The organism is Methylibium rhizosphaerae, assembly GCF_006386545.1.
Taxonomy (GTDB): domain Bacteria; phylum Pseudomonadota; class Gammaproteobacteria; order Burkholderiales; family Burkholderiaceae_C; genus Pseudorivibacter; species Pseudorivibacter rhizosphaerae.
The window spans coordinates 167503-209484 of record NZ_SWAR01000006.1 but is presented as its reverse complement, the minus strand read 5'-3'; the positions used below and the strand labels follow the sequence as shown (position 1 = coordinate 209484).

Below are 41982 nucleotides of genomic sequence, written 5' to 3'. Positions count from 1 at the left end.
CTCCACCGACTCGACCGTCTTGGTCGCCGGCTTCGCCGCCGGCACCGCCGCCGGCGCCGGCGTGATCGCCGCCGGCACGCTCGCCCCCGCCGACGCGTCGGCCGCGGGCGCGGTGGTTTGGGCCAGCACCGAAGGCGCGGTGGTCGCCAGGCCAAGCGCCAGCAAGAACGACGAAAGGAACAGCCGAAGACTCATGGAACGAACTCCTGTGGGGTCGGTGGTGCGGTGCCGTCGCGCGGCCCACCTGGGCGCCCTCGGCTGCGAAAAGTCTGATACCAGTCTAGTACCAGAAATACCAGATTGTCAATTGGTCTGGTATGGGCTGGCCGCGCATGCTGCAGCGCTTTCCCCATGGACAGGCGCAACGAGCGCTCGGCCGACCGGCTGCGCAGGGTCGATACAAGAGATACCAGTTAGAGACCAAGACGGCCGCACCGCCCGGTGCGGCGCGCGGGCTCAGCGGCGCATCTCGGCCACGAAGTCGTAGTAGTCGCTGCGGCAGTACGAGTGGGTGAGTTCCACCGCCTGCCCCGTCTCGAGATAGCCGACGCGGGTGATGAAGAGCACCGCCTGGCCGGTGGGCACCTCCAGGCGCTCGGCCAGCTTCTCATCGGCATTGAGCGCGCGGATGTGCTGCAGCGCGCGTGCCGGCGCCTTGCCGCTCGCGGTGAGGCATTCGTAGAGCGACCCGTCCACCGCCAGCGGATTGGGCAGCACCGACTCCGGGATCACGCTCACCTCGTAGGCCATCACCGCATCGTCGGCCAGGCGCAGGCGCTCCAGCCGCGCCACCCGGGTGCCGGGCGACAGCCCCAGGCTCAGCTGCTCGTCGGGCAAGGCCAGCGTGACGGCACGGCTGAGCCACCGCGACCCGGGCGTGTAGCCGCGCTGGCGCAGCTCTTCCGAAAAGCTGGTGAGCCGTGACAGGGGCTGCTCCAGCTTGGGCGCGATGTAGTTGCCCGAACCGCGCTTGCGCACGATGAGGCCCTGGTCCACCAGCTGGTCGATCGCCTTGCGTGCGGTGACCCGCGAGATGTGCAGCGCGTCCGACAGGGTGCGCTCGGAGGGCAGCGCCTCCTCGGCCTTGTAGTGGCCGTCGCGAATGATCTGCGCGAGCTTCTGCGCCAGCTGCAGGTACAGCGGCGAGCTGCCGCGGGGGTCGGGCTTGAACGCGAGTACGGCGTCTTTCATGGGTCGTGATTCTGGCGACGGCTTCAGCGCGACGCTACTGTGGATACTGCGGCGCGCCGCGGGTTCCTCGGGGCTTACCAGCGGATCGCCGCATTGCCCGGCCGATGTTGGGCCAGCCAGGCGTTGGCCAGGCTGAAATGGCGGCAGCCGATGAAGGGCACCGGGGGCCGCCGGGCCGACAGCGGCGACGGATGGTTGGCGGTGAACACGGCATGGCGCCGCTCGTCGATCAGGCCGCGCTTGCGCTGCGCCGGCGCACCCCACAGCAGGAAGACGCTCGGGCCCGCATGGGCCGACACCTCGCTGATCAACGCATCGGTCAGCTGCTCCCAGCCGCGGTTGGCATGGCTTTGCGGCTGCCCGTCTTCCACCGACAGCACGGTGTTGAGCAGCAGCACGCCCTGCTGCGCCCAGCGCGTCAGGTCGCCGTCCACGGCAGCCTCGCAGTCGAGGTCGGCCATCACTTCGGCGTAGATGTTGCGCAGGCTGGGCGGCAGCTTCTGGCCTGGCGGCACCGAAAACGCGAGCCCCTGCGCCTGGCCAGGGCCGTGGTACGGGTCCTGACCCAGGATCACGACACGCACCGCGGCCAGCGGCGTGAGATCCAGCGCCCGCAAGGGGTGGGCGGGGTAGACCACCGCCCCTTCCCTCACCCGCCGATCGACGTGTTCGACCAGCGCCGCGCCCTGGGGCGAATGCCGGAAGGCTTCGGTGACCGCACGCCAGTCGTCCGGCACCCGGTCGAAGCTGGCGGACAGCGGCTCGCGCAGGCGGTTGTCGGCGCCGAACAGGTCCATCAGCCGAACAGCGCCGCCAGCGCGGCACCCGGGTCGGCTGCCCGCATGAACGCTTCGCCGACCAGGAACGCATGCACGCCGGCGCCGCGCATGCGGCGAACGTCGTCGCGCGCCAGGATGCCGCTTTCGGTCACCAGCAGCCGGTCGGCCGGCACCTCGGGCAGCAGGCCGAGCGTGGTGTCGAGCGTGACCTCGAAGGTGCGCAGGTTGCGGTTGTTGATGCCCACCAGCGGCGTCCTGAGCGCCAGCGCCCGCTCCAGCTCGGCACCGTCGTGCACCTCCACCAGCACGGCCATGCCCAGCGCCAACGCGGTGGCTTCGAGCTCGGCCATCTGGCCGTCGGACAGGCAAGCGGCAATGAGCAGGATGCAGTCGGCGCCCATCACCCGCGCCTCGAACACCTGGTAGGGGTCGACCATGAAGTCCTTGCGCAGCACCGGCAGCGCGCAGGCCGCCCGGGCCTGCTTCAGGTAGTCGGCCGAGCCCTGGAAGAACTGTTCGTCGGTGAGCACGCTGAGGCAGGCCGCGCCATGCCGGGCATAGCTCGCGGCAATGTCGGCCGGCACGAAGTGCTCGCGCAGCACGCCCTTGCTCGGGCTCGCCTTCTTGACCTCGGCGATCACCGCCGCCCGGCCCTGGGCGACCTGGCCGCGCAGCGCGGCCTCGAAGCCGCGGAGGTCGGCGCGGCGCTCGGCCGACTCCGCCTCGCCGCGCAGCGAAGCCAGCGAGCGCCGGGCCCGCGCCGCCGCGATCTCTTCATGCTTGACCGCAACGATCTTGTTGAGGATGTCAGCCATGCCGTCACTCGCCCTTGAGCTTTTGCGTCACCGCGACGAACTGGCTCAGCTTGGCCAGTGCCTTGCCCGAGGCCACCGCCTCGCGCGCCAGCTTCACGCCTTCGGCGATGGAGGCAGCCACGTTGGATGCGTACAGCGCGCCGGCCGCGTTGAGCAGCACGATGTCGCGCACCGGGCCGTCTTCATTGGCCAGCGCCCGCTGGATGCATTGCACCGACTCCTCCTTGCTGGCCACCCGCAGCACGCGGGTGTCGTACACCGGCAGGCCGAAATCGCTCGGGTGCACCACGTATTCGCGCACCTCGCCGTTCTTCAGCTCGCCGATCATCGTTTCGCCCGACAGAGAGATCTCGTCCATGCCGTTCATGCCGTAGACGATCAGCACATGCTCGGAGCCCAGGCGCTGCAGCACCCGCACCTGGATGCCGACCAGGTCGGGGTGGAACACGCCCATCAGCTGGTTGGGCGCGCCGGCCGGGTTGGTGAGGGGGCCCAGGATGTTGAAGATGGTGCGCACCCCCAGCTCCTTGCGCACCGGCGCGGCGTGTTTCATCGCCGGATGGTGGTTGGGTGCGAACATGAAGCCGATGCCGGTTTCCTGCAGGCAGGTGGCGATCTGCGGCGCGCTCAGCATGATGTTGGCGCCCAGCGCCTCCAGCACGTCGGCGCTGCCGGAGGCCGAGGACGCCGCGCGCCCGCCGTGCTTGGCCACCCGCGCGCCGGCCGAGGCGGCCACGATCATGGCGGCGGTCGAGATGTTGAAGGTGTGCGAGGCGTCGCCGCCGGTGCCGCACAGGTCGACCAGGTGCGTCCGGTCGGCCACGGTGACCGGGGTGGCGAACTCGCGCATCACCTGCGCGGCCGCGGCGATCTCGCCGATGGTTTCCTTCTTGACCCGCAGGCCGACCGCCAGCGCGGCGATCATCACCGGCGACATCTCGCCGCCCATGATGCGGCGCATGAGCGAGAGCATCTCGTCGTGGAAGATCTCGCGGTGCTCGATCGTGCGCTGCAGCGCCTCGGTGTTGGTGATCGTCATGTGCAGCCCCGCTCAGTGGGTTTGTTCCAGGAAGTTCTTCAGCATCGCGTGACCGTGCTCGGTCAGGATGGACTCGGGGTGGAACTGCACGCCTTCGATCGGAAGGCTCCTGTGGCGCACACCCATGATCTCGCCGTCTTCCGATCGCGCCGTGATCTCCAGCACCTCGGGCAGGCTCGCCTCTTCGATGGCCAGCGAATGGTAGCGAATGACGGTGAAGTCACGCGGCAGGCCGGCGTAGACGCCGCGCTGGTCGGTCGTGATGACGCTGGTCTTGCCGTGCATCTGCCGCTGCGCGCGGATGATCCTGCCGCCCAGCGCCGCGCCGATGCTCTGGTGCCCCAGGCACACGCCGAGGATGGGCAGCTTGCCGGCAAAGTGCTGAATGGCGCTCACGCAGATGCCCGCTTCGGCCGGCGAGCACGGCCCGGGCGACAGCACCAGGCGCTGCGGCTTCAGTGCTTCGATCTCGTCGAGGGTGATCTCGTCGTTGCGTACGGTCCTGACCTCTTCGCCCAGCTCGCCGAAGTACTGCACGAGGTTGAAGGTGAAGGAGTCGTAGTTGTCGATCATCAACAGCATGGTCTGCTCCTTCGCCTTCAAAAACCTTCTTCCACCAGCTCGGCTGCCCGCAGCAGCGCCCTTGCCTTCGCCTCGGTCTCCTTCCATTCGAGCTCGGGCACCGAGTCGGCCACCACGCCGGCGGCCGCCTGCACGTACAGCGTGTTGTCCTTGACGATGCCGGTGCGGATGGCGATCGCCACGTCCATGTCGCCGGCGAAGCTCAGGTAGCCGCAGGCGCCGCCGTAGATGCCGCGCTGCACCGGCTCCAGCTCGTCGATGATTTCCATCGCGCGGATCTTCGGCGCGCCGGTCAGCGTGCCGGCGGGGAAGCTGGCGCGCAGCACGTCGAGGTTGCTGATGCCCGGCTTGAGCAGGCCCTCGACGTTGCTCACGATGTGCATCACGTGCGAGTAGCGCTCGACCACGAAGGCCTCGGTCACCTTGACGCTGCCGGTCTGCGCGATGCGGCCGATGTCGTTGCGCGCCAGGTCGATGAGCATCACATGCTCGGCGCGCTCCTTGGGGTCGGCCAGCAGTTCCTCTTCGAGCGCCTTGTCCTGCTCGGGCGTGGCGCCGCGCGGGCGGGTGCCGGCGATCGGCCGGATGATGATCTTCTCGCCCTCGGGCACATGCTCGTGCCGCACCAGGATCTCCGGCGACGCGCCGACGATGTGGAAGTCACCCATGTCGTAGTAGTACATGTAGGGCGAGGGGTTGAGCGACCGCAGCGCGCGGTACAGCGACAGCGGCGACTCGGTGTAGCGCTTCTTCAGCCGCTGGCCGACCTGCACCTGCATCATGTCGCCGGCGGCGATGTATTCCTTCGCCTTCAGCACCGCGGCCAGATAGTCGGCCTTGTCGAACTCGCGTTCGACGGCGTACGACACGCCGCGCTTCACCGGCGGCGCGGTCACGCTGTACTTGAGCTTGTCGGCGAGTTCGGCCAGGCGGCGCTTGCCCTTGAAGAAGGCTTCCGGCTGCCCCGGGTCTGCATAGACGATGAGGTACAGCCGGCCCGACAGGTTGTCGATGACCGCCAGCTCCTCGGTCTGCAGCAGCAGGAGGTCGGGCGTGCCGATGCCGCCGGGTTTCTGCGTCCGGGCCAGTCTGTGCTCGATCAGGCGCACCGTGTCGTAGCCGAAGTAGCCGGCCAGCCCGCCGCAGAAGCGCGGCAGCCCGGGCCGCAGCGCCACCCTGAAGCGCTGCTGGTACTCGGCGATGAAATCGAGCGGGTTGCCTTCGTGCGTCTCGACCACCTGGCCATCGGTCACCACTTCGGTGGTGCGCCCGGTGGCGCGCAGCAGGGTGCGCGCCGGCAGCCCGATGAAGGAATAGCGGCCGAAGCGCTCGCCGCCTACCACCGACTCCAGCAGGAAGCTGTATTTCGAGTTGCCCGCCAGCTTCAGGTAGAGCGACAGCGGCGTCTCGAGGTCGGCGAAAGCCTCGGCGATGAGGGGAATGCGGTTGTGGCCCTGTGCGGCCAGGCTCTTGAATTCGAGTTCAGTGATCACGGGGGGCCTCCTGTGCCCGAAAGCCGCCATGCACCAAGGCACGACGGCTCTCACCTAGGAACCGGCTGCGCCATTGCAGCCGAAAGGCGCCGCGAAGGCGGAGCGCTTCAAGAAGGAAGAAGGAAGCGCGACCGCTCAGGCGGCAAACGACACCAGCAGATGCGGGCGACGCCAGGGCCAGGCTCCCCGGTCGTGCGACCCCTTGGTGTGTTTGCGCGAAATGAACATGGCGGGGCAGTTTAGCAGCGTGCGTTTGTGCACGGCCGCCCGCCTCGCGCCGCGCAGCCTGTCGCGTTGGTGACACGCGACGCGACGCACCCCGTGACTTCCTCGATGGACACCCCTCCACCAGGAAAGCACACTCGTGCTTTTTTGGGACTGACCCCGGAGGTTCTCCGTGTTTCGTCGTGCACTCCTCGCGGCTCTGACCAGCGCCGCCCTCGCCGCCCCCGTCCTGTCGTTCGCGCAGCAAGCGCCGGTCGAAGTGGCAGGCATCAAGTTCGAACGCGAAGCCACGCTGGCGGGCAGCAAGCTCCAGCTCAACGGCGCCGGCCTGCGCTACAAGCTGATGTTCAAGGTGTACGCCGCCGGGCTGTACCTGGGGGCGAAGTCGGCCACGGCCGAGGCGGTGCTGGCGGCGCCAGGCCCCAAGCGCATGCACATCGTGATGCTGCGCGAGATCGACGCCAACGAGCTCGGCAAGCTGTTCACGCGCGGCATGGAAGACAACGCCACCCGCGAGGAGTTCGCCAAGGCGATCCCCGGCACCATCAAGCTCGGTGAGATCTTCGCGGCCCGCAAGAAGCTGGCGAGCGGCGACTATTTCGACATCGACTACGTGCCCGGCGCCGGCACCACGATCGTCGTCAACGGCAAGCCGGCGCATGCGGAGCCGATCCGGGAGGCCGAGTTCTTCAACTCGCTGCTGAAGATCTGGCTGGGCAAGGCCCCGGCCGACGCGGCGCTGAAGGAGCTGCTGCTGGGCGCCGAGCCGGCCACCAATCGCCGCGGCCGCGACTCCTGACCCGCAGCGGATCAGCCCAGCAGGAGCTGGTCGAGCCGGTCGAGGTAGGCGTCTGCATCGACGCCCTGCACCGGCTCGCCATGGTTGTAGCCGTAGGTCACCAGCGCCACCGGGCAGCCGGCGGCTCGCGCGGCCCGGGCATCGTTGCTCGAGTCGCCCAGCATCAGCGTGCGCGACGGCGCCGTGCCCAGCGCCTCGCAGGTCCTGATGAGCGGCAAGGGGTCGGGCTTCTTGCGCTCGAAGGCATCGCCGCCGAAGAGCACGCTGAAATGACGCGCCAGCCCTTTGCTTTCGAGCAGCGGCCGGGCGAATGCGGTCGGCTTGTTGGTGGTGCAGGCCAGCTTGAGCCCTTGCGCGGCCAGGCGCTCCAGGCCTTCGACCACCCCGGGGTAGACGTCTGCATGGTCGCCGTTGATCGCCAGGTAGTGGTGCTCGTAGCGGGCCCACGCCTGCGGATAGAGCCGCTGCACGCCGGCGGCATCCTGGCTGCGGGCCAGGGTGCAGCGCAGCAGGTGCTCGGAACCCTGGCCGACGGTGCGCTCGACGAAGCCGCGCTCGATGGCCGGCAGGCCCAGGTCGGCCAGCATGCGGTTGAGCACGACGACGAAATCGCCGAGCGTGTCGACCATCGTGCCGTCGAGGTCGACGATGGCCGCGTCGATGCCGGTGAAGCGCTTCACGCGGCCAGCTGCGCCCGCATGCTGTCGATCACCGCCTTGTAGTCGGGCTTGCCGAAGATGGCGCTGCCGGCCACGAAGGTGTCGGCGCCGGCGTCGGCCACCTGCCGGATGTTGTCGGTCTTGATGCCGCCGTCCACCTCGAGCCGGATGTCGCGCCCGCTCGCGTCGATCAGCTTGCGCACCTTCTCGATCTTCTTCAGCGCCGCCGGGATGAAGCTCTGCCCGCCAAAGCCCGGGTTCACGCTCATGATCAGCACCAGGTCCACCTTGTCGATCACCCACTCGAGCACGTCGACCGGCTCGGCCGGGTTGAACACCAGGCCCGCCTGGCAGCCTTCGGCCTTGATGAGCTGCAGCGTGCGGTCCACGTGGGTGCTGGCGTCGGGGTGGAAGCTCACCAGGTCGGCGCCGGCCTTCGCGAAGGCCTGGGCCAGCGCATCCACCGGCTGCACCATCAGGTGCACGTCGATCGGCACACGGGTGCCGTCGGGGCGGGCGGCATGCTTGCGCAGCGCCTCGCAGATCATCGGCCCGAAGGTCAGGTTGGGCACGTAATGGTTGTCCATCACGTCGAAGTGGACCCAGTCGGCGCCGGCCGCGATGACGTTGCGCACCTCTTCGCCGAGCCGCGCGAAATCTGCAGACAGGATGCTGGGGGCGATGCGGTAGGTGCGCGGCATGGTGATGACTTCCTCGGGGGTAAGCCGGCGATTTTAGGGACGCTTCCTAGAATGCCGGCATGGCCAAGCCCGAATTCACCTGCAGCGTTGCCACGCGCTTCCTGCCCGACCAGTCCGATTCGACCCGGTCCACCTACTCGTTCGCCTACACGATCGTGATCCACAACACCGGCGACGTGCCGGCCCAGCTGATCGCACGGCACTGGATCATCACCGACCTGGCCGGCAAGACACAGGAAGTGCGAGGCCTGGGCGTGGTGGGCAACCAGCCGCTCCTCAAGCCCGGCGAGCATTTCGAATACTCGAGCTGGGTGCAGATCGCCACGCCGCGCGGGCAGATGCAGGGCACCTTCTTCTGCGTCACCGACGCTGCACAGTTCTTCGACACGCCGGTGCCGGCCTTCGAGCTGAGCATGAACACGGCGCTGCACTGAATGGCGCCTCCATCCACCTCCCGCGGCGCATCGCGCCGCCGGCGTTCGGCCTGGGACCTCACCGCGCTGCTGAATGCGGCCGACCCGAAGGCGCCGCTGCCCGAGCGGCACCTGTGGCTCGTCCGCCTGCTCGAATGGATCCGGCATCGCGCCCCGGCCGACCCGGCGCTGGACGTCGGCAGCAACGCCACGCTGACCGCGGTGCTGCGCATCCGCCACCTGCTCAACGTGCTCGACAAGCACCCGGAGCACCGCAGCCACGTGGCCGCCCTGCTGGCGGCCTTCTGGCGCGAGATCGACGTGGCGGCGCTGCTGGCCGACTTCGGCTTCGCCCCGCGGCTGGCGTTCTTCAACGAGATCGGCGAGCGGCTGCGCACGCGGCTGCTGCCCCACACCCCGGCCACCACCGACCTGGCCGAGCTGTTCGGCCTGCTGTTTTCCGACGCCGACGACGCCCGCTGGCTGCGCGCGCTCGACGAGGACACGCTCACCCGCCTGGGCTCGCTGTTCAGCGAGGCGACGGCCGCCGAAACGCCGGGCCCGATGGGCTGGCGCGAGCCGTTCCACGACGCGATCATGTTCCTGGCCGCCCAGGTGCGGGCCGTCGGCTTTTCCGGCCCAATCCGCCAGCGCATGAGCGCCTCGGCGCTGGCGGGCCAGCCCTTCCGGCAGCTGGCGCGTGCCGCCGAGCAGATGCGCGACCATGCCGAGGCCGGCGACACCGCCGCGGTGCTGCGCGACGTGCAGTACCTGCGCGCCCTGCTGGACGCCTGCCGCACCGCGGCCGGCACGGTGCGCGAGCACCTGGAGGAGCACGGCGTCTCGGTGGACATCGTGTTCCAGCTCGACCAGTTGTTCGAACGCACCCACCGGATCGAGGAACTGCTCACCTGCGCCATCGCGCCGCAGCCCGGAGCCGAACTCAGCCGCCTACTGGCCGAGCTGGTGGAAGCCGCCGCGCGCCGCCGCAGCCTGCGTGCGCCGTTCGCCCGCACCTACTCCATGCTGGCGCGCAAGGTGGCCGAGCGCAGCGCCGAGACCGGCGAGCACTACATCACCCGCGACCGCGCCGAATACCTGGCGATGCTGGCCAAGGCGGCCGGCGGCGGGCTGGTGATCGCCTTCACCACGCTGGCCAAGTTCCTGGTCATGGCCCTGGGCTTCTCCGCCTTCTGGGCCGGCCTGCTGGCGGGCGTCAACTATGCGGGCAGCTTCGTGCTGATCCATCTGCTGCACTGGACGGTCGCCACCAAGCAGCCGGCAATGACGGCGCCGGCCATGGCCGCCCGACTCGAAGACGTGTCGAGCGACGACAAGCTGGAAGGATTCGTCGACCAGGTGGCGCACCTGATCCGCTCGCAAGTGGCCGGCATCGTGGGCAACGTGGTGGTGGTCATTCCGGTCGTGCTGCTGCTGCAGGGGCTCGGCTGGGTCACCTTCGGCGCCCCGCTGGTGGGCGAACACGCCGCGCGTCACAGCCTGGAGACCCTGTCGCTGCTCGGCCCCACGCCGCTGTATGCCGCCTTCACCGGCGTGCTGCTGTTCCTGTCGAGCCTGATCGCCGGCTGGGCCGAGAACTGGTTCGTGCTGCACAAGCTCGACAGCGCCATCCGCTGGAACCCGCGTTTCGTCGCGGTGCTGGGCGCCTCGCGCGCCGAGCGCTGGGCCCGCTGGTGGCGAGCCAACATCTCCGGCCTCACCTCGAACATCTCGCTCGGCCTGATGCTGGGCCTGGTGCCCGCGGTGGCCGGCTTCTTCGCGCTGCCGATCGAGGTGCGCCACGTCACGCTGTCGAGCGGACAGATCGCCGCGGCACTGGGCACCCTCGGTGCCGGGCTGCTCCATTCGCACGAGTTCTGGTGGTGCGTGGCGGCGATCCCGTTCACCGGCCTGCTCAACCTCACGGTGAGCTTCTTCCTGGCCTTCAAGCTGGCGATGCGTTCGCGCGGCATCCGTGTGGGGGACCGGCAGCGCATCTATGCGGCCATCCGCGCGCGGCTGGCGGGCAGGCCGATGTCATTCCTGCTGCCGCCGCGGGCTGCGCCGGCAGCGCAAGCCGCCTCATGACCGCGGCAAGTCAGCCGCGGGCGCCGTCGTCGTTGTCGTCGCGCCCGGCCGAAGGCGGCTCCCCCTTCTTTCGACCCGAGAACATGGTCCACCAGACCACGAAGATGAGTATGAACAAAGCGGCCAGGGCTTCGAGCAACAGGAGCCACATGGTGATGAAGACGATGAATGGAATAAGACGAGGCGCCCCCGGGCGCATGCTGGCGGGCATCTTAGGCGCGCTGGGCGTGGCACTGCTGGCCGGCTGCGGCAGCACGCCGCCGCCGCCGGCCCCGCCACCGCCGATCGCTGCAGCGCCGGCGCCTCTCGATGTGCCGCCGATCGTGCGCGAACGTTCGCGCTGGCAGGCGGTGCGCTGGGACGAACTGCCGGGCTGGAGCGCCGACGCGGTGATCCACAGCTGGGTGGCGCTGCTGCGCAGCTGCCAGAAGCCGGCCGCCGGCTGGGAGGCCGCCTGCGCGAGCGCGCGGGAGCAGCGCGACATCGACGAAACCAGGCTGCGGGCATGGCTGCAGCAGCAGTTCCAGCCCTACCGCGTGGAAGCGCAGGACGGCAACGCCGACGGCCTCATCACCGGCTACTTCGAACCGCTGGTCGAGGCTTCCCGCAAGCGCACCGCGCGCCACACCGTGCCGCTGCATGCGCCGCCCGGCGACCTGGCGCGGCGCAAGCCCTGGTACAGCCGCAGCGAGATCGAGACCCTGCCGGCCGCCCGCAGCGCCTTGCGCGGCCGGGAGATCGCCTGGGTGGCCGATCCGCTCGATGCCCTGCTGCTACAGGTGCAAGGGTCGGGGCGGCTGCGGTTCACCGACACCCAGCAGGTGGTGCGGCTGGCCTTCGCCGGGCACAACGACCAGCCCTACCAGTCGGTGGGGCGCTGGCTCGTCGATCGCGGCGCCTTCACGCTGGAGCAGGCCTCCTGGCCGGCGATCAAGGAATGGGCCCGGGCCAACCCGGCACGGGTGAAGGAAATGATCCATGCCAACCCGCGCTACGTGTTCTTCCGCGAGGAGCCGCTGCCCGACCCGAGCGTCGGCCCGCTCGGCGCCCAGGGCGTGGCGCTGACCCCGGGACGTTCGCTGGCGGTCGACAAGGCGTCGGTGCCGCTGGGCACGCTGGTGTGGATCTCCACCACCGAGCCGCAGCCCTGGTCGCCCAGCCCGCCGCCGGCCCGCCCCCTGCAGCGGCTCATGGTCGCGCAGGACACCGGCGGCGCCATCACCGGCGCGGTGCGGGCCGACTACTTCTGGGGCTGGACGGAAGGCGCCGAGGAGTACGCCGGGCGCATGAAGCAGCCGCTGCGCATGTGGGTCCTGTGGCCCAGGCGCTGAACGGCTCGGGCCGGCCCGGCGCCGCCAACTGAGAAATATTGCCGCCTTTGCGGCCCCCGGCTCGCGGGGGTCGCCGGGCAGGAACCCCCAATTGGAGGCTAGTCGCCACTTGTAACGCGTGTGATATTTGCCAGCCTCCAGGCGCCTCCATCGAGGCGAATGGTTCACGAATTCACGAAATTCATGTGCGGCGTTGCGGGCCTCTGGCATCAAGACTTTCAACCGGCTGACGGCCTCGCGCTGCGCCGGATGACGCGCGCGCTCACGCACCGCGGCCCCGACGAAGAAGGCTATTTCCAGGCGCCCGGCATCGGGCTGGGCCATCGGCGCCTGTCGATCATCGACCTCGGCGGCGGTCAGCAGCCGCTGTGCAACGAAGACGGCAGCGTGTGGGTCGCCTTCAACGGCGAGATCTTCAACTACATCGAACTGCGCGCCGAGCTCGAAAAGCGCGGCCATGTCTTCAAGACCCGCAGCGACACCGAGACCATCGTCCACCTCTATGAGGAAAAGGGACTGGACTTCGTCGACGAGCTGAACGGCCAGTTCGCCATCGCGCTGTGGGACGCCAAGCGCCGCCGCCTGGTGCTGGCCCGCGACCGCGTCGGCATCCGCCCGCTGTTCCATGCCACGCTGGCCGACGGCACCGTGCTGTTCGGCTCCGAGATCAAGGCCCTGCTGGCCCATGGAGGCCTGCGCGCCGAGATCGACCCGGCCGCCATCGAGCAGATCGCGACGCTGTGGGTCCCCGTGCCGCCGCGCACGCCGTTCAAGGGTGTCGAGGAGCTGGCGCCGGGGCGTTTGCTGGTGCTCGAACCCGGGCGTCGCAGGCTGCACCAATACTGGCGCCATGAATTCCCGGACGCGGGGGACTACGAAGACCGCCCGTTCGAGGCCTGGCAGGCCGACGTGCGCGAGCTGCTGCAGGACGCGGTGCGCCTGCAGCTTCGCTCCGACGTGCCGGTGGCGACCTACCTGAGCGGCGGACTCGATTCGTCCATCCTCACCGCGCTGGTCAAGCGCCACCACATCAACGACCTGACCACGTTCTCGGTCGGCTTTGCCGATGCCCGCTTCGACGAACGCGACTACCAGCGGCAGATGGTGACCCACCTGCAGACCTCGCACCGCGAGGTCGAGGTCGACGGCGCCTCCATCGGCGAGAGCTTCGCCGACGTGGTGTGGTTCGCCGAACGGCCGATGATGCGCACCGCGCCGGCGCCGCTTATGCGCCTGGCCCGGCTGGTGCGCGAATCGGGCGTGAAGGTGGTGCTCACCGGCGAGGGCGCCGACGAGATCTTCGGCGGCTACAACATCTTCCGCGAGGACAAGGTGCGCCGGTTCTGGGCCCGCCATCCCGAGTCGGCCTGGCGCCCGGCGCTGCTGTCGCGCCTGTACGGCTACATCGAGCGCGACCCGAAGGCCGAGGCGTTCTGGCGCCTGTTCTTCCGGCAGGACCTCGAGAACACGGCCGACCCGTACTACTCGCACCGCCGCCGCTGGAGCAACGGCGCCCAGATGAAGCGGGTCTTCTCGCCCGACTTCCGGGCGCAGATGCCCGGCGAGGAAGCGATGTTCGCGGAGCTCGATGCCTACCTCGACCCCGGGCGCGAGCGCTGGCACCCGCTGGCGCGGGCTCAGTACCTGGAGATGACGCTGTTCATGTCGTGCTACCTGCTCAACTCGCAGGGCGACCGCATGATGATGGGCCAGTCGATCGAGGGCCGGGTGCCCTTCCTGGACCACCGGCTCGTCGAGCTGGCAGCGCGCATTCCGCCGCGGCACAAGCTGCGCGGGCTGGAGGAGAAGTTCATCCTCAAGCGCGCCTTCGCGGACATCCTCCCGCCCGCCATCGCGTCGCGGCCCAAGCAGCCCTACCGCGCACCCATCGGCGCCAGCCTGGCCGGGGGCAGCCTGACGAGCCGGCTGCTCGAGCGCGAGGCGCTGCAGCGCAGCGGCTTCGCCCACGTGCCGGCCGTCGAGAAACTGCTGAGCAAGGCAAACCCGGCCGCGCCGAGCGAGCGCGACGAGATGGCGCTGGCCACGGTGGCTTCGCTGCAGCTGCTCAACCACCTGTTCGTCGACAACTTCAAATTGCCCACCCAGGGAGAAACCCACCATGTTCAAGAACGAGCAACAGTTGCGCTCTGACATCCGCCAGTTCGTCATCAACGAGCTGCTGATGGGCGACGCTTCCGCGATGCTGGCCGACGGCGAGTCCTTCCTCGAAACCGGCACCATCGACTCCACCGGCGTGCTGGAGGTCGTGATGTTCCTGGAGCACTCGTACTCGATGAAGGTCGACGACCGCGAGCTGGTGCCCGAGAACCTCGATTCGGTCGACAACATCGTGCAGTTCGTGATGCGCAAGACGCAGCGGCTGCAGCAGCCCGAACATGTTGCTTGACCGGTTCCTGCACGACACCGCTCAGCGTTTCCCCGACAAGGCCGCGCTGGTGTGCGGCAGCCGGCGCGCAAGCTATGCCGAGCTGGAGCGCCACACCAATGCGCTCGCCCATGCCCTGCGCGCACTCGGCCTGCTGCGCCAGCAGCGGGTCGCGATCCATCACGACAACAGCATCGAGACGGTCGAGGCCATCTTCGCCACCCTGAAGGCCTCGGGCGTGTTCGTCACCGTCAACCCGCAGGCGAAGCCGGACAAGCTTGCGTTCCTGCTGAACGACTGCGGCGTTCGCGTGCTGATGGTGGGCGCCCGCGCCCTGGCCGCCGCGGCGCACGAGCTGGCGAGCTGCCCGCAGCTGCAACACGTGGTGGTGCTCGACCAGGAGGCCGACGCCGAAACCGTCGCCCTGCTGCAGCAAGCCGGCAGGCAGGTGCATCGGCTCGACACGCTGCGCGCGGCCCATGCCCCCAGTCTGCCCGGCAACCGCAACATCAGCCTCGATCTCGCCAGCCTGATCTATACCTCGGGTACGACCGGCCGGCCCAAGGGCGTGATGCTGTCCCACGCCAACATGGACGCCGTGTCCGGCTCCATCTGCACCTACCTGCAAAGCCAGGCCAGCGACGTGATCCTGTCCGCGCTGCCGCTGGCCTTCGGCTACGGGCTCTACCAGGTGCTCACCGCGTTTCGCACCGGCGCCACGGTGGTGCTCGAGAAGCAGTTCCTCTACCCGTACCAGTACATCGAGCAGCTCAAGAAGGAGCGGGCCACCACCTTGCCGCTGGTGCCCACCATCAGCGCGCTTCTGCTCAACCTGAAGGAGCTCGATGCCCGCGACTTCGCGTCGGTGCGGTGCATCACCAATGCGGCCCAGGCCATGCCGGCCTCGCATGTGGACCGCTGGCGCAGGCTGCTGCCGCAGGCGCGGTTCTATTCGATGTACGGCCAGACCGAGTGCGCCCGCGTGTCCTACCTGCCCCCCGAGCTGGTGGATGCCAAGCCGACCTCGGTGGGCATCGCGATCCCCGACACCGAAGCCTGGATCGAGAACGAGCAGGGTGAAGTGGTCACCGCAGCCGACCAGCCGGGCGAGCTGATCGTGCGCGGTCCGCATGTGATGCTGGGCTACTGGAACCGCCCCGAAGAGACCGAGCGTGCGCTGCGGCCGGGGCGCTACCCGGGCGAGCGGGAGCTGCGCACCGGCGACCTGTTCCGGCAGGACGCAGACGGCTACCTGCACTTCGTTGCACGCAAGGACGAGCTCATCAAGACCGCCGGCGAGCGTGTCGGTCCGCGCGAGGTGGAAAGCGCGCTGTACGAGATGCAGGCGGTGCGGGAGGCCGCGGTGATCGGCGTGCCCGACGACGTGCTGGGCAGCGCGATCAAGGCCTTCGTGGCCCTGCACGACGGCGCCAGCCTGACGCAGGCCGAAGTCATCAAGCATTGCCAGCGCCGGCTCGAGAAGTTCATGGTGCCCAAGCACGTGGCCTTCGTGGCCGAACTGCCCAAGACGGCCTCCGGCAAGATCAGCAAGATCGGGCTCGCCTGAACCCGCCAGAGAAGACGACAACATCCAGAGGGAACCTACATGACTTTCGACAGCAATGCCTTGAAGCTCGATGCGGCCGCCGAGGCCGAGCGCATCGGCGAGGCGATGCGGCGCCAGGTGCGCGACCTGCGCCGCAAGGGCATCGTGGTGGGCATCTCCGGCGGCATCGACAGCTCGGTGACCGCCGCGCTGGCGGCCCGAGCGCTGGGCGCCGAGCGCGTGTTCGGCATCTTCATGCCCGAGGCAGACTCCGACCCGGAATCCCTGCGCCTGGGGCAGCTCCTGGCGAACCGCTTCGAGATTCGCAGCACCGTCGAGGACATCGCGCCGGCGCTGGCCGCGCTCAAGTGCTACGAGCGCCGCAATGCCGCGGTGGCGCAGGTCATCCCCGAGTTCACGCCGCAGTGGAAGTTCAAGATCGTGCTGCCCGGCCCAGAGCACCAGGGTCTCAACTTCTATTCGGTGGTGGCACGTTCGCCCGAAGGCCGCGAGGTGAAGGTGCGGCTCACCCTGGACGCCTACCTCGCCATCCTGGCCGCCACCAACTTCAAGCAGCGCGTGCGCAAGATGGTCGAGTACCACTGGGCCGACCGCCTGAACTACGCCGTGGCCGGCACGCCGAACCGGCTCGAGTACGACCAGGGCTTTTTCGTCAAGCAAGGCGACGGTGCGGCCGACATCAAGCCGATCGCGCACCTCTACAAGAGCCAGGTCTACCAGCTCGCCGAGTATCTGGGCGTGCCTGAAGAGATTCGCCGGCGCCCGCCCACCACCGACACCTATTCGCTGCCGCAGGGCCAGGATGAGTTCTATTTCAGCCTGCCCTACGACAAGCTTGACCTGTGCCTGTACGCGAAGAACCACGGCATCGCCGCCGGCGAGGCCGCGGCGGCCGCCGGCCTGTCTGCAGCCCAGGTGGAGCATGCGTTCAAGGACATCGATCTCAAGCGTTCGACCACGCGCTACCTGCACCAGAAGCCGCTGCTGGTGCAGGAGATCCCGGGAGTCGGCTGATGGGCGGGATCGTCGACAGCGCAGACCACGAGCATGCCCACAGCCGCCCGCAGCCGCAGGGCGGCTTCGTGAAGCGCCTGCTCTGGCAGCTGCGCACCGACGCCGACGAGCTATGGCTGTGGCTGCTGTGCGCCGTGCCGCTGCGCCTGGGCGTTTGGCTGCGTGCCCGCCTGCTGCCGCGGGTGCTCGGCCACCTGGGCCCGCATGCGCGCGTGCTGGCGGGCTTTCGCGTCACCAGCGCCGACAAGGTCCGCATCGGTGCCCACTGCAACTTCGCGCAGAACGTGTTCATCACCGGCGGCGGCGGTGTGCGCATCGGCGACTGGGTCGGCTTCGGCCCGGACGTGAAGGTGTGGTCGGTGAACCACCGCTTCGACGACCCCGACACCCCCTGGCAGCTGCAGGGCTGGGACGAGAAGGAGGTGGTGATCGAAGACGACGTGTGGCTGGGAGCCGGCGTGTTCGTGATGCCGGGCGTCACCATCCATCGCGGCGCCATCATCTCGGCCTGCACCGTGCTCAACAAGTCGGTGCCGGCGTATGCCATCGTGGCCGGCAATCCCGGCCGCGTGGTGGGCTGGCGCAAGCGGCCGCCCGCCGACACCCCCGAAAGCAACGCCGCCCCGCCGGCGGCCGACCCTTCCTAGCCATCCCATGACCCACCTGCTCAATCGACGTGCGGCCGTGCTCGGTGCGGCCCTTTCGCCCCTGGTGCCGGCAGCGCTCGGCGGCTGCTCGGCACGCTCAACGGAGGTTCCCGTGGACCTGGTCGCCGTGAAGGCCGACCTGCAGGCCATCTCGCAGGCGCGCATCCTGTTCGCCCACCAGTCGGTGGGCCGCAACATCCTCGACGGCGTGCGCGACCTCGTGCGCGAGACCGGCGTGACGCTGCGCATCGAACGCTTCGACGAAGGCACGCAGGCGCCGGCCGGCCCCGGGCTGTTCCACGTACAGGTCGGCAGGAACGGCGTGCCGGACACCAAGATCGCGTCGTTCGGCCAGCTGCTGGCGTCCGACGGCGGCTTCGACGTCGCGCTGCTGAAGCTCTGCTACGAAGACGTGGCCCGCGACGCGCAAGGCCAGGACGGCCTGCTCGGCCGCTACGAGTCGATGGTCTCGCAGGTGAGCGCCGCCAGCCCCGGCACGCGTCTGGTGCACGTGACGACGCCGGTGCGCTCGCAGGCGCCGGGCTGGAAGACGCCCCTCAAGCGCCTGCTCGGCCGCGAGATCGAAGGCGACGCCGACAACGCCTTGCGCAATGCCTACAACCAGAGCCTGCTCGCGCGCTTCGGCGACGGCAAGGCGCTGGTGTTCGACCTGGCGCGCATCGAGTCGACCCTGCCGGACGGCCGCCGCAGCAGCTTCGACCACGACGGCAAGCCGGTACACACGCTGGCGCCCGACTACACCGACGACGGCGGGCATCTCAACGAAGCCGGGCGCCGGCATGCGGCCGCGGCCTTCGTGCGCACGCTGGCGCAGGCCCTGCAGCGCCAGCCGGCGGGCTGACGGTCCGGCGGCTCGTCTACGCCACCGCGCCGCTGCGCCACAGCGACAGGCCGGCGGCAGCCAGCAGCAGCACCGCCCCGAGCCCGGCCACCACGGCGGTGGCCTCGGTCTCGTGCACGCGGGTGACCAGCCGGCTCTTCAGCTCGCTATAGACCTGCTTGAGCTCGTCGACATTGGTGGCGCGGAAATATTCGCCGGCCGTCAGGCGGGCGATTTCCTTCAGGCCCACCTCGTCGAGCCCCACATGCTCGCTCGCGCCCTCGGAACGCACGATGGCGCCGTCGGCCGTGCCGAAGCCGACGGTGCACACCTTGACACCGCGCTGTGCGGCGAGCCGCGCCGCATCGAGCGGGTCGCTGCCCATGGTGTTTTCGCCATCGGTGAGCAGCACGATCAGGCCTTCGGCATAGGAGCCGGGCGCCACCGCCGGCGGCGCCGGCACCGCATGCGCGGGCGGTGGCTGCTGCACCGAAGCGAGGTCGAGGGCCTGCCCCGGAAACAGGGCGCTCAGGGCGGTGACGATGCCGTCGCCGATGGCGGTGCCTCCTTGCAGCTGGAAGCGGTCGATCGCTTCGGTGGCGCGTTCGCGCACCAGTGTGGGCGGCTGAACGAGCTCGGCGCTGTCGGCATAGGCAACCACCGCGACCTGCACGCCGCGAGGCAGTTCCTGCACGAACTTCTTGGCCGCCTTCTGTGCTGCCGCCAGGCGGTTGGGCGCGATGTCGGCGGCAGCCATGCTGCCCGACAGGTCGATGGCCAGCACGATGGTCTGGTCGGGGCCGGTTTCCGGCAGCGACCACATCGGCCGCGCCATCGCCACGATCAGCACCGCCAGGCCCACGAGCAGCAGCAGCTCGCTGGCACGTACGCGTCCTGGGTTGGCGGCGGGAGCGGCACCGAACATGCCCGGCCAGGCTCCGGCCAGCTGGTCTCGGCGGCGGCGCAGCAGCCACATGCGGGCAGCTGCCAGCAGCGGCAGCAGGACAAGCAACCACAGCAGTTCGGGCCATAGGAACTTCATGGTCCCGTCCTTTCTCGCCACCAGCGGCAACAAAGCCCCGTCTGATGTGATTGAACTGCGCGTGTGGGGCCGGCGCAAGCCTGTACCCGTGAACGGGTGGGGGCGGGTACGAAAGAGTGTGTTTCGCTCAGCCCGCGAGGCTTAAGCTCTGCAGCTTGTGCGCATAGCCGGGTGCCGTCGGCTCGTGCATGAAGTAGGCATGGACCTGCTGCCAGCCGGTGGCGGCCAGGCGCTCGGCCCACGACGCCAGGTCGCCGTCCGCGTAGTCTTCGAGCCGCAGCCGGACGTACCCCCAGGGCGCGGTCTCCACCAGCGGCGGCGGCGCGTTGTCTTCTCGTTCGGAGAAGCACAGGGAAGCGCCGGCGTCGCGCAGCAGTGCATACACCTCGTCGTCGAACCAGCTGTCGTTGCGGAACTCGAAGGCCGCCAGATGCCCGGCCGGCAGCAGCGACAGGAATTCGGCCAGCCGCGGCAGGTCCTTCTTCAGGAAGGGCGGCAGCTGGAACAGCACCGGCCCGCGCTTGCTGCCCAGCGCTTCCAGCACCTTGTAGAGGTAGGCCACCGAATCGGCCGATGCATCGGCCTTCAATCTCGCTTCGTGCGTGATGCGCTTGGGCGCCTTGATGGCGAAGCGGAAGTGCGCCGGCGTCACCTCGGCCCAGTGGGCCAGCACGGTGGCCTTGGGCATCGCATAGAAGGTGTTGTTGATCTCGACCGTGGGCAGGCGCTCCGCATACCAGGCCAGCATGTCCTCGGGCTTGATCTGCTCGGGGTAGAAGGTTCCCTTCCACTCCTTGAAGGCATAGCCGCTGGCGCCTGCGTAGAGCCTGTGTGCCGAAGTCGTCATGGGCGGCAGTGTGGGCGCAGGGCGCGCGCGCATCAAGAGGCTACTGCGGACTCACCCTCAGCTGCACCACCCAGCGCCGACCGCGCTGCGCGTCGCGGCTGGACAGCACGCCGCGGGCACTCTGGCTGTCTGCCTCGCCGCTGCTGGCGATGGTGACCCATTCGCGCAACGGCACCTGTACGGTGGTGAGGGTGCGTGCTGAGTCCACCGCGGCCTGCGGCTGGCCGAGAGGCTGCAGCGCACCGGGCTGGCTCACGCTGCCCGACTCTGCCTGGATCTCCACCGTGACCGGCGCCTCGCCGCCGGGCCAGCGCGGCAGCACCGCAAAGCCGCGCGCCGCCTCGGCCCATGCCGTCTGGCCCACCACCTGCGGGCCGCGCGGCGTGACGACCACTTCCCACCACTGGAGCGGCAGGGCCTGCGCCAGACGCACGCCGGCCCGGCCACCGTTCAGCACCCGCACCTGCTGAGTCGACGCCAGAGCACTGTCGCGGCTGCGCGACTCCACCTGCACCCCGGCCCGGCCCGACACCTGGCCATCCGAGCCGATGACCACCTCGCCGCCGCTCACGCCGCCGCCCGAGACGGTGAAGGAGGCTTCGTCGCCCTGGCGCACTTCGACCAGCAGGTTGCGTTGCGGCAGCTTCTGGTCCTGTGCTTGCGCAAGAGCCGCAGCAACCATGCACAGCACAACCCACGCCGCCGCGCGGAACAGGCGTCGCATCATTGCGCCGGCAAGGCCCTGCGGCCCGAGGCGGCGTTCGCGGCAAAGCGCTGCAGCACACGCCGCAGCGCCTCGGGGTTTTCCTCTTCGAGCCTGCTGAGCAGCTTCATCGCAGCCCGCTCGCGGTCGGCTGCGTGGCGCCGCTTGATCTGCCGCACCTCCTCGTGCAGCTCGCGCAGGTTCGCCAGCGCCTCGACCTTCTCCTCTTCGGAGCCGGCCACGGCGTCGAGCAGCCAGCCGAGCTGCTTGCCGTAGGAGGCCTTCTCGAAAACGTCGCGTTCGATTTCAGGCACGCCGGCGCCGGGCTTGATGCCGGCGAAAAACGTCTCGGGCGAGATGTCCTGCGTGACGGCGCCGCTCCACGGCCAGTGGGTCTGCGGGGCGTAGATCCAGAACCAGGGAAACATGGAGTCCTCCTTGAAGAGATTCGTCATCCCGGCCGCTGTGCAAATTTGTTACAGCATCGCGGCCGGTACGCCGCACACTGCGCGACCCAGGGAGCTTACGCCCGGCCCTGTCGGTCGATGAGCCGGGCGCATCGGACAGGCGAGAGATTGGTGGATTCCCCGAGCTGGCGAGAGTGGCTGCGATCGCGCATGCAGACGGCCCGGACGGCGGCCATGCCCTGGCTGCGCCGTGCCGGCGTGGCGATTCTCGTGGGCGTGTTGCTGCTGGCGGGCTACACCCTGGCGCTGGTGCCCCTCACGCCCGACGTGCAGGGCATGCTCAAGGCCCGCGACGAAAAGCCCAGCGTGCTGCTGGCAGCCGACGGTTCGGTGCTGGCCACCTTCCGCCGCACCAACCGGGAGTGGCTGCCGCTGGAGGCGATTCCGCAGCCGGTGGTGGACGCGCTGATCGCCACCGAGGACCACCGGTTCTGGCAGCACCCCGGGGTCGACTGGCAGCGCAGCGTGTCGTCGGTGCTGCACACGCTGTCGGGCAACCGCCAGGGCGGCTCCACCATCACCCAGCAGCTGGCCCGCAACCTCTTCCCCAAGGACATCGGGCGTTCGCTCTCGGCCACGCGCAAGCTCAAGGAGATGATCACCGCGCTCAAGCTGGAGCGCGCCTACTCCAAGCGCGAGATCCTCGAGACCTATCTCAACACCGTCTCGTTCCACTACGACGCCTGGGGCATCGAGATGGCCGCGCGCACCTATTTCGGCAAGCCGGCGCGCGCGCTTTCGCTGGCCGAAGCCGCCACGCTGGTCGGGCTGCTCAAGGGCACGAGCGTCTACAACCCGGTGCAAAAGCCCGAACGTGCGCTGGAGCGCCGCAACGTGGTGCTCGCGCAGATGGTCAAGCACGGCAAGCTGGATGCGGCGCTGTGCGAGAAGCTGAGCCGGCGCCCGCTGCGCCTGGACTTCAAGCGCCAGGACCCGGACGCGGGGCCGGCGCCGCACTTCGCCGACGCGGTGCGGCGCTGGCTGTCCGAATGGGCCGAGCCGCTGGGCTACGACCTCCATGCCGACGGCCTGGTGGTGCAGTCCACGCTCGACGCGAACCTGCAGCGGCTGGCCAGCCAGGCGGTGACCCGCCAGCTCGACGCGCTGCAGGCGGTGGCCGACGTGGAATGGGGCCGTGAAAGCGGCAAGCTGCTGTCCACCCGAGCGGGCAGCTATGCGCAGGCCCGCGGCAAGGTCGAGCCCTTCGCCCACTTCTGGGCCACCCACGCCGAGCTGCTCGACACCTTCGTGCGCGAATCGCAGGAATATGCGCGAGCCCTGGAGGCCGGCCGTACGCCCGACGAGGCGCTGGCCGAGCTGCGTGCCGACGATGGCTTCATGAACGCGCTGCGCCAGCGCAAGACGCGGCTGGAAGCCGGCTTCGTCGCCATCGACCCGGCCACCGGCGCGGTACGCGCCTGGGTGGGCAGCCGCAGCTTCGTGGCCGACAGCTACGACCACGTGCAGCAGGCCCGGCGCCAGCCGGGCTCGACCTTCAAGCCGTTCGTCTATGGCGCGGCCCTGGAGGCCGGCATGGACCCGCAGCAGCAGTTCCCCAGCCGCGCGCAGCCGATCCGCCTGCCCGACGGCAAGTGGTGGCGCCCGAAAGACATGTCGCGGGCCGAGCGCGAGACGACCAGCCTCGAGGACGGCCTCGTGTTCTCGCGCAACAGCACCACCGCCCAGGTGATGCAGCAGGTGGGCCCCAAGGCGGTGGTGCAGTTCGCGCAGCGCCTCGGGGTGCGCGACAGCGAGCTGGACGCCGTGCCATCGCTGGCGCTGGGCACCAGCTCCGTGTCGCTGCTCGAGATGGCCAGCGCCTACGCGAGCATTGCCGCGCTGGGCGAGTACCGCGCACCGCAGCTCATCACGCAGGTGAGCGATGCCCAGGGCCGTGTGCTGGCCCGCTTCGCGCCGCCGCCGCAGCAGCCGCCCGAGCGCGTGCTCGAGTCCGACGTCGCGGTGCAGCTGATCGACATGCTGCGCGGCGTGGTCGACCGCGGCACCGGCCAGGGCCTGCGCACGGTGCATGGCATCACCGCCGACGTGGCCGGCAAGACCGGCACCACCCAGAACAACACCGACGGCTGGTTCCTGCTGATGCACCCGCAGCTGGTGAGCGGCGCATGGGTCGGCTTCAACGACCCGCGGGTGACGATGCGCAGCGACCATTGGGGCCAGGGCGCCCACAACGCGCTGCACGTGGTGGGCGACTTCACCAGCCAGGCGCTGGCCCGCGGCCGGCTCGACGCTTCGGCGCAGTTCCCGTCGCGCATGGGAGCGCAGTTCGAAGGCGTGTTGCGCAACGCCGGGGAAACGCTGCGGCGCTGGTTCGGCTTCGGCTCGCCGTAGCCTGCGCGCCGGCAGCCGTCAGATCTGGCTCAGCACAGGCCGCATCGCACGCTCCACCGCCTGCACGATCAGCTGCTTCAGGTGCTCGACCTTCTGACCGGCGTCGAGCGCATCCCACGGATGGACGCTCCCCTTGACGAGGGCATGCACCAGCACGCTGGACGCCATGCCGTAGGAGTCTTTCAGGACGGTGAGCGAATCCATGTCGACCAGGCTGACCCGCACATAGGCAAACGGCCCCAGGAAGCCCTCGGTGACCAGCCCTGTCTCATTGCTCTCCATGGGGGTCGCACGGTCCAGGTAGAAGCCCAGCCCGTTGAGGGTGCCCTTTCCGAAATGACCATCGCGCCCCTGCAAACGAGCTTCTCCGCGCTGCTTCGTGACGATGATGAAGCGCCCGGTGCCCCGCTCCTTCAGGACCGCCTTCAGCGAGGAGATGAAGGCCTTCTGCTTTTCGGGCGGGCCTGCAAGGTCCTGCTGGGCGCCGTAGATGGCCGGGTCGCGCACGGACAGCAGGGACGGCCGCAAGCCGGGCTTCCCTTTCTTCAGGGCGTCTTCGACCGCGAACAGGGTGGCACGATCGAGCTCGTTGTCGGACAGCGGCAGCTCGCTGAGGGTGTTGGTGTCGATATGGCTGCCCGTGCCGGACACATATCCCACCAGAGAGATCTTGTCGCCCACCAGCGAAACCACGGAATAGGGCAACGCCGAGGCGGATTCCTGAGCCGGCGCAGCCAGGGGTGCCCCCACCATGCATGCACCGATCATCGCCAGCAGATGCCGCCTCATTCCCTTCGCCTTCATTCACTTCTCCTCATTTGTCGGACGACGCGCAGCCTAAGCGCACGAGCCGCTCAGCGGACTCCCCCTGATGAGGGTACTTGCACCGGGCATTTGCGCGCCTACCTCGCCCGCCCCTCCAGATGCCCCAGCGGCAGCACGCCGCTGCCCTTCACTTCGCCGAGCGAGAAGCTGGTGTGCAGGTCCTTCACGTTGGGCAGCTTGAACAGCGTGTCCATCGACCAGCGCGCATAGGCGTCGAGGTCGGTGGTCAGCACTTCGAGCTCGAAGGTGCCCGCGCCGCTGATGTAGTGGCACGAGATCACCTCGGGCAGCGCACGGATCGCGTCTTCGAGCGCGCGGGTTGCGTCGGCATTGTTGCGCTCGGCGTCGACCCGCACGAAGGCCAGAACGCCCAGGCCGATCTTTCGCCGGTCGAGCGCGGCACGGTAGCCCAGGATGTAGCCCTGCTCCTCGAGCCATTTCACCCGCCGCCAGGTGGGCGCGGGCGACAGGCCGATGCGGCTGGCCAGCTCGGCATTGGACAGCCGGGCGTCCTGCTGCAACTCCCGCAGGATGGCGATGTCGTAGCGGTCGAGGCCGGCGCCGTGCGGCGCTTCGGCGGCGGCGGCTTCATCCACGGAGCGGGTTTTCCCTAGGGGCTGTTTTTGCGATGGCATTTGCTTCTCCAGCCGGCATTTTTCGCAAGGATGTTGCTGAAGCAACCCCATTTGCGGCATCGAAAGAAAAGACTTCCCGAAAGGCTTTGCCTACACTGACAGCCATCCCCCACACCCGGCAGGCAGCGCCCGTCCATGAGGCGCGCGCGTGACCGCCACCCCACAGAACAAGGAGCCGCACGCATGAACGCGCCCCTGCCCGAGCACATCCGCAAGGCCCTCGAGTCGGTCACCCTGGACGACAAGTACGCACTCGAAAGCGGCAACGCCTTCATGAGCGGCGTGCAGGCGCTGGTGCGGCTGCCCATGCTGCAGCGCAAGCGCGACGCGGTCGCCGGCCTCAATACCGCGGGCTTCATTTCCGGCTATCGCGGATCGCCGCTGGGCGGCTACGACCAGGCGCTGTGGAATGCCAAGAAGCACCTGGCGGCAAACCACATCGTCTTCCAGCCCGGCGTGAACGAGGAGCTGGGTGCCACCGCGGTGTGGGGCACGCAGCAGCTCGACCTCTATCCGAAGAACAACAAGTTCGACGGCGTGTTCGGCATCTGGTACGGCAAGGGCCCGGGCGTGGACCGCTGCTCCGACGTCTTCAAGCACGCCAACATGGCCGGCACGGCCAAGCACGGCGGCGTGATCGCCATCGCCGGCGACGACCACATCTCCAAGAGCTCCACCGCGGCGCACCAGAGCGACCACATCTTCAAGGCGTGCGGCCTGCCGGTGTTCTTCCCGTCGAACGTGCAGGAGATCCTCGATCTGGGCCTGCACGCCTTCGCGATGAGCCGCTTCTCCGGCGTGTGGGCCGGCATGAAGACGATCCAGGAGATCGTCGAGTCGTCCACCACGGTGAGCGTGGACCCCGACCGGGTGAACATCGTGCTGCCTGAGGACTTCATCATGCCGCCGGGCGGCCTGCACATCCGCTGGCCCGACCCGCCGCTGGAGCAGGAAGCGCGGCTCATGGACCACAAGTGGTATGCCGCGCTCGCCTATGTGCGCGCCAACCGGCTCAACCACACGGTCATCGATTCGCCGCACGCGCGCCTGGGCCTCATTGCCAGCGGCAAGAGCTACAACGACACGCGCCAGGCGCTGTTCGACCTGGGGCTGGACGAGGACACCTGCCGTCGCATCGGCATCCGGCTGCACAAGGTCGGCGTGGTGTGGCCGCTCGAAGCCACCATCACCCGCGAGTTCGCCACCGGGCTGCAGGAGATCCTCGTCATCGAGGAAAAGCGCCAGGTCATCGAGTACCAGCTCAAGGAAGAGCTCTACAACTGGCGTCCCGACGTGCGGCCCAACGTGCTGGGCAAGTTCGACGAACCCGAGGGAGACCAGACCGGCGGCGAATGGTCGATGCCCAACCCGAGCGAGAACTGGCTGCTGCGCGCCAAGGCCGACCTGACGCCGGCCATCATCGCGCGCGCCATCGGCAAGCGGCTCATCAAGCTGGGGGTGGACGCCGACGTGCGTTCGCGCATCGAGGCGCGCCTGGCGGTCATCGACGCCAAGGAGCGCAGCCTCGCGGCGCTGGACGCCGGCGGCATCGGCGAGCGCACGCCCTGGTTCTGCTCGGGCTGCCCGCACAACACCAGCACCAAGGTGCCCGAAGGCTCGCGCGCGGTGGCCGGCATCGGCTGCCACTACATGGTGACCTGGATGGACCGCTCCACCAGCACCTTCACCCAGATGGGCGGCGAAGGCGTGCCCTGGGTGGGCCAGTCGCCGTTCACGAACGAGAAGCACATCTTCGCGAACCTGGGCGACGGCACGTACTACCACTCCGGCCTGCTGGCGGTGCGCCAGAGCATCGCGGCCAAGGTCAACATCACCTACAAGATCCTCTACAACGACGCGGTCGCCATGACCGGCGGCCAGCCGGTGGACGGCACGATGACCGTGCCGCAGATGACGCGCGAGCTCGAGGCCGAAGGCGCGAAGAAGATCGTCATCGTCACCGACGAGCCGGCCAAGTACAACGCGCCGCTCAACCTGGCGCCGGGCGTCACCATCCACCACCGCGACCAGCTCGACGAGGTGCAGCGCCAGCTGCGCGGGATCGAGGGCGTGACCATCCTCATCTACGACCAGACCTGCGCCACCGAGAAGCGCCGCCGCCGCAAGCGCGGCACCATGGCCGAGGCCGAGAAGCGGGTGGTGATCAACGAGCTGGTGTGCGAGGGCTGCGGCGACTGCTCGGTGAAGAGCAACTGCCTGTCGGTCGAGCCGGTGGAAACCGAATTCGGCCGCAAGCGCCGCATCAACCAGAACACCTGCAACAAGGACTATTCCTGCGTCAACGGCTTCTGCCCGAGCTTCGTCACCGTCGAAGGCGGCCAGCTCAAGAAGCCGAAGAAGGACAAGGCCCGCAACCCCTTCGACCTGCCGCCGATCGCCGATCCGCAGGTGCCGGCCGCGCCGCGCGCCTGGGGCATCCTGGTGGCCGGCGTGGGCGGCACCGGCATCATCACCATCGGCCAGCTGCTGGGCATGGCGGCGCACATCGAAGGCAAGGGCATCGTCACGCAGGACGCGGCCGGGCTCGCGCAAAAGGGTGGCGCCACCTGGAGCCACATCCAGATCGCCGACACGCCGCAAGCCATCCACTGCACGAAGGTGGGCACGGCCGAGGCCGACCTCGTGATCGCCTGCGACCCGCTGGTGGCGGCGAAGAAGGAGTCGCTTGCGGTGATGCGCGAGGGCCGCACCCATGTCGCGCTCAACACCCACGGCACGCCGACCGCCAGCTTCGTCAACAACCCGAACTGGCAGTTCCCCGAAGGCAACTGCGAGGCCGCCATCGAGCAGGCCACCGGCGCCGGCGGCCTGGCCCGCTTCGACGCCGAGCAGCTCGCGGTGCAGCTGCTGGGCGACTCGCTCTATACCAACCCGCTGATGCTGGGCTATGCATGGCAGAAGGGCTGGATCCCGCTGCAGAAGAGCTCGCTGCTGCGCGCGATGGAACTCAACGGCGTGCAGGTCGACAACAACAAGGCGGCCTTCGAATGGGGCCGCCGCGCGGCCCACGACCTGGCTGCGGTGCAGGCGCTGTGCACCACCGCGCAGGTGATCCAGTTCGCCCGCAAGCCCGGCCTCGACGAAGTGATCAGCAAGCGGGTGGAGTTCCTCACCGGCTACCAGAGCGCGGCCTATGCGCAGGAGTACGCGGCCTTCGTGCAGAAGGTGCGCAATGCCGAGGCGCCCCTGGGTTCGACCCGCCTCACCGAAGCGGTGGCCCGCTACCTGTTCAAGCTGATGGCCTACAAGGACGAGTACGAGGTGGCCCGGCTGCACACCGGCACCGGCTTCCTCGACAAGGTGGCCCAGCAATTCGAAGGCGACTACAAGGTCGCCTACCACCTGGCCCCGCCGCTGCTCGCCAGGCGCAACGCGAAGGGCGAGCTGGTGAAGCAGCGCTTCGGCCCGTGGATGCACACCGCGTTCAAGCTGCTGGCCCGCATGCGCGGCCTGCGCGGCACCGCGTTCGACGTGTTCGGCTACACCGAGGAGCGCAGGATGGAACGCGCGCTCATCGGCGAGTACCGCAACACCGTCGAGGAGCTGCTCCAGGCGCTGAAGGCCGACAACCTCTCGCAAGCCGTGGAGATCGCGCGCCTGCCGGAAGACATCCGCGGCTACGGCCACGTGAAGGAGCGCCACCTGGCCGCGGTGCGGCCGAAGTGGGAGCAGCTCCTGAAGCAGTGGCGCGAAGGCCGCGGCGCGGCGCAGCAGGCCGCCTGAGCCCGGCCGGGCCGGGCGCGGCCCCGACCCGGTACTCAGTAGAGCGTGCTGCTCTGCCGCGCCGGCAACGCGGCGTCGTAGGCCCCGCCGTCGATGCGTGACTCGCTCAGGGTCTCGAGCACGCAGCCGATGCTGGGCAGCGTCTTGCGGTCGACATGCCGGGCGGCGTCCCAGAGCTTCGAGCGCATCACCGCGCGGCCGCACTGGAAAAAGATGCTGCGCACGCTCACCACCAGCACCGAGCGCGGCAGCTTGCCGTCCACCGCAAACCGCTCCAGCAGCGCGGGCGCCGCCGAGATGCGGGCCTCGCCGTTGACCCGCAGCGCCTCGTTGCAGCCGGGGATCAGGAACAGCAGTGCGACTCGAGGGTCGTGCGCGATGTTGCGCAGGCTGTCGATGCGGTTGTTGCCGCGCCGGTCCGGCAGCAGCAGCGTCCGGTCGTCGGCGATCTCGACGAAACCCGGCGCGTCGCCGCGTGGCGAGGTGTCCAGGCCTTTGGGGCCCAGCGTGGCGAGCACGGCGAACGGCGACGCCTCGATGAACGGCCGGTACAGCGCATGGACGTGGTCGGCCACCTTGGCCAGCGAGGTGTCGCCGGGCAGCTCGCTGTAGATGCGGCGCAGCGCCGCTTCGTCGGTCAGGTCGTGGCTGCGGTCTTGCCAGGGCGACAACATGCGGGCCTCAGACGGTGCGGCGGCCGGCGCAGTACACCTCGCGCACCACCGGCAGGCCGCCGATCTCGCTGGCACGCACGAGGTCGGCGCGCCGGCCGACGGCGATCTCGCCCCGGTCGTCGAGACCGCAGGCACGCGCCGGCGCGCGGCTCACCACGTTGACCGCCTCGCTGATCGAGAAGCCGGCCTCCTGCTGCAGCTTCCAGGCTGCCTGCAGCAGGCTCGCCGGCACGTAGTCGGAAGACAACGCGTCGAGCACGCCTTCGCGGGCCAGGTCGAGCGCGGAGACGTTGCCGGAGTGCGACCCGCCGCGCACGACGTTCGGCGCACCGGCCACCGTGGCCAGGCCGTGCGCATGCGCATGGCGCGCCGCCGCCAGGGTGGTGGGGAATTCACTCATGCCGGCGCCCAGCGCCCGAGCCTCGTCCACATGTTCGATGGTCGTGTCGTCGTGGGTGGCCAGCGCCACGCCATGCCGGTGCGCGAACTCGGTGAACCAGACCCGGTTCGGCTGCGCGTACTGCTGCTGGCGCTGCGGCGCGATGCGCACTTCCTCGTCGAACTTCGCGTCGCTCCAGCCCTTCTTGCCGGTGTAGTAGATGCGCGCATGCTCGATGTCGCTCCACTGGCGCTGGCCCGGCGTGTGGTCCATCAGCGAAATGAGCCGCAGCCGCCGGTGCAGCGCAAACGGCTCGAACAGCTCGCGCGCATTGGGCGCCGGCAGCTCGCAGCGCACGTGCACGTAGTGTTCGCTGCGCAGCGCGCCGGCTGCCTCGAGCCGGTCGAGCACCTCGAGCAGGGCGCTCTGGTCGCGCGCGCGAAAGCCTTCGCCGTAGGGGTCGCCCACGCCGATGGAATCGAACACCGTGGTGATGCCGGCCGCGGCGATCTCGGCGTCGTGCGCCAGCACCGCGCCCTGGATCGGGAAGAACACCTTGGGCCGGGGCATCACATGGCGCTCGAGGTTGTCGGTGTGCACCTCCACCAGGCCGGGCAGCAGCAGGTCGCCGTGCAGGTCGTGCGCACCCGGCACCGAGGTGCGGCCGTGGCCCATTTCCGCGATGCGACCGTCGCGCAGCACCACGTGGCCTTGCACCACCTCGTGGGCCAGCACGAGCCGGGCGTTGTCGAGGATGGTTTCGCGGTTCGTCGTCATCGTCATCACTGTCCTTGGTTGGCGCCGGCCGCCACGCTTTCGCAGCGTGTGGCCACCGCATCGCGCACTTCCTCGTCGTGGAAGATGCCCACCACCGCGGTCCCGCGCGCCTTGGCCTCCTCGATGAGCTCGATGACCACGCGGCGGTTGGTCGCGTCCAGCGACGCGGTGGGTTCGTCCAGCAACAGCAGCCTGGCGCCCTGGATGAAGCCTCGCGCGATGTTGACACGTTGCTGCTCGCCGCCGGAGAACGTGGCTGGGGGGAGCTCCCACAAACCGGGGGGTAGGTTCAGCCGCCTGAACAATTCGCGAACCTGTTCACGCGCCGCGGCCAGCGCCTCGGCATGCCCGGCCTCGCTGCGCTGCCGGGCCACTGCCTCGTCGGCTTCGAGCATGCGTTCGGCCACCACGTCGAGCGCCGGCACCCGCGGCACCACGCGCAGGAACTGGCTCACGTAGGCGAGCTCGCGGCGGCGCAGCTGCAGCATCTGCTGCGGCGCGGCCTGCGCGAGGTCGAGCACCGAACCGTCGGCGCGGTGCAGCAGCACCTCGCCGCCGTCCACGCCATAGCTGCCGTGCAGGCATTTCATGAGCGTGGATTTTCCTTGCCCCGAGGGGCCGGTCAGCGCCACGCACTCCCCCGCGTTCACATCGAGTGACACGTTTTTCAGCACCGGCAGCTCGAGGCCCCCGCGCAGGTGCAGCCTGAAGGTCTTGCGCAGGTTGCGCACCTGAAGCACCCTCATGGCGCCACCACCGAAGCGACGAGCAGTTGCGTGTAGGGATGCTGCGGGTCGTCCAGCACCCGGTCGGTCAGCCCCTGCTCGACGATGCGGCCGCGCTGCATGACCAGCGTGCGATGCGCCAGCAGGCGCGCCACGCCGAGGTCGTGGGTCACCACCAGCGCCGACAGGCGCAGCCGCGCCACCAGCAGGCGGATCAGGTCGAGCAGCTTTGCCTGCACCGACACGTCGAGCCCGGAGGTCGGCTCGTCCATCAGCACCAGCCGAGGCCGGGTGACGAGGTTGCGGGCGATCTGCAGGCGCTGCCGCATGCCGCCCGAGAAGGCGCGCGGGCTGTCGTCGACCCGGTCCGCCTCGAGTTCGACGCGCTCCATCCATTCGCGGGCGGTGTCGCGCAGGCTGCCGTAGTGGCGCTGGCCCAGCGCCATGAGCCGCTCGCCGACGTTGGCACCGGCGCTCACGTTCATGCGCAGCCCCTCGGCCGCCTGCTGCTCGACGAAGCCCCATTCGGTGCGCGCTAGCCGCCGGCGCTCGCGCTCGGGCAGCGCATGCACGTCGACCCAGCGTTGATCTGCCGTGCGGTAGCGCACCTGGCCCTGCGCGGGCGCCAGCCGGCCGGCAATGCAGTTGAGCAGCGTGCTCTTGCCCGAGCCCGACTCGCCGACGATGGCGAGCACTTCGCCCGCATGCAGCACGAGGCTGGCCTCCTGCACGGCCCAGCGTGCCTCGGCGCTGGACGCAAAACGGTGGCAGAGCCCGTCGACGCGCAGCAGTTCTTCGGTCATTGCAGCGGCTCCTGCTGAAGAGGGACGACGAAGCTGATGCCGTGACGCTCGAAGCCCAGGCTGTCGTAGAAGGCATGGGCCGCCTCGCGCCGGATGTTCGAGCTGAGCGCGAGCTTGTAGCAGCCGTGTCCGCGTGCGACGCCCATGGCGTGATGCATCAGCGCGCGGCCCACGCCTTGCCCCTGCGCGGCGGCATCCACCGCCACGTCCTCGACCAGCGCCTCGGGCGCCAGCCCGTGTGCCAGCAGCGGCAGGACGTACAGCGTGAGGGTGCCCAGCACCTGCCCCTCGTGCTCGGCCAGGAACACCCGTGCCCCGGCTGCCGCCAGCCGGTCCCAGTGCAAGGACGCGGCCGCCACCTGCTGTGCGTCGGCGGGTGGATCGATTCCGCAGGCGGCATACAGGCACAGCACGGCCGGCACGTCGTCACGCGTGGCCAGGCGAATCGAGACGCTCACAGTCCGCGCTCCTCGCGCCGCTCCCGGCAGAAGTCGGTGTCGGAGCAGGTCCACAGCGGTGCCCCGCCGTCCTGCGGCACCTCGTCGAGCCAGGTGTCGGTGCTGCCGCACAGCGCACAGGCATGGCCCTGCAGCTCGACGCGGAACGGATGGTCGTCGAAGTCGAGGCTCTTCACGTCGGTGTACGGCGGCACCGCGTACAGCCTCTTCTCGCGTCCGGCACCGAACAGCTGCAGGGCCGGCATGCGGTGCATCCTGGGGTTGTCGAAACTCGGGATGGGCGAAGGCGCCATCACGTAGCGGCCATTCACCAGCACCGGGTGGTCGTAGGTGCTGTCGATGCGGCCCCAGTGCGCCAGGTCTTCGTAGAGCTTCACGTTCATGAGGCCGTATTCCTGGTAGGCATGCAGCCGGGTGGCTTCGGTGCGCCGCGGCTCCAGCTTGTAGAGCGGCTCCGGCTGCGGCACCTGGTACACCAGCACCTGCGCCTCGGACAGCGGCGCCTCGGGGATGCGGTGGCGCGTCTGGATGATGGTGGCTTCGCGGGTGCGCTCGGTGGTGGCCACGCCGGTGACGCGTGCGAAGAAGCGGCGGATGTTCACCGCATTGGTGGTGTCGTCCGAGCCCTGGTCGATGACCTTGAGCACGTCCTGCGGGCCGATCACCGCGGCGGTGACCTGGATGCCGCCGGTGCCCCAGCCGTAGGCCAGCGGCATCTCGCGCGAGCCGAAGGGCACCTGGTTGCCCGGCACCGCCACGGCTTTGAGCAGTGCGCGGCGGATCATGCGCTTCGTGCGCTCGTCCAGGTACCCGAAGTTGTAGCCGTCGGTCTTCATGCGGCCTCCTCCTCTGCGCGGCCGGCCGCGCTGCGCAGCGCGCGAACCATCTGCAGCTCCGATTCGAAGGTCACGTAGTGCGGCAGCTTCAGGTGCTGCACGAAACCCGAGGCCTCGACGTTGTCGCCGTGCGGCAGGGCGAATTCCTGCTGCTGCGCGGGGCTGGTGATCTCTTCGCCGAACTCGCCGGCCCGCAGCACCCGGTCGACCAGCGACATCGCCATCGCCTTGCGCTCGCCCTCGCCGAACACCAGGCCGTAGCCTCGTGTGAACTGCGCCGGCGCGGTGGCGCTGCCCACGAACTGGTTGACCATCTGGCATTCGGTGAGCTCGATCTCCCCCACCTCGATGGCGAAGCCCAGCTCGTCGGGCACCAGTTCCAGCGGCACCAGGCCCGCGCGTATCTCGCCGGCGAACGGGTGCGTGCTGGCATAGCCGCGCTGCGACGAATAGCCCAGGCCGAGCACCCAGCCCTCGTCGGCGCGCGCCAGCATCTGCAGGCGCGCGGCGCGGTCCATCGGATAGACCGGCGGTTCACGCGTGATGTCGGCCGGCTCCGGGTCGCCCTGGCTCGGCACGGCCGGCTCGACCAGCCCTTCCTGCACCAGCCGCTGCAATGCCGGCGGCACGCCGGCCGGCTCGAGCGCCGGCGCGGCTTCTTCATGGCGGACAGCCTCGCCGCTGTCGAGCAAGCCGAAGTCGAGCAGCCGCTGGGTGTAGTCGAAGGTGGCGCCCAGCAGCTGGCCGCCCGGCAGGTCCTTGAAGATGGCCGACACGCGCCGCTGCACCTGCATGCGGTCGGTGTCCACCGGTTCGCTGTAGCAAAGCCGCGGCAGCGTGGTGCGGTAGGCCCGCAGCAGGAAGGTCGCCTCGATGGCGTCGCCGCGCGCCTGCTTCAGCGCCAGCGCCGCGAGTTCGGGGTCGTAGAGCGAGCCCTCGGCCATCACCCGGTCGACCAGCAGGCCGAGCTGCTCGCGGACCTGCGCCACCTCGAGCTCGCGCACGGCCGGGTCGCCGCGCCGCGCCTCGTCGAGCAGGCGCAGCGATGCGGCGATCGCGGCTTCACCTCCCTTGACGGCCACGTACATGGATCAGCCCTCCGGCAGCAGGAAAACCGCGGTGGAGCGCGGCAGCCCGGCCACGCGCGTGTCGTGGCACAGCAGCAGGTCCACGCCGCAGGGGAAGTCCTGCTGCTGCTCGATGCGCTCGCGCCAGAAGCCGTGCGGCAGCCCGCCGGCCGACAGCCGGTGTTCGTGCTCGATGCCCGGGCCGCTCAGGCGCAGGCATGGCGACGGCCCGCCGGACGCCTGCAGCGAAGCCACCTCGACAAGCAGCGTGGCGCTGGTGTGGGGCGCTTCGTCGCTGCCGGCCGGCAGTCGGCGCAGCAGTCCCGCGTCCACCTCGTCGGCACACGCCGCGGCGAAGTCGGCCGCTTCGGGGCGGTCGGCGAAGCGGGTGCCGGTGTGGAAACGCAGCCAGGCCTGCACCTCGCCGCCGGCGGCCAGCGCGGGGCTCAGCCACAGGCTGGTCTGCGCATCCAGCAGCGCCAGCAAGGCCGCCGCGAGCGCCGGCTTCAACGCGGCGGGGCGGCCCAGCGGCTGATGCACGGGGCCCGGCAGCGCCTGCACCCGCCCGGGCCGGCTGAGCGCTTCGAGCACGACGCGGAACACGGCCTGCGCATCGTGCACCGGGTCGGCGAAGCCGGTGGGGATGCGAGCCAGGTCCACCGTGCCGGCGGCCGCCATGTCGGTCGTCACGCTGCCTCCGTCTGCAAGGTGTAGAACCGCACGCGGCTGGCGGCGGTGCGCAGCTCACGGCGGCGCCGCGTCTCGGCGGCGGCTTCGGCCAGCGGTGCGATCACGGTCTGCAGCAGCAGCGCCTGCTGCGACGGCAGCTGCAGCAGCGCATCGAGCCCGGCGACCCATTCGGCGCGTTGCACGTCGCGCCCGAGCAGGTAGCCGACGCCCACGGCGACGGCGCCGCCGAGTTCGATGCGCGCCGCGCAGCGTGTGACCGTGGCCTCGCCGAGGTTGAACCGGTCACCGGCATTGCCGATGCGCGCGCGCACCATGGCGAGCCCGACCTCCGGCCGTCGCAGCCATTCGAATCGGTGGTCGGCCAGCACCGGCGGCGCATGGTGCGCCAGCGCCTGCCGCGGCGCGTGGGCCAGCACGGCCAGCCAACGGCGGCGTTGTGCCGAGGTGTCTTCGGTGTTCTGGGTCATCGCAATGTCATCTAGATGACTCTATGATGCCGCAAGTATCCGGACGGTGCGTGACAATTTCTTGACTCATGCAGAAGGTCATCCATTGAAAGCCGCAACTCGATCCCCCCGGGCCGCCGCGCAGGGCCGCCCCAAGCAAGGCCCCACCCTCTCGGAGGGTCGCCCGACGCCTGCGGCGGGCGGGGTGTCGTCATCCCCCCCGGCCGCCGCGCAGGGCCGTCCCAAGCAAGGCCCGACCCTCTCGGAGGGTCGCTCGCCGTACGCGGCGAGCGGGGTGTCGTCATCCCCCCGGGCCGCCGCGCCGGGCCGCCCCAAGCAAGGCCCGACCCTCTCGGAGGGTCGCTCGCCGTACCCGGCGGGCGGGGTGTCGTCAATCTGGGAAGCGATTGCCGCCCAACTGCGCGAGGACATCTCGGCCGGCCGCATCGCCCCTGGCGAGCGCCTGCCCAACGAGACGCTGCTGGCGCAACGCTTCGGCGTGAACCGCCACACGCTGCGCCAGGCGGTGCAGGCCCTGGCCCGCGAAGGTTTCGTGAAGGTGCTGCACGGCAGCGGCACCTATGTGCGCGAGCTGGTGCTCGACTACGCGCTGCAACGCCGCACCCGGCTTTCCGAAAACCTGGCCGAGGCCGGCGAACGGGCGAAGCGGGAGCTGCTGGGCCACGAAACCGCCGAGGCCGGCGACTGGGCCCAGGCGCTGAAGGTGGGGGCGCGCAGCCAGGTGGAGATCATCTACACGCGCGCCTCGGTGCGTGGGCGGCCCATCGGCATCAGCACCTGCGCGTACCCGTGCCCGCGGCTGGCCGGCATCGCGGCCGCTTTCGAGGCGGAGGGCTCCATCACCGCCGCGCTCAGGCGCCTGGGCCTGGCCGACTACACCCGCGTGCGCAGCAGCATCTCGTGCCGCCTGCCGACCGCGGCCGAGGCCGACGCGCTGGCCCGGCCGGTCACCCAGCCGGTGCTGGTGGTGAGCTACACCAACGCCGACCTCGACGGCACGCCGGTCGAGGCCGGCATCACGCTGTTCGCAGCCGACGCGGTGCAGCTCACGGTGGAGCCGGAAGCCGCATGAGGTTCGCCCTCTACTACGCCCCGCCGGAAGACCACCCGCTCTGGCAGGCCGGCTGCGAATGGCTCGGTCGCGACCCGGGCGCCGGCCGGGCGTTCGGCCGTGCCCCCGCCTTCGCCCGGGACCCCTGGCGCTACGGCTTCCATGCCACGCTGAAGCCGCCGATGCGGCTCAAGCCGCCATACCGGGAGGCCGACCTGCTGCAGGCGGCACGCGCCCTGGCGCAGCGGCGCCGGCCTTTCACCCTGCCCGCGCTCCAGGTGGACACGCTGGCCGGTTTCGTGGCGTTGCGGCCGGTGCAGCCGCTCGACCCCACACATCCGCTGCAGTGCCTGGCCGACGATTGCGTGCAGCAGCTCGACCCGTTTCGCGCCCCGCCCGCCGCCGCAGAGATCGCCCGGCGTGAAAGCCAGCCGATGAGCGATGAACAGCGCGCGCTGCTGGCGCGCTGGGGCTATGCCCATGTGCTGTCGCAATGGCGCTTTCACATGACGCTGACCGACACGCTGGCAGACGATGGGCAGCGGCAGACGCTGGTGCAGCGTGCCCGGGCGCACTTCGCACCGGCGCTCGGCACCCCGCCTGCCTGCGATGCGCTGTGCGTGTTCGTCGAGCCGGCTGCCGGCGAGCCGTTCGTGCTGGCGCATCGCCTTCCGGTGGGCGCCGGTGGCTGACGGCATGCAGCCCATCGCCCACAGCGAACGCCTGCTGGCGGTGGTGGGCCCCTCGGGCGCCGGCAAGGACAGCGTGCTGAACGCGTGGCGCGCCCTGCTGCTGTCGTCGGCCTACGGTGAGGCGATGGCCCCCCACCATGCGCGGCGCGTGATCACCCGCGCCGCAGACCCGGGCGGCGAGGCCCACGAGCCGGTGGACGAAGCCACCTTCATCGCATTGCGCAACGCCGGCGAGCTGGTGCTGCACTGGCAGGCGCACGGCCTGTTCTACGGCGTGCGCTCGCGCGACCTGCAGCCGCTGCAGCAGGGCCGCTGGGTGGTCGTCAACGCATCGCGTGCGCACCTGCCGGCGCTGCTCGCCGCGGCGCCGGCCGCACGGGTGGTGGAGATCACCGCGCCCGCGCCCCTGCTGGCGCAGCGCCTGGCGCACAGGGCCCGCGAAGACGCAGCGGCGGTGCAGGCACGCCTGGCTCGACTGGTGCCGCCCTCGAACGCGGACTTCGTGGTGCACAACACCGGCGACGTGCGGGCTGCCGCGCAGCGCCTGCAGGCCTGGTGGCGCTGCGTCAGTCCAGCGCGATGACGGTGTCGCCGGCCTCGGGCCGGCAGCCATCGGGCAGGGGCGCCCCCCAGCCGCGGCGCATCACCATGCGCGCGCCGTCGTGGCAGAACTCCAGCCGCTGCGCGGCCGGCAGCCGCTGGTGCACGAAGCCTTCGATCGCAGCCGGCAGGCTGACGCGCAGCTTCAGCGCGAAGCGGTCGGCCTCGGGGTGGTCGTCCAGGTGCACGAAGGGCACGAACTGCGCGGCAAACATCAGCAGGTGCGAGCCCACGTCCACCGGCGGCGGTTCATAACCCTGCAGGTTCAGCCAGTGCTGGGCCTGGGCGCGCAGGTCGTCGCCATCGGAGAACCCACCCCAGGCCGCCGCCAGCAACTCGGCCACCCACTGGTTGCAGTTCTGGTAGCGCAGGCTCCACGGGTAGGCGTTGGCGCTGTAGGTGGCGGCGAGCAGCCGCAACGCCCGCGCGTTGTCGAGCGCGGCCGCCTCCAGTGCCGCAGCCGGCTCGTCGGGCAGCAACACCACCGAGATGTAGCCCAGCGTCGGGTCGTCGGTGCCGAACAGGAAACCCGGCAGGCCCTGGTCGAACAGCCGTGGCCGCCGCTCGTCGCACGAATAGTAGAGCTGCCGCACCGACCAGGGCGTGTTGCGGTTGGCCTTCAGGCTGAGGCCGGCATGCGAATAGCGCACCGCGAAACGGTCCAGGTCGAGACCGGAGCGCGCCACCAGCGCCAGCCGGGCGCCGGAGGCATCGAGCTCCTGCCGCACGAGTGCGGCGAAGCGCAGCAGCTTGTCCTGCTGCTGCGCCGTCATGGGCGGCGAACGGTCGCACAGCTGCAGCGACTCCGCCGCGGCGGGCACGGCCGCGGCGCCGGCCGCCAGGCAGGCGGCCACCAGACAGGAGCGCAGCAAGCTCAGAGCGTCACGGGGCGCGACTGCAGGTCGCGATACCAGTCGTCGGCCAGCACCAGGAAGAACGCCTGGCGGGTGTCGGCATGCGCGAACTCGTAGCCATAGGCGCGCTGGCGCGCGCTGACCACGTCGCCGCCGGCCAGCATGCGCTGCTTGAGCGCGTTCTGCGGCAGGTCGAGCGTGAGCTCGCCGCCGTCGGTGCCGGCGCGATCGACCGCGCGCATCGTCACGCGCAGCATGCCGGGGCGGCCGTCGAGCGCCGCAACCTGGATCACCCGGTAGTCGCCCTCGGCCACCTTGTTGTCTTCGGACGAACTCTTGCTGGAGCCGCTCAGCGAATCCGACACGCTGCCGACCGAGTCGGACGCCGCGCTCGAAGCCGACGACGGAATGCTGCCGGCCAGCGCCGGCAGCGCAGCGAACAGGCCGATCAGCAGCGAACTCGCCAGGCGAGCGGAGAGAAGGTGTGACATCGAAGCCCCTCTTGGCAACAAAGACCCCGCGAGGATAGCGCGGCCACCGCGTGCGCTTGTCACACATTGCAGCCGGTTCAGAGGGCCGGCGCGGCCCCATCGATCTCGTGGCGGAAGAACCGCCGGTCCACGCCAGCGAGCCTGGGCAGGCGCTCCAGCACGTCGGCCCGCACTGCCTGCAGTTCGGCGCTGCCGCCGCCCCGGGCCGCCAGCTGCCAGGCGTGTTCGACCAGTGCGGCCACCTGCTGCACCGGGGTGTACTCGCTGGCCTGCGCCCGCGCACTGGCGGCAAGGGCCGCGGTCACGTCGGCCCAGTGCCTCACCTGTGCCGGCGGCCCGAGCAGGCTCGCGGTCACGCCGAGGCCTTCGCGCACGCGCGCCAGCGGCAGCGGCGGCAGGTGGGCCTGATCGGCCGCATGGCCGGCGCCGCGCGCGACCCGGCACACATTGATGAGGTTCCAGGGCGAGCCGGCCGCGAGGCCGTGGCGCTGGCACAGCCATTCGCTCAGGAGCATCCAGCGCAGCGCCTCCATGCGTGTGCCGCGGCCCGCCACCTCGGGCGGCAGCCAGGCCTCGAGCAGCCACAGCGTGTAGCCCAGGTTGGCAGCCACGCTTTCGAGCAGCGTGAACGCATCGCTTTCCACCGCGCAGATCAGCGCCGTGCGCAGGTCTGCGAGCACGCCGCGCACCTGGGCGGCCCTGGCGGCCGGCCCGGCGCCGCCCTCGAGCAGCCGGGCCCTCACGATGAGCGCCCGCAGGTTGTGGAATTCGCAGGCGATGCGCGAGTTCATGCGCCAGACCGCGCCGCCCTCGTGCCGCGCCTCGGCCGCCAGCCGTTCCAGCCCGGCCTCGGCCTGCGCCAGGCGCCGCACCTGGTGGTCGCACCAGACGAGGCCGATGCGTGCCAGCGCGAGCGCCGCCTGCTCGCGCTCGCCTCGTGCGGGATGCAGCTCGCGAACCAGCGCCTGCAGCCCGCGCCGGGCCTCGGCCACGTCGCCGGCGCGGCGCGCCTGCCGCGCCGCATGGAAGCGGGCCCAAGCCAGCGCGAGCCGCTCATGCGGCGCATAGCGCAACTCCTGCAGCCACGGCGATGCCGCCGCGCCACCGCCGCCTTCCTCGCTGCGCTGGCGTGCGTCGAGCAGGGCGTACCAGCGATCGAGGTCCCCCACGTCGGCCTCGGCCGGGCTTGCCGCAGGGCCTTGCCTGGAAGAGGCCGGGGCCCCGGCCAGCCGTGCCAGCTCCTGCACCGAGGCAGGTCGGTCTCCCATCAGGAAGCGCAGCCGGCGAGCGGTCTGCACCGGCATCCAGAAAGGCCCCCGGGCACGGCCGCGCAGCGCCAGCGTCGCCGGGTCCTGCGTGGTGTCGGCGCCCCATCCGATGGCCAGGCCGCACTGCGCGAGAAAGCCGAACGCACGGCTCACCGCCATGGGCGCCGCGGAGGCGGATCCCACCTGGGCTGCGAGCTCCTGTGCGCTCACCGAGCCATTCGCGGACAGGGCCCGCGTCGCCGTGGCGGCCAGCAGCCAGACCACCAGGCGGCCGCAGGGACGCTCCTGCACGGCAAAGGGCCGCTGCAACTGCACGTCAATGCCGGGCAAGCGATGTTCAGGCATGGTGTGATCAACGTTCTGCATGTGATGAATGTTATGTCGAGCGCGATTGCAGGCCGCGTGGCGGCCGCCGATGCTGCAGGCCCCATCCATCACCACCGGACTCGAACACCATGACGATCTCGCATCCCACCACCCGCCGATCCCTGCTGGCCGGCGCCGCCTGTGCCGGTTTCGGCGCCCTGCTGCCGGCCCGCGCCGTCGCCGCCGCCGACAAGCCGCTGCGCTCCATCGAGCAGGCCATCGGCGGCCGCCTGGGCGTGTTTGCCTTCGACACGGCCAGCGGCCGCTCGCTTGCCTGGCGCGCCGACGAGCGGTTTGCGATGTGCTCCACCTTCAAGCTGCTGCTGGCCGCCGCGGTCCTGCATCGGGTGGACCAGGGACGCGCAACGCTCGACCAGCGCCTGCGGGTGACGGCGGCCGACCTGGTGAACCATTCGCCGGTGACGGCTCCCCGGGTCGAGCAGGGGTTCATCACCGTCACCGAAGCGTGCGAGGCCACGGTGACGGTGAGCGACAACGCCGCCGCCAATCTGCTGCTGCCGTTGGTGGCGGGCCCGAAGGGCCTGACCGGCTGGCTGCGCGGGCAGGTCGGCGACAAGGTCACGCGGCTGGACCGCAAC

At 70.0% G+C, this 41982-nt stretch carries 43 protein-coding genes and 1 pseudogene (1 of these 44 only partly in view); 16 read left to right on the top strand and 28 right to left on the bottom strand.

The features are described 5' to 3' along the window. The 7 genes and pseudogenes from E8D38_RS07510 to trpE form a co-directional block, all read right to left on the bottom strand. Window positions 1-195, bottom strand: a pseudogene (locus E8D38_RS07510) (hypothetical protein); the annotation flags it as partial. 261 nt (window positions 196-456) lie between these two features. After that, window positions 457-1218 carry a GntR family transcriptional regulator gene (locus tag E8D38_RS07505; RefSeq protein WP_425462759.1) on the bottom strand — a complete coding sequence of 254 codons (762 nt, stop codon included), beginning with the start codon at window positions 1216-1218 and terminating at the stop codon, window positions 457-459. Window positions 1219-1265: 47 nt separating this feature from the next. Next, window positions 1266-1988, bottom strand: coding sequence for a uracil-DNA glycosylase (locus E8D38_RS07500; RefSeq protein ID WP_140627435.1), 723 nt, complete (start codon window positions 1986-1988; stop codon window positions 1266-1268). Beyond that, on the bottom strand, window positions 1988-2785 hold the full coding sequence (trpC, locus tag E8D38_RS07495; RefSeq protein ID WP_140627433.1) for an indole-3-glycerol phosphate synthase TrpC: 798 nt from the start codon (window positions 2783-2785) through the stop codon (window positions 1988-1990). The genes E8D38_RS07500 and trpC overlap by 1 nt, the downstream gene beginning before the upstream one ends. A gap of 4 nt (window positions 2786-2789) precedes the next feature. Further along, the gene (gene trpD, locus E8D38_RS07490; RefSeq protein ID WP_140627431.1) at window positions 2790-3824 is read right to left on the bottom strand and encodes an anthranilate phosphoribosyltransferase; all 1035 of its coding nucleotides are present in this window, start codon (window positions 3822-3824) and stop codon (window positions 2790-2792) included. A 12-nt stretch (window positions 3825-3836) separates the two neighbouring features. Continuing rightward, a complete protein-coding gene (locus E8D38_RS07485) occupies window positions 3837-4406 on the bottom strand; it encodes an anthranilate synthase component II (protein ID WP_140627429.1) in 570 nt (189 codons plus the stop codon). Window positions 4407-4423: 17 nt separating this feature from the next. Then, entirely contained in the window at window positions 4424-5899 is a 1476-nt protein-coding gene (trpE, locus tag E8D38_RS07480; protein ID WP_140627427.1) for an anthranilate synthase component I, read from the bottom strand. Between the two features lie 397 nt (window positions 5900-6296). Between trpE and E8D38_RS07475 the strand changes: the two genes are divergently transcribed. Beyond that, complete coding sequence (locus E8D38_RS07475; protein WP_140627425.1) at window positions 6297-6923, top strand: chalcone isomerase family protein; 627 nt, start codon at window positions 6297-6299, stop codon at window positions 6921-6923. A gap of 11 nt (window positions 6924-6934) precedes the next feature. Here the strand turns inward: E8D38_RS07475 and gph are convergent, their stop codons facing one another. Further along, a complete protein-coding gene (gene gph, locus E8D38_RS07470; protein WP_140627480.1) occupies window positions 6935-7552 on the bottom strand; it encodes a phosphoglycolate phosphatase in 618 nt (205 codons plus the stop codon). 47 nt (window positions 7553-7599) lie between these two features. Beyond that, window positions 7600-8283, bottom strand: coding sequence for a ribulose-phosphate 3-epimerase (rpe, locus tag E8D38_RS07465; RefSeq protein WP_140627423.1), 684 nt, complete (start codon window positions 8281-8283; stop codon window positions 7600-7602). Window positions 8284-8342: 59 nt separating this feature from the next. Between rpe and apaG the strand changes: the two genes are divergently transcribed. Next, window positions 8343-8717 (top strand): Co2+/Mg2+ efflux protein ApaG, encoded by a 375-nt coding sequence (gene apaG / locus E8D38_RS07460; RefSeq protein ID WP_140627421.1) that lies wholly within the window; start codon window positions 8343-8345, stop codon window positions 8715-8717. Then, the gene (locus E8D38_RS07455; protein WP_140627419.1) at window positions 8718-10784 is read left to right on the top strand and encodes a site-specific recombinase; all 2067 of its coding nucleotides are present in this window, start codon (window positions 8718-8720) and stop codon (window positions 10782-10784) included. Window positions 10785-10794: 10 nt separating this feature from the next. Here E8D38_RS07455 and E8D38_RS28215 read toward each other — a convergent pair whose 3' ends face one another. After that, entirely contained in the window at window positions 10795-10935 is a 141-nt protein-coding gene (locus tag E8D38_RS28215) for a hypothetical protein (protein ID WP_181178975.1), read from the bottom strand. Window positions 10936-10948: 13 nt separating this feature from the next. On the opposite strand from E8D38_RS28215, the gene mltA reads away from it, so the two are divergent. The 7 genes from mltA to E8D38_RS07420 all read left to right on the top strand — a co-directional run bounded on the left by mltA (window position 10949) and on the right by E8D38_RS07420 (window position 18591). Next, window positions 10949-12115, top strand: coding sequence for a murein transglycosylase A (gene mltA / locus E8D38_RS07450; RefSeq protein ID WP_246099396.1), 1167 nt, complete (start codon window positions 10949-10951; stop codon window positions 12113-12115). Between the two features lie 159 nt (window positions 12116-12274). Further along, window positions 12275-14266, top strand: a complete 1992-nt coding sequence (gene asnB / locus E8D38_RS07445) for an asparagine synthase (glutamine-hydrolyzing) (RefSeq protein ID WP_140627417.1) — start codon at window positions 12275-12277, stop codon at window positions 14264-14266. Beyond that, window positions 14235-14522, top strand: coding sequence for an acyl carrier protein (locus E8D38_RS07440; RefSeq protein ID WP_140627415.1), 288 nt, complete (start codon window positions 14235-14237; stop codon window positions 14520-14522). Before asnB ends, E8D38_RS07440 begins: the two co-directional genes overlap by 32 nt. Then, on the top strand, window positions 14512-16068 hold the full coding sequence (locus tag E8D38_RS07435) for a class I adenylate-forming enzyme family protein (RefSeq protein ID WP_140627413.1): 1557 nt from the start codon (window positions 14512-14514) through the stop codon (window positions 16066-16068). Before E8D38_RS07440 ends, E8D38_RS07435 begins: the two co-directional genes overlap by 11 nt. A gap of 39 nt (window positions 16069-16107) precedes the next feature. Then, a complete protein-coding gene (nadE, locus tag E8D38_RS07430) occupies window positions 16108-17082 on the top strand; it encodes an NAD(+) synthase (RefSeq protein WP_140627411.1) in 975 nt (324 codons plus the stop codon). Next, window positions 17082-17729: an acyltransferase gene (locus tag E8D38_RS07425; protein ID WP_140627409.1), complete on the top strand. Its 648-nt coding sequence runs from the start codon at window positions 17082-17084 to the stop codon at window positions 17727-17729. Before nadE ends, E8D38_RS07425 begins: the two co-directional genes overlap by 1 nt. 112 nt (window positions 17730-17841) lie before the next feature. Further along, the gene (locus E8D38_RS07420; protein ID WP_140627407.1) at window positions 17842-18591 is read left to right on the top strand and encodes an SGNH/GDSL hydrolase family protein; all 750 of its coding nucleotides are present in this window, start codon (window positions 17842-17844) and stop codon (window positions 18589-18591) included. Between the two features lie 16 nt (window positions 18592-18607). Here the strand turns inward: E8D38_RS07420 and E8D38_RS07415 are convergent, their stop codons facing one another. From E8D38_RS07415 to E8D38_RS07400, 4 genes are all read right to left on the bottom strand, one after another. Beyond that, window positions 18608-19612 (bottom strand): vWA domain-containing protein, encoded by a 1005-nt coding sequence (locus E8D38_RS07415; protein WP_140627405.1) that lies wholly within the window; start codon window positions 19610-19612, stop codon window positions 18608-18610. Between the two features lie 127 nt (window positions 19613-19739). Next, the gene (locus tag E8D38_RS07410) at window positions 19740-20459 is read right to left on the bottom strand and encodes a DUF72 domain-containing protein (RefSeq protein ID WP_140627403.1); all 720 of its coding nucleotides are present in this window, start codon (window positions 20457-20459) and stop codon (window positions 19740-19742) included. A gap of 40 nt (window positions 20460-20499) precedes the next feature. Next, window positions 20500-21141: a hypothetical protein gene (locus tag E8D38_RS07405; RefSeq protein ID WP_219851674.1), complete on the bottom strand. Its 642-nt coding sequence runs from the start codon at window positions 21139-21141 to the stop codon at window positions 20500-20502. 41 nt (window positions 21142-21182) lie between these two features. Next, window positions 21183-21590: a hypothetical protein gene (locus tag E8D38_RS07400; protein ID WP_140627399.1), complete on the bottom strand. Its 408-nt coding sequence runs from the start codon at window positions 21588-21590 to the stop codon at window positions 21183-21185. 213 nt (window positions 21591-21803) lie between these two features. Between E8D38_RS07400 and E8D38_RS07395 the strand changes: the two genes are divergently transcribed. Beyond that, window positions 21804-23981, top strand: coding sequence for a penicillin-binding protein 1A (locus E8D38_RS07395; protein ID WP_181178971.1), 2178 nt, complete (start codon window positions 21804-21806; stop codon window positions 23979-23981). Window positions 23982-23999: 18 nt separating this feature from the next. On the opposite strand, the gene E8D38_RS07390 is transcribed toward E8D38_RS07395, so the two are convergent. Both E8D38_RS07390 and E8D38_RS07385 read right to left on the bottom strand, forming a co-directional pair. After that, complete coding sequence (locus E8D38_RS07390; protein ID WP_140627394.1) at window positions 24000-24785, bottom strand: hypothetical protein; 786 nt, start codon at window positions 24783-24785, stop codon at window positions 24000-24002. A gap of 98 nt (window positions 24786-24883) precedes the next feature. Next, the gene (locus E8D38_RS07385) at window positions 24884-25441 is read right to left on the bottom strand and encodes an Lrp/AsnC family transcriptional regulator (protein WP_140627392.1); all 558 of its coding nucleotides are present in this window, start codon (window positions 25439-25441) and stop codon (window positions 24884-24886) included. 183 nt (window positions 25442-25624) lie between these two features. On the opposite strand from E8D38_RS07385, the gene E8D38_RS07380 reads away from it, so the two are divergent. Then, window positions 25625-29185 carry an indolepyruvate ferredoxin oxidoreductase family protein gene (locus tag E8D38_RS07380; protein WP_140627390.1) on the top strand — a complete coding sequence of 1187 codons (3561 nt, stop codon included), beginning with the start codon at window positions 25625-25627 and terminating at the stop codon, window positions 29183-29185. A gap of 35 nt (window positions 29186-29220) precedes the next feature. Here the strand turns inward: E8D38_RS07380 and E8D38_RS07375 are convergent, their stop codons facing one another. The 9 genes from E8D38_RS07375 to phnG are packed head-to-tail and all read right to left on the bottom strand — an operon-like array spanning window position 29221 to window position 36061. Then, a complete protein-coding gene (locus E8D38_RS07375) occupies window positions 29221-29859 on the bottom strand; it encodes a pyridoxamine 5'-phosphate oxidase family protein (RefSeq protein WP_140627388.1) in 639 nt (212 codons plus the stop codon). A gap of 7 nt (window positions 29860-29866) precedes the next feature. Next, window positions 29867-31021 carry an alpha-D-ribose 1-methylphosphonate 5-triphosphate diphosphatase gene (locus tag E8D38_RS07370; protein ID WP_246099392.1) on the bottom strand — a complete coding sequence of 385 codons (1155 nt, stop codon included), beginning with the start codon at window positions 31019-31021 and terminating at the stop codon, window positions 29867-29869. After that, window positions 31021-31761 carry a phosphonate C-P lyase system protein PhnL gene (phnL, locus tag E8D38_RS07365; protein WP_140627384.1) on the bottom strand — a complete coding sequence of 247 codons (741 nt, stop codon included), beginning with the start codon at window positions 31759-31761 and terminating at the stop codon, window positions 31021-31023. Before phnL ends, E8D38_RS07370 begins: the two co-directional genes overlap by 1 nt. Then, a complete protein-coding gene (phnK, locus tag E8D38_RS07360) occupies window positions 31758-32543 on the bottom strand; it encodes a phosphonate C-P lyase system protein PhnK (protein WP_140627382.1) in 786 nt (261 codons plus the stop codon). Before phnK ends, phnL begins: the two co-directional genes overlap by 4 nt. Next, complete coding sequence (locus E8D38_RS07355) at window positions 32540-33001, bottom strand: GNAT family N-acetyltransferase (RefSeq protein WP_140627380.1); 462 nt, start codon at window positions 32999-33001, stop codon at window positions 32540-32542. Before E8D38_RS07355 ends, phnK begins: the two co-directional genes overlap by 4 nt. Continuing rightward, entirely contained in the window at window positions 32998-33837 is an 840-nt protein-coding gene (locus E8D38_RS07350) for an alpha-D-ribose 1-methylphosphonate 5-phosphate C-P-lyase PhnJ (RefSeq protein WP_140627378.1), read from the bottom strand. The genes E8D38_RS07355 and E8D38_RS07350 overlap by 4 nt, the downstream gene beginning before the upstream one ends. Next, window positions 33834-34925, bottom strand: coding sequence for a carbon-phosphorus lyase complex subunit (locus E8D38_RS07345; RefSeq protein WP_140627376.1), 1092 nt, complete (start codon window positions 34923-34925; stop codon window positions 33834-33836). Before E8D38_RS07345 ends, E8D38_RS07350 begins: the two co-directional genes overlap by 4 nt. Window positions 34926-34928: 3 nt before the next feature. Further along, on the bottom strand, window positions 34929-35594 hold the full coding sequence (gene phnH, locus E8D38_RS07340) for a phosphonate C-P lyase system protein PhnH (RefSeq protein ID WP_246099391.1): 666 nt from the start codon (window positions 35592-35594) through the stop codon (window positions 34929-34931). After that, window positions 35591-36061, bottom strand: coding sequence for a phosphonate C-P lyase system protein PhnG (gene phnG, locus E8D38_RS07335; RefSeq protein ID WP_140627374.1), 471 nt, complete (start codon window positions 36059-36061; stop codon window positions 35591-35593). The genes phnH and phnG overlap by 4 nt, the downstream gene beginning before the upstream one ends. A 364-nt stretch (window positions 36062-36425) precedes the next feature. Here phnG and phnF point away from each other — a divergent pair, with 364 nt between their 5' ends. From phnF to E8D38_RS07320, 3 genes are read left to right on the top strand one after another with little or no spacing between them, the layout of a single operon-like run. Beyond that, window positions 36426-37133 carry a phosphonate metabolism transcriptional regulator PhnF gene (phnF, locus tag E8D38_RS07330; RefSeq protein ID WP_181178970.1) on the top strand — a complete coding sequence of 236 codons (708 nt, stop codon included), beginning with the start codon at window positions 36426-36428 and terminating at the stop codon, window positions 37131-37133. Next, window positions 37130-37804, top strand: coding sequence for a DUF1045 domain-containing protein (locus E8D38_RS07325; protein WP_140627370.1), 675 nt, complete (start codon window positions 37130-37132; stop codon window positions 37802-37804). The genes phnF and E8D38_RS07325 overlap by 4 nt, the downstream gene beginning before the upstream one ends. A 4-nt stretch (window positions 37805-37808) precedes the next feature. Beyond that, window positions 37809-38387 carry a phosphonate metabolism protein/1,5-bisphosphokinase (PRPP-forming) PhnN gene (locus E8D38_RS07320; RefSeq protein WP_140627369.1) on the top strand — a complete coding sequence of 193 codons (579 nt, stop codon included), beginning with the start codon at window positions 37809-37811 and terminating at the stop codon, window positions 38385-38387. Here E8D38_RS07320 and E8D38_RS28830 read toward each other — a convergent pair. The 3 genes from E8D38_RS28830 to E8D38_RS07310 all read right to left on the bottom strand — a co-directional run bounded on the left by E8D38_RS28830 (window position 38371) and on the right by E8D38_RS07310 (window position 41362). Beyond that, window positions 38371-39276, bottom strand: a complete 906-nt coding sequence (locus E8D38_RS28830) for a DUF2145 domain-containing protein (protein ID WP_246099390.1) — start codon at window positions 39274-39276, stop codon at window positions 38371-38373. The genes E8D38_RS07320 and E8D38_RS28830 overlap by 17 nt on opposite strands. 2 nt (window positions 39277-39278) lie before the next feature. After that, on the bottom strand, window positions 39279-39749 hold the full coding sequence (locus tag E8D38_RS28825; protein WP_246099389.1) for a hypothetical protein: 471 nt from the start codon (window positions 39747-39749) through the stop codon (window positions 39279-39281). A 77-nt stretch (window positions 39750-39826) separates the two neighbouring features. Then, window positions 39827-41362, bottom strand: a complete 1536-nt coding sequence (locus E8D38_RS07310; protein WP_140627368.1) for a hypothetical protein — start codon at window positions 41360-41362, stop codon at window positions 39827-39829. Window positions 41363-41472: 110 nt separating this feature from the next. On the opposite strand from E8D38_RS07310, the gene bla reads away from it, so the two are divergent. After that, window positions 41473-41982 carry the 5' portion of a class A beta-lactamase gene (gene bla, locus E8D38_RS07305; protein WP_140627366.1) on the top strand. The gene runs 378 nt beyond the window's last position, so 510 of the gene's 888 nt are visible here — the first part of the coding sequence; its start codon is at window positions 41473-41475; its stop codon lies beyond the right edge, outside the window.

Coding starts and splice junctions, on each gene's coding strand:
- E8D38_RS07310 (WP_140627368.1), bottom strand. CDS start 41,362: ATGCCTGAACATCGCTTGCCCGGCATTGACGTGCAGTTGCAGCGGCCC.
- E8D38_RS07390 (WP_140627394.1), bottom strand. CDS start 24,785: ATGAAGGCGAAGGGAATGAGGCGGCATCTGCTGGCGATGATCGGTGCA.
- E8D38_RS07440 (WP_140627415.1), top strand. CDS start 14,235: ATGTTCAAGAACGAGCAACAGTTGCGCTCTGACATCCGCCAGTTCGTC.
- E8D38_RS07435 (WP_140627413.1), top strand. CDS start 14,512: ATGTTGCTTGACCGGTTCCTGCACGACACCGCTCAGCGTTTCCCCGAC.
- E8D38_RS07380 (WP_140627390.1), top strand. CDS start 25,625: ATGAACGCGCCCCTGCCCGAGCACATCCGCAAGGCCCTCGAGTCGGTC.
- mltA (WP_246099396.1), top strand. CDS start 10,949: ATGAATGGAATAAGACGAGGCGCCCCCGGGCGCATGCTGGCGGGCATC.
- nadE (WP_140627411.1), top strand. CDS start 16,108: ATGACTTTCGACAGCAATGCCTTGAAGCTCGATGCGGCCGCCGAGGCC.
- E8D38_RS07485 (WP_140627429.1), bottom strand. CDS start 4,406: ATGCTGTTGATGATCGACAACTACGACTCCTTCACCTTCAACCTCGTG.
- E8D38_RS07425 (WP_140627409.1), top strand. CDS start 17,082: ATGGGCGGGATCGTCGACAGCGCAGACCACGAGCATGCCCACAGCCGC.
- phnL (WP_140627384.1), bottom strand. CDS start 31,761: ATGAGGGTGCTTCAGGTGCGCAACCTGCGCAAGACCTTCAGGCTGCAC.
- phnK (WP_140627382.1), bottom strand. CDS start 32,543: ATGACCGAAGAACTGCTGCGCGTCGACGGGCTCTGCCACCGTTTTGCG.
- E8D38_RS07370 (WP_246099392.1), bottom strand. CDS start 31,021: ATGACGATGACGACGAACCGCGAAACCATCCTCGACAACGCCCGGCTC.
- E8D38_RS07410 (WP_140627403.1), bottom strand. CDS start 20,459: ATGACGACTTCGGCACACAGGCTCTACGCAGGCGCCAGCGGCTATGCC.
- phnG (WP_140627374.1), bottom strand. CDS start 36,061: ATGACCCAGAACACCGAAGACACCTCGGCACAACGCCGCCGTTGGCTG.
- E8D38_RS07375 (WP_140627388.1), bottom strand. CDS start 29,859: ATGTTGTCGCCCTGGCAAGACCGCAGCCACGACCTGACCGACGAAGCG.
- E8D38_RS07500 (WP_140627435.1), bottom strand. CDS start 1,988: ATGGACCTGTTCGGCGCCGACAACCGCCTGCGCGAGCCGCTGTCCGCC.
- E8D38_RS07385 (WP_140627392.1), bottom strand. CDS start 25,441: ATGCCATCGCAAAAACAGCCCCTAGGGAAAACCCGCTCCGTGGATGAA.
- E8D38_RS07345 (WP_140627376.1), bottom strand. CDS start 34,925: ATGTACGTGGCCGTCAAGGGAGGTGAAGCCGCGATCGCCGCATCGCTG.
- E8D38_RS28215 (WP_181178975.1), bottom strand. CDS start 10,935: ATGTGGCTCCTGTTGCTCGAAGCCCTGGCCGCTTTGTTCATACTCATC.
- E8D38_RS07350 (WP_140627378.1), bottom strand. CDS start 33,837: ATGAAGACCGACGGCTACAACTTCGGGTACCTGGACGAGCGCACGAAG.
- E8D38_RS07455 (WP_140627419.1), top strand. CDS start 8,718: ATGGCGCCTCCATCCACCTCCCGCGGCGCATCGCGCCGCCGGCGTTCG.
- E8D38_RS07320 (WP_140627369.1), top strand. CDS start 37,809: ATGCAGCCCATCGCCCACAGCGAACGCCTGCTGGCGGTGGTGGGCCCC.
- E8D38_RS07400 (WP_140627399.1), bottom strand. CDS start 21,590: ATGTTTCCCTGGTTCTGGATCTACGCCCCGCAGACCCACTGGCCGTGG.
- trpD (WP_140627431.1), bottom strand. CDS start 3,824: ATGACGATCACCAACACCGAGGCGCTGCAGCGCACGATCGAGCACCGC.
- E8D38_RS07415 (WP_140627405.1), bottom strand. CDS start 19,612: ATGAAGTTCCTATGGCCCGAACTGCTGTGGTTGCTTGTCCTGCTGCCG.
- rpe (WP_140627423.1), bottom strand. CDS start 8,283: ATGCCGCGCACCTACCGCATCGCCCCCAGCATCCTGTCTGCAGATTTC.
- E8D38_RS07405 (WP_219851674.1), bottom strand. CDS start 21,141: ATGGTTGCTGCGGCTCTTGCGCAAGCACAGGACCAGAAGCTGCCGCAA.
- apaG (WP_140627421.1), top strand. CDS start 8,343: ATGGCCAAGCCCGAATTCACCTGCAGCGTTGCCACGCGCTTCCTGCCC.
- E8D38_RS28825 (WP_246099389.1), bottom strand. CDS start 39,749: ATGTCACACCTTCTCTCCGCTCGCCTGGCGAGTTCGCTGCTGATCGGC.
- trpC (WP_140627433.1), bottom strand. CDS start 2,785: ATGGCTGACATCCTCAACAAGATCGTTGCGGTCAAGCATGAAGAGATC.
- E8D38_RS07325 (WP_140627370.1), top strand. CDS start 37,130: ATGAGGTTCGCCCTCTACTACGCCCCGCCGGAAGACCACCCGCTCTGG.
- E8D38_RS07395 (WP_181178971.1), top strand. CDS start 21,804: ATGCCCTGGCTGCGCCGTGCCGGCGTGGCGATTCTCGTGGGCGTGTTG.
- gph (WP_140627480.1), bottom strand. CDS start 7,552: ATGGTCGACACGCTCGGCGATTTCGTCGTCGTGCTCAACCGCATGCTG.
- asnB (WP_140627417.1), top strand. CDS start 12,275: ATGGTTCACGAATTCACGAAATTCATGTGCGGCGTTGCGGGCCTCTGG.